Source organism: Serinicoccus profundi, from assembly GCF_008001015.1.
Taxonomy (GTDB): domain Bacteria; phylum Actinomycetota; class Actinomycetes; order Actinomycetales; family Dermatophilaceae; genus Ornithinicoccus; species Ornithinicoccus profundi.
Genome location: NZ_CP042862.1, coordinates 282,474 through 339,646, shown reverse-complemented (window position 1 = coordinate 339,646; position 57,173 = coordinate 282,474). Strand labels below are relative to the sequence as shown.

The 57,173-nt window shown below is 71.4% G+C and carries 51 protein-coding genes and 1 pseudogene (2 of these 52 cut by a window edge); 29 read left to right on the top strand and 23 right to left on the bottom strand.

What is annotated here, in order from left to right; translation table 11 throughout:
* From FA582_RS01555 to FA582_RS17365, 5 genes are all read left to right on the top strand, one after another.
* Positions 1-346 carry the 3' portion of a crotonase/enoyl-CoA hydratase family protein gene (locus FA582_RS01555; protein WP_010149301.1) on the top strand. Its footprint begins 461 nt before the window's first position, so the window shows 346 of its 807 coding nt (coding positions 462-807); the start codon falls outside the window, past its left edge; its stop codon occupies positions 344-346.
* Between the two features lie 23 nt (positions 347-369).
* On the top strand, positions 370-1,764 hold the full coding sequence (locus FA582_RS01550) for a DUF2254 domain-containing protein (protein WP_010149302.1): 1,395 nt from the start codon (positions 370-372) through the stop codon (positions 1,762-1,764).
* A complete protein-coding gene (locus FA582_RS01545; RefSeq protein WP_010149303.1) occupies positions 1,761-2,708 on the top strand; it encodes a mechanosensitive ion channel family protein in 948 nt (315 codons plus the stop codon). Before FA582_RS01550 ends, FA582_RS01545 begins: the two co-directional genes overlap by 4 nt.
* A gap of 25 nt (positions 2,709-2,733) precedes the next feature.
* Positions 2,734-5,166 carry an excinuclease ABC subunit UvrA gene (locus FA582_RS01540; protein WP_147899718.1) on the top strand — a complete coding sequence of 811 codons (2,433 nt, stop codon included), beginning with the start codon at positions 2,734-2,736 and terminating at the stop codon, positions 5,164-5,166.
* A 413-nt stretch (positions 5,167-5,579) separates the two neighbouring features.
* Complete coding sequence (locus FA582_RS17365; protein ID WP_272941919.1) at positions 5,580-5,702, top strand: hypothetical protein; 123 nt, start codon at positions 5,580-5,582, stop codon at positions 5,700-5,702.
* A 201-nt stretch (positions 5,703-5,903) separates the two neighbouring features.
* Here the strand turns inward: FA582_RS17365 and FA582_RS17625 are convergent.
* From FA582_RS17625 to FA582_RS01510, 6 genes and pseudogenes are all read right to left on the bottom strand, one after another.
* Positions 5,904-6,461: pseudogene (locus FA582_RS17625) on the bottom strand (restriction endonuclease); the annotation flags it as partial.
* A gap of 53 nt (positions 6,462-6,514) precedes the next feature.
* Positions 6,515-7,618, bottom strand: coding sequence for a ParB/Srx family N-terminal domain-containing protein (locus FA582_RS01530; protein ID WP_141567772.1), 1,104 nt, complete (start codon positions 7,616-7,618; stop codon positions 6,515-6,517).
* A gap of 704 nt (positions 7,619-8,322) precedes the next feature.
* Positions 8,323-8,727 (bottom strand): hypothetical protein, encoded by a 405-nt coding sequence (locus FA582_RS01525; protein ID WP_010149307.1) that lies wholly within the window; start codon positions 8,725-8,727, stop codon positions 8,323-8,325.
* A gap of 299 nt (positions 8,728-9,026) precedes the next feature.
* Entirely contained in the window at positions 9,027-9,365 is a 339-nt protein-coding gene (locus FA582_RS01520; protein ID WP_010149308.1) for a DUF3024 domain-containing protein, read from the bottom strand.
* 3 nt (positions 9,366-9,368) lie between these two features.
* Positions 9,369-9,953 (bottom strand): hypothetical protein, encoded by a 585-nt coding sequence (locus FA582_RS01515; RefSeq protein ID WP_010149309.1) that lies wholly within the window; start codon positions 9,951-9,953, stop codon positions 9,369-9,371.
* 104 nt (positions 9,954-10,057) lie between these two features.
* Positions 10,058-10,663, bottom strand: coding sequence for a hypothetical protein (locus FA582_RS01510; protein WP_010149310.1), 606 nt, complete (start codon positions 10,661-10,663; stop codon positions 10,058-10,060).
* 195 nt (positions 10,664-10,858) lie between these two features.
* Here FA582_RS01510 and FA582_RS16290 point away from each other — a divergent pair, with 195 nt between their 5' ends.
* The 3 genes from FA582_RS16290 to FA582_RS01500 all read left to right on the top strand — a co-directional run bounded on the left by FA582_RS16290 (position 10,859) and on the right by FA582_RS01500 (position 12,574).
* On the top strand, positions 10,859-11,095 hold the full coding sequence (locus FA582_RS16290; protein WP_010149311.1) for a hypothetical protein: 237 nt from the start codon (positions 10,859-10,861) through the stop codon (positions 11,093-11,095).
* An 88-nt stretch (positions 11,096-11,183) separates the two neighbouring features.
* Positions 11,184-11,780, top strand: coding sequence for a tyrosine-type recombinase/integrase (locus FA582_RS01505; protein WP_010149312.1), 597 nt, complete (start codon positions 11,184-11,186; stop codon positions 11,778-11,780).
* A 272-nt stretch (positions 11,781-12,052) separates the two neighbouring features.
* Complete coding sequence (locus FA582_RS01500) at positions 12,053-12,574, top strand: hypothetical protein (protein WP_010149313.1); 522 nt, start codon at positions 12,053-12,055, stop codon at positions 12,572-12,574.
* A gap of 517 nt (positions 12,575-13,091) precedes the next feature.
* Here FA582_RS01500 and FA582_RS01495 read toward each other — a convergent pair.
* The 3 genes from FA582_RS01495 to FA582_RS16285 form a co-directional block, all read right to left on the bottom strand.
* Positions 13,092-15,029, bottom strand: a complete 1,938-nt coding sequence (locus FA582_RS01495; RefSeq protein WP_010149316.1) for a DUF3592 domain-containing protein — start codon at positions 15,027-15,029, stop codon at positions 13,092-13,094.
* 1,072 nt (positions 15,030-16,101) lie between these two features.
* Positions 16,102-16,488, bottom strand: coding sequence for a hypothetical protein (locus FA582_RS01490; RefSeq protein ID WP_029541916.1), 387 nt, complete (start codon positions 16,486-16,488; stop codon positions 16,102-16,104).
* Positions 16,489-16,625: 137 nt separating this feature from the next.
* Complete coding sequence (locus FA582_RS16285) at positions 16,626-16,787, bottom strand: hypothetical protein (protein WP_158640848.1); 162 nt, start codon at positions 16,785-16,787, stop codon at positions 16,626-16,628.
* A gap of 311 nt (positions 16,788-17,098) precedes the next feature.
* Here FA582_RS16285 and FA582_RS01485 point away from each other — a divergent pair, with 311 nt between their 5' ends.
* A complete protein-coding gene (locus tag FA582_RS01485) occupies positions 17,099-18,709 on the top strand; it encodes a glycosyltransferase (RefSeq protein WP_010149319.1) in 1,611 nt (536 codons plus the stop codon).
* A gap of 189 nt (positions 18,710-18,898) precedes the next feature.
* Here the strand turns inward: FA582_RS01485 and FA582_RS17360 are convergent, their stop codons facing one another.
* Positions 18,899-19,030 carry a hypothetical protein gene (locus tag FA582_RS17360; RefSeq protein WP_272941920.1) on the bottom strand — a complete coding sequence of 44 codons (132 nt, stop codon included), beginning with the start codon at positions 19,028-19,030 and terminating at the stop codon, positions 18,899-18,901.
* A gap of 37 nt (positions 19,031-19,067) precedes the next feature.
* Positions 19,068-19,370 (bottom strand): putative quinol monooxygenase, encoded by a 303-nt coding sequence (locus FA582_RS01480; protein ID WP_010149320.1) that lies wholly within the window; start codon positions 19,368-19,370, stop codon positions 19,068-19,070.
* Positions 19,371-19,741: 371 nt separating this feature from the next.
* Here FA582_RS01480 and FA582_RS01475 point away from each other — a divergent pair, with 371 nt between their 5' ends.
* On the top strand, positions 19,742-20,125 hold the full coding sequence (locus FA582_RS01475) for a VanZ family protein (protein WP_158640847.1): 384 nt from the start codon (positions 19,742-19,744) through the stop codon (positions 20,123-20,125).
* Here the strand turns inward: FA582_RS01475 and FA582_RS01470 are convergent.
* The 3 genes from FA582_RS01470 to FA582_RS01460 form a co-directional block, all read right to left on the bottom strand.
* Positions 20,115-21,167 carry a Fic family protein gene (locus FA582_RS01470; RefSeq protein ID WP_010149322.1) on the bottom strand — a complete coding sequence of 351 codons (1,053 nt, stop codon included), beginning with the start codon at positions 21,165-21,167 and terminating at the stop codon, positions 20,115-20,117. The two genes, FA582_RS01475 and FA582_RS01470, sit on opposite strands and share 11 nt — an antisense overlap.
* 90 nt (positions 21,168-21,257) lie before the next feature.
* Positions 21,258-22,442, bottom strand: coding sequence for a PQQ-dependent sugar dehydrogenase (locus tag FA582_RS01465; protein WP_010149323.1), 1,185 nt, complete (start codon positions 22,440-22,442; stop codon positions 21,258-21,260).
* A gap of 62 nt (positions 22,443-22,504) precedes the next feature.
* Positions 22,505-23,605: a phosphotransferase gene (locus tag FA582_RS01460; protein WP_010149324.1), complete on the bottom strand. Its 1,101-nt coding sequence runs from the start codon at positions 23,603-23,605 to the stop codon at positions 22,505-22,507.
* Positions 23,606-23,739: 134 nt separating this feature from the next.
* Here FA582_RS01460 and deoD point away from each other — a divergent pair, with 134 nt between their 5' ends.
* Positions 23,740-24,456, top strand: coding sequence for a purine-nucleoside phosphorylase (gene deoD / locus FA582_RS01455; protein WP_010149326.1), 717 nt, complete (start codon positions 23,740-23,742; stop codon positions 24,454-24,456).
* A 15-nt stretch (positions 24,457-24,471) separates the two neighbouring features.
* Here the strand turns inward: deoD and FA582_RS01450 are convergent, their stop codons facing one another.
* The 6 genes from FA582_RS01450 to FA582_RS01425 all read right to left on the bottom strand — a co-directional run bounded on the left by FA582_RS01450 (position 24,472) and on the right by FA582_RS01425 (position 30,927).
* Positions 24,472-25,500 carry an alpha/beta fold hydrolase gene (locus tag FA582_RS01450; protein ID WP_010149327.1) on the bottom strand — a complete coding sequence of 343 codons (1,029 nt, stop codon included), beginning with the start codon at positions 25,498-25,500 and terminating at the stop codon, positions 24,472-24,474.
* Positions 25,501-25,534: 34 nt separating this feature from the next.
* On the bottom strand, positions 25,535-26,380 hold the full coding sequence (locus FA582_RS16900) for an NUDIX hydrolase (protein WP_238705458.1): 846 nt from the start codon (positions 26,378-26,380) through the stop codon (positions 25,535-25,537).
* An 11-nt stretch (positions 26,381-26,391) separates the two neighbouring features.
* Positions 26,392-28,092, bottom strand: a complete 1,701-nt coding sequence (gene paaN / locus FA582_RS01440) for a phenylacetic acid degradation protein PaaN (RefSeq protein WP_010149330.1) — start codon at positions 28,090-28,092, stop codon at positions 26,392-26,394.
* A 178-nt stretch (positions 28,093-28,270) separates the two neighbouring features.
* Positions 28,271-29,152 carry a hypothetical protein gene (locus tag FA582_RS01435; RefSeq protein ID WP_010149331.1) on the bottom strand — a complete coding sequence of 294 codons (882 nt, stop codon included), beginning with the start codon at positions 29,150-29,152 and terminating at the stop codon, positions 28,271-28,273.
* Between the two features lie 317 nt (positions 29,153-29,469).
* The gene (locus tag FA582_RS01430) at positions 29,470-30,267 is read right to left on the bottom strand and encodes a MerR family transcriptional regulator (protein WP_029541924.1); all 798 of its coding nucleotides are present in this window, start codon (positions 30,265-30,267) and stop codon (positions 29,470-29,472) included.
* 60 nt (positions 30,268-30,327) lie between these two features.
* The gene (locus tag FA582_RS01425) at positions 30,328-30,927 is read right to left on the bottom strand and encodes a hypothetical protein (protein ID WP_029541925.1); all 600 of its coding nucleotides are present in this window, start codon (positions 30,925-30,927) and stop codon (positions 30,328-30,330) included.
* 120 nt (positions 30,928-31,047) lie between these two features.
* Here FA582_RS01425 and FA582_RS01420 point away from each other — a divergent pair, with 120 nt between their 5' ends.
* The 9 genes from FA582_RS01420 to FA582_RS01380 all read left to right on the top strand — a co-directional run bounded on the left by FA582_RS01420 (position 31,048) and on the right by FA582_RS01380 (position 44,208).
* Entirely contained in the window at positions 31,048-32,367 is a 1,320-nt protein-coding gene (locus FA582_RS01420; protein ID WP_010149334.1) for a 3-hydroxyacyl-CoA dehydrogenase NAD-binding domain-containing protein, read from the top strand.
* A gap of 55 nt (positions 32,368-32,422) precedes the next feature.
* Entirely contained in the window at positions 32,423-32,860 is a 438-nt protein-coding gene (paaI, locus tag FA582_RS01415; RefSeq protein WP_010149335.1) for a hydroxyphenylacetyl-CoA thioesterase PaaI, read from the top strand.
* 26 nt (positions 32,861-32,886) lie between these two features.
* Entirely contained in the window at positions 32,887-33,399 is a 513-nt protein-coding gene (locus FA582_RS01410) for a hypothetical protein (protein ID WP_029541927.1), read from the top strand.
* A 72-nt stretch (positions 33,400-33,471) separates the two neighbouring features.
* Positions 33,472-34,788 carry a phenylacetate--CoA ligase PaaK gene (gene paaK, locus FA582_RS01405; protein WP_010149338.1) on the top strand — a complete coding sequence of 439 codons (1,317 nt, stop codon included), beginning with the start codon at positions 33,472-33,474 and terminating at the stop codon, positions 34,786-34,788.
* Positions 34,789-34,892: 104 nt separating this feature from the next.
* On the top strand, positions 34,893-35,678 hold the full coding sequence (locus FA582_RS01400) for a hypothetical protein (RefSeq protein ID WP_010149339.1): 786 nt from the start codon (positions 34,893-34,895) through the stop codon (positions 35,676-35,678).
* A gap of 203 nt (positions 35,679-35,881) precedes the next feature.
* Positions 35,882-39,481: an FtsX-like permease family protein gene (locus FA582_RS01395; RefSeq protein WP_010149340.1), complete on the top strand. Its 3,600-nt coding sequence runs from the start codon at positions 35,882-35,884 to the stop codon at positions 39,479-39,481.
* Positions 39,478-42,267 carry an FtsX-like permease family protein gene (locus FA582_RS01390; protein ID WP_010149341.1) on the top strand — a complete coding sequence of 930 codons (2,790 nt, stop codon included), beginning with the start codon at positions 39,478-39,480 and terminating at the stop codon, positions 42,265-42,267. The genes FA582_RS01395 and FA582_RS01390 overlap by 4 nt, the downstream gene beginning before the upstream one ends.
* Positions 42,264-43,496 (top strand): ABC transporter ATP-binding protein, encoded by a 1,233-nt coding sequence (locus FA582_RS01385; RefSeq protein ID WP_081480651.1) that lies wholly within the window; start codon positions 42,264-42,266, stop codon positions 43,494-43,496. Before FA582_RS01390 ends, FA582_RS01385 begins: the two co-directional genes overlap by 4 nt.
* Positions 43,489-44,208, top strand: a complete 720-nt coding sequence (locus FA582_RS01380; protein WP_010149343.1) for an ABC transporter ATP-binding protein — start codon at positions 43,489-43,491, stop codon at positions 44,206-44,208. Before FA582_RS01385 ends, FA582_RS01380 begins: the two co-directional genes overlap by 8 nt.
* A gap of 751 nt (positions 44,209-44,959) precedes the next feature.
* Here FA582_RS01380 and FA582_RS01375 read toward each other — a convergent pair.
* Both FA582_RS01375 and FA582_RS01370 read right to left on the bottom strand, forming a co-directional pair.
* Positions 44,960-45,727 (bottom strand): SDR family oxidoreductase, encoded by a 768-nt coding sequence (locus tag FA582_RS01375; RefSeq protein ID WP_010147377.1) that lies wholly within the window; start codon positions 45,725-45,727, stop codon positions 44,960-44,962.
* Positions 45,724-46,224, bottom strand: coding sequence for a nucleoside deaminase (locus FA582_RS01370; RefSeq protein WP_010147378.1), 501 nt, complete (start codon positions 46,222-46,224; stop codon positions 45,724-45,726). The genes FA582_RS01375 and FA582_RS01370 overlap by 4 nt, the downstream gene beginning before the upstream one ends.
* A 177-nt stretch (positions 46,225-46,401) precedes the next feature.
* Between FA582_RS01370 and FA582_RS01365 the strand changes: the two genes are divergently transcribed.
* The gene (locus tag FA582_RS01365) at positions 46,402-46,998 is read left to right on the top strand and encodes an RDD family protein (protein ID WP_158640846.1); all 597 of its coding nucleotides are present in this window, start codon (positions 46,402-46,404) and stop codon (positions 46,996-46,998) included.
* 79 nt (positions 46,999-47,077) lie between these two features.
* Entirely contained in the window at positions 47,078-48,343 is a 1,266-nt protein-coding gene (locus FA582_RS01360; RefSeq protein ID WP_010147380.1) for an MFS transporter, read from the top strand.
* Here the strand turns inward: FA582_RS01360 and FA582_RS01355 are convergent.
* Positions 48,297-48,908, bottom strand: coding sequence for a maleylpyruvate isomerase family mycothiol-dependent enzyme (locus FA582_RS01355; protein WP_033228839.1), 612 nt, complete (start codon positions 48,906-48,908; stop codon positions 48,297-48,299). The two genes, FA582_RS01360 and FA582_RS01355, sit on opposite strands and share 47 nt — an antisense overlap.
* A 153-nt stretch (positions 48,909-49,061) precedes the next feature.
* Between FA582_RS01355 and galE the strand changes: the two genes are divergently transcribed.
* The 7 genes from galE to FA582_RS01320 form a co-directional block, all read left to right on the top strand.
* Positions 49,062-50,078: a UDP-glucose 4-epimerase GalE gene (galE, locus tag FA582_RS01350; protein ID WP_010147382.1), complete on the top strand. Its 1,017-nt coding sequence runs from the start codon at positions 49,062-49,064 to the stop codon at positions 50,076-50,078.
* 73 nt (positions 50,079-50,151) lie between these two features.
* Complete coding sequence (locus FA582_RS01345; RefSeq protein ID WP_147899717.1) at positions 50,152-50,541, top strand: BlaI/MecI/CopY family transcriptional regulator; 390 nt, start codon at positions 50,152-50,154, stop codon at positions 50,539-50,541.
* A 112-nt stretch (positions 50,542-50,653) separates the two neighbouring features.
* A complete protein-coding gene (locus FA582_RS01340; RefSeq protein ID WP_081480546.1) occupies positions 50,654-51,412 on the top strand; it encodes a M56 family metallopeptidase in 759 nt (252 codons plus the stop codon).
* An 83-nt stretch (positions 51,413-51,495) separates the two neighbouring features.
* Entirely contained in the window at positions 51,496-52,959 is a 1,464-nt protein-coding gene (locus FA582_RS01335) for a cytochrome ubiquinol oxidase subunit I (protein ID WP_010147386.1), read from the top strand.
* 13 nt (positions 52,960-52,972) lie between these two features.
* Positions 52,973-54,058: a cytochrome d ubiquinol oxidase subunit II gene (cydB, locus tag FA582_RS01330; protein ID WP_010147387.1), complete on the top strand. Its 1,086-nt coding sequence runs from the start codon at positions 52,973-52,975 to the stop codon at positions 54,056-54,058.
* Positions 54,059-54,088: 30 nt separating this feature from the next.
* Entirely contained in the window at positions 54,089-56,686 is a 2,598-nt protein-coding gene (locus tag FA582_RS16690; protein WP_238705457.1) for an ABC transporter transmembrane domain-containing protein, read from the top strand.
* Positions 56,623-57,173, top strand: the 5' portion of a protein-coding gene (locus tag FA582_RS01320; RefSeq protein WP_147899716.1) for an ATP-binding cassette domain-containing protein. It continues 463 nt past the right edge of the window; 551 of the gene's 1,014 nt are visible here — the first part of the coding sequence; it begins with the start codon at positions 56,623-56,625; its stop codon lies off the right edge, out of view. The genes FA582_RS16690 and FA582_RS01320 overlap by 64 nt, the downstream gene beginning before the upstream one ends.

The window sequence follows — 57,173 nt, the reverse complement described above, 5'->3', positions numbered from 1 at the left end:
CGGGACGCGCACGCTGGCCGAGCTGGTCGGCCTCGACGTCGCCACGGAGCTCACCCTCACCGGCCGCCTGCTGCCCGGCTCCGAGGCGGGCAGCCTCGGCCTGGCCACCCGGGTCGGCGACGACCCGGTCGCGCTCGCGCACGACCTCCTCGCCCCCATGCTCGAGCACGACCCCACGGCGCTGGCGTCGGCCAAACGACTCTTCCGGCATACCTGGACCTCCAGCCCCCGCGCCACCTTCGCCCGCGAGCGCCGCGCCCAGCTCGCCCTGCTCACCCGGCTCGGCCGCGCCGGCCTGCCGGGATCGGCGGACCGCGCGACGGCGGGTCGGCGCGCGGCTGACTGAGCCCCCTGGGAGGGTTGGCCGCTATGAACCCTCCCGACCAGCCCTCCCCGGGCGACCGCGACGACGTCGACGACGTCGGCGTCCTCCCGCAGGTCCGCAGCACGACACGGTGGAGCCGCATCTGGCGGCCCTTCTGGGTGCTGCCGATGACCTTCGTCGTCGTCGCGACCGTGGTCGGTGCGCTGCTGCCGGAGTGGGAGCAGAACTTCGACGAGCACCTGCCGTTCGTCTTCCAGGGCGGCGCCGACGGTGCGCGCGGGATGCTCAGCACGATCGCCGGGGCGATGATCTCGGTCACCGGCCTGGTCTTCTCGATCACCATGGTGGTCATCCAGCTGGCCAGCAGCCAGTTCAGCCCTCGGGTGCTCGGTGACTTCCTGGCCAGCCGGGTCACCCAGTCGACGCTCGGCATCTTCGCGGCGACCTTCACCTACGCGCTCACCGTCCTGCGCTCGGTGCAGGGCGAGTCGGGCGAGGAGTCCTTCGTCCCGCAGATCTCGATCACGCTGGGGTTCCTGCTCGTCCTGGCCAGTGTCGGCACCTTCCTCGCCTTCATCCAGCACATCACCACCTCGATCAAGGTGTCCTCGATCGTGTCGCACCTCGGTGACTCGACCATGTCCGTCATCGACAGCTACTTCCCCGCCGCCGACGAGCCGGCCGCCGTCCGGGCGGAGCGGGAGTGGGCACCGTTGGAGTCCGTGCCCATGCTGCAGGTGGAGGCACTGGAGCACGGGTATGTCGCCGAGGTCGGCTATCGCAGGCTCGTCGACTGGGCGGTCGAGCACGACGCGGTGGTGCAGGTGCTCACGCCGGTGGGGCGCTACGTCACCGAGGGCGCCCCGGCGGTCAGGGTCTGGGGGCTCGCGCTGCCCGAGCGACGGATCATCCTGGATGACGCCGACGACGACCGGCAGCAGGAGCTGAGCAAGCGCTACGACCTGGACGTGCTGCGCCGGTCCGTCGTGGTCGAGAAAGACCGCGCCTTCAACCAGGATCCTGCCCTGGGGGTGCGCAAGCTGGTGGACATCGCCGAGCGCGCCCTCAGCCCGGGCATCAACGACCCGACGACGGCGAGCCAGGTCATCGACGAGCTGCACCGCATCCTGCGCCTGCTCGTGACCCGCCGCGACCTCCCGGAGGTGGTCCACCGCGAGGGTCAGGTCCGTCTCGTGCACCACCCGCAGCGCGTCACCGAGGTGATCGACCTCGCGATCGAGGAGATCCTGCACTACGGCAAGGACTCGCTGCAGGTGCCCCGGCAGGTGCGCTTCGTCATCGACCGGCTGCGCCCGGTCACCCTGCCGGAGTATGCCGAGGTGCTGGACCACTGGGACGCCGTCGCCACCGAGGCGCTCGAGCCTCCCCGGGAGGATGCGCGGGAGGCCGCCGGTCGGTCCGCGAGGCGGCAGTCGTGAGCATCCCGGTGGCAGCCCTGGCTGCCGGACTGGGCGCGGCACCGGCTGTCTGGGCTGGCTCGGCTGGCTCGGACTCCACCCTGGTGCTGCCCCAGGTGACCTGGACCGGAGCCGGTCTAGCGCTGGCGACGCTCGTCGGGGCGATCCTGCTGGGCCAGCTCGTACGGATCGCGGTCACGCGGACCCTCGGGTGGCGAGGCCGCCGCGAGGAGTCGGCCAAGGTCTTCGGCCGGTTGGCCGGCATGCTCGTCGTCGCGCTCGGCATCGGCGCGGCCCTGACCATCCTCTTCCCCAGCGTGAGGCCGGTGAACATCCTCGGCGGGGTCGGCGTCATCTCGATCGCGGCGGGCATCGCCTTCCAGACCGTGCTGGGCAACATGTTCGCCGGCATCGTCATCCTGGCCCGGAGCCGCTTCGGGGTGGGTGACCAGATCGCGGTGCTCGATCACGCGGGCACGGTCGTGCAGATGGGGCTGAGCTCCACCTCGATCCGCACCTTCGACGGACGCCTCGTGCTCATCCCCAACGGCACCCTGCACTCCAACCCGGTCGTCGTGCAGACCGGCTTCGAGGCGGTCCGGTCCACGATCACCGTCGAGCTCGCCGACGACAACGACCTGGAGCGGGTGCGCGACGTCGCCGTGGAGGCGATGGCCGAGCTGCCCTCGGTGCTGGACGAGCCACTGCCGCAGGCCCTCTTCACCACGGTGGGGACGCGCACCGTCGAGCTGGAGCTGCGCTTCTGGTCCGGCGCCCGCCAGCTGGAGACCAAGGAGGCGCGCGACGGGGTCATCCGAGCCGTCCTGCGCGCCTTCCGCGACGCGGGCATCGAGACGTCCTCCGACGTCACCACGATCGGCGTGACGCCCCAGCTGGCCGAGCTGTGGGACCGGAGCAGGTCCACCGGCCCCGACCACCGACCTCCGGACACGCACGAGGGGTGAGCGGGACGCGGCATACCCTGACCCGATGAGCGGTCAGATCGAGGTCCGTGGCGCCCGGCTGCACAACCTGCGCGACGTCGACGTCGACCTGCCGCGCGACGCGCTGGTCGCGGTGACGGGGGTGAGCGGGTCGGGGAAGTCGAGCCTGGCGTTCGGGACCATCCACGGGGAGTCGCAGCGGCGCTACCTCGACTCGGTCGCGCCCTATGCCCGCCGCCTGCTGCACACCGCCGTCGACCCGCAGGTGCGCGACGTGCGCGGGCTGCCGCCGACGGTCGCGCTGGAGCAGGGGCGGAGCCTGCCAGGGTCACGGTCGAGCGTCGGCACGATCACGACGACCGGGTCGACGCTGCGGATGCTGTGGTCGCGGTGCGGTGACTACCCGGCCGGGGCGGAGCGGCTCGACTCCGACCACTTCTCGGCCAACACCGCGCTCGGCGCCTGCCCGGTCTGCGGTGGGCTGGGCGTCGTGCACGAGCCGACCGAGGCGTCGATGGTGCCGGACGACGCGCTGTCGATCGCGCAGGGCGCGGTGGCGGCGTGGCCGGGGGCGTGGCTGGGCAAGAACTACCGCGACATCGTCGCCACGCTCGGGCACGACATCGACGCGCCGTGGCGGGAGCTGCCCGAGGAGACGCGACGGTGGATCCTCTTCACCGACGAGCAGCCGGTGGTGACGGTGGTGCCGACGCGGGATGCCGAGCGGATCAACCGGCCCTATCAGGGGACGTTCTCCTCGGCCGCGCGGTATGTGCGGCGCACCCTGGCCGAGACCAAGAGCGCGACGTCGCGGCGGCGGATGCTGCGGTATGTCGAGACGCGGCCGTGCTCCACGTGCGGCGGCCGGCGGCTGCGGCCGGATGCCCTGGCCGTCACGTGGCAGGGGCTCGCGATCGACGAAGCGGCGGGGCTGGCGGTGAGTGCGCTGGTCGACGTGCTGCGGGGACGGGCGGCGGAGCTGGTGGGGGTGGCGGAGCCCTCTGCCGTCGAGCAGGCGGAGAAAGTGCTGGTGGAGGACCTGCTCGGGCGGCTGGAGCTGCTGCTCGACCTGGGGCTGGGCCACCTGTCACTGGGGCGGCCGGCGAGCGGGGTGTCGTCCGGGGAGCTGCAGCGGCTCCGGCTGGCGACGGCGCTGCGGTCGGGGCTGTTCGGGGTGGTCTACGTGCTGGACGAGCCGTCGGCGGGGCTGCACCCGCGCGATGCCGAGCAGCTGGTGACGCTGCTGCGGGCGCTCGTCGACGCGGGCAACACGGTCGTCGTGGTGGAGCACGACCTGGCGATCGTGCAGCGCTGCGACTGGGTCATCGACGTGGGGCCGGGGGCCGGGGCCGAGGGTGGCGAGGTGCTGTGGTCCGGGCCCGTGGCCGGCCTGGCGTCGGTCGAGGCCTCCCCGACTGCGGCCTACCTGGACGACCCCGTGCACGTCGAGGAGGTCCTGGGCGACCGCCAGACTCCGCGCCGGTGGACGGGGACGCTGTCGCTGAGCGGGTTGGGACGGCATACCGTGCGGGGCCTGGATCTCGACCTCGGACTGGGCGTCGTCACGGTGCTGACGGGGGTGAGCGGGTCGGGCAAGACGAGCCTGCTCGACGCGGTGCACGACGTCGTGGGTGAGCAGCTGGCGCGGATCGAGGACGCCGAGGCGGAGGACGGCGAGCCCGGGGACGAGGCTGCCGGGGGCGGCGTGATGGCCGAGGAGAGGTCGCGGGGGACGGCACGGGCGAGCGGCACGGGTGCGCCGACGCGGGTGGTGCGGATCACGCAGCGGCCGATCGGGCGGTCGCCGCGGTCGACGCTGGCGACGTACACCGGGATGTGGGACGCGGTGCGCAAGGCGTATGCCGCGACCCCGGAGGCGGAGGAGCGCGGCTTCGGGCCGGGGCGGTTCAGCTTCAACACAGCTGCGGGGCAGTGCCCGACGTGCACGGGCGAGGGCGCGGTGGCGATCGAGCTGCTCTTCCTGCCGGGGACGTATGCGACGTGTCCGACGTGCCGCGGGGACCGCTTCAACCCCGTGACGCTGGAGGTCACGTGGCACGGGCTGACCGTCGCCGACCTGCTGCGGATGAGCGTGCGAGAGGCGGTCGCGGCGCTGGCCGAGCTGCCGGCTGCTGGTCGCGCCCTCCGGGCGTTGGAGGCGCTGGGGCTGGGGTATCTCACCCTCGGCCAGCCGGCCACCGAGCTGTCGGGCGGCGAGGCGCAGCGGATCAAACTCGCCACCGAGCTGCAGAAGCAACGCCGAAGCCCGACGCTCTACCTCTTCGACGAGCCGACCACGGGGCTGCACCCGGCCGACGTGCACCGATTGGCAGCTCAGTTGCACAAGCTGGCGGAGGCCGGCCACACCGTGGTGGTGGCCGAGCACGATGCCGTGATGATGCGGACGGCGGACGTGGTGGTCGAGATGGGGCCTGGCGCGGGGGACGACGGCGGCCAGGTGGTCAGGGTCGAGTCGTGATTGTGACAGCACGCTCAGCCCCGGTACCGGGCGCGGATCCTGACTCTCGCCCAAACGGCGTCATACCGCCCAGAATGGGTCACCGTGACGTCCGGTGGTCCGCGCCCCGCGGGGCCCTCCACCTAGCCAGAAGGGTCGTGACATCACGACCCCGCCAGATACAGGACGTTCGGCTACCCCCATTCCGCATGGCGCTCGGTCGAGCACCCTACGCTTGTCATCGTAGAGCTCGGACATGCAGCACCTGCCGAGGCAGAGTACCTTGACCGCGCCTTCACATATCGCAGGCCCTCGCCGGACAACCATTAACCCGGTCGACCTGAGCCCACTTGCCCAGCGAAGTTCCGACCCGTCGTTTGTAAGCGTTCATCCCTATACCGGAGCGCGCGCTCTACTACGACCACTCTTCACACGTGAACCGGACGCCGAACGTTCTCGCGACCGAACTGACCTTCGCCTATTATCACAAGTCACACATCTGGCCCATTCTGCGCGATCCAGGCGGCAAATTCCTCCTGGTCGAACGCGCCGTCTGACCACCCAATGCTGTGGTCGGCCAGAAGTTGAGCCACCATGGGTCCATCCAATGTAACGATTCCACCGGCGTCGGCCAAGCCCCACCCGTCCTTACTAACGGTTCCCGTCGTAAAGAATAGATAAAACACAGGGTCACAAGCCCTTATGTCTAAATGTGTGAGTGGGGCACGGGAAGGGTACGCGCCTGCCCGGGCCAGCTGTACCGATCCGACAAGCTCACGTAGGTCAGGCGTAGCCGCTTGACCTTTGATGTAGTGCTTAGCCTGCCCGACCATCCAAGGACGGAGAGTCGTGTAAACCCCTGGAAGGCCGACCGCGCGCCGCAGCTCAGCGTCCAATGACAGTCTTCCAAAAAAGTCAATGCCATTGTCGGCCGCCCTTCGAGTTACTTGTGCGTCAGCTACCCCCATAGCTACCAGCATCCCCCTGCACGCATCCTCGAACTGCGCAGGAGTCAATTGCTGCAAGGCAGCGAGTAGTTCCCCATGGGCTAATCGGCGCCGTTTTGCCTCGCGGACAACATCGGACTCGTTCCCTTCCAGATAACACGCACCTTGTAGGAGTTCGTTATCGGATGAGTTGAAGGTGAACCCACAGTGCCCTCCGCGCGCATTTAGCGCACCCTCAGAGCGTCGCAGGTTCTCAACAAATCGCTTTTCCCATGCTTCAGCCTTTTCCTGAACCTCGGAGTCTAAGCTCCCCCACCCTTCTCCACGAATGATGTCGGCTAGGATCGCTGCTGTTCTTCGAGGGGGCATGTCGAGCGAGACGTACGAGGCGACGACGCCTGCCGCGGCCGCCGGCCCAGGCCTCACGAGCCCGAGTTCGCCACAGTCTGCGAGTAGAGCGCGTGGAGATCTAGAAGTTCTCCAGCAAGATCGTGAAGCGCTCGGACCTCCTGTAGGGAGTCATCATCCAGGTGCCTCAATTCCAGCGCGCCAACCTTTCTCAGCGCAAAGACGGCCTCAGCCACCTGCGTCACCCAAGACTGTGCCAGGTCATCTGCCTTTGCGAGGGCGAGCGCTTCAGCGTAGGACGAACCCTCGTCAAACAGCTTTCTTCTAGCCTCCTGCAGCGGCAGTATTTCCCGCAGGTCCCGAACAGCCTCCCGGCTGGTTATTTTAGGAGACACCACGCCTTCGGAGTCATTCGGCTCCCCACTGGAAACCAACAGGCTGTAAAATTTGTGGAGTTGCTCAAGATTATCGAACCGACTCTCGGCCTCATTCCACTCCAGCCAATCCTTGATTGCACTTCCGGCGACCGCTTCATGAAACAGTGGGTACATTTCCGGAGTGGCTCGATCGCCGAACTCCTCATCATCCATCATTTGCTCAAGGGCTTTGTAAGCTCTGAAGCGCCGATTTACCTCATGCGCCGTCATTCCCAAGCGAGCTGCTACCGAGGCAGTGTCCAGCCCATGCTCGTCGCGCAACTGCGTGACCAATTGAGCGCGCTGGAAGGCCCCCCACTCCTTGATGCCGCCTACGTGCCGAATGCCCATTAGCGAAAGGCGGAGGTCAGGCTCCTCGTCTATACCCTCAACCGAGAGCACTGGGACTGCAGCAAATCGGGAGATTACATTTTGCGGGATATCGACGCCCGCCTGATAGTCGCTTTTCAGAGACTTCAGAGCCGCGACCCTTCGGTTTCCCTCTAGGACCAGATACTGTCCATCTGCGTAGGGAGTAACCACTATGCGCTCGAAAGTGAGGAAACCGTTGTAAACGATGGAGTCTTTGAGTTCTTTCAGGCCAGAGTCGCGTAGGCGCCGGAGGGCCCGCTCTTGGACCGTTGATTCCGCAAACCGTTCTTTACTGACGGTCACGAAGTCAGGGGCGTCTTGAAATCTATAATTGTTTGGATCTACCAAGAGGTCTTCCACAGGGACTTCGATGTCATGATATGTAACCATCGGGCAGCGCTGTCCTTTCAGTTGCTATTCCACGGCACGAGCCCACACGAGGGGCGCCTATCATTGAACCGGTGTGAGGCGCCCTCCTTCGCCAGATCCTGCAAGGCGCCTTGGTGCCCGTGCCTCGCCGAGCGGCGTCTGCTCCTGCGTCACGCCCATCAGCGCGATTCGACCCGTGCCAGATTCTCTGCCCACCACCATGACTGCACCCTATCTTCGGGGCGCCCCTCACGCTGCCGACAGCCGCTCGAAGTGCGGATCCCTGCCAGGTCGGGGGACGGCAAAGGGGCCTGTTGCAGGAGTGGCATAGCTCCTAGGCACGTTGCCTCCTCCGGCGAGACCACGAGGTGGCCAGTCATGCTGCGGTCCTCTGCCAAGATGCGACCGGAGACGCCGCACGACTCTGCCAATGCGCGGACTAGTGCTGCGCGGTGGGTGCAGGGCGAGCAAGCCGGCGGCCAGGCACTGCATCACCTTCCATTGTGCGTCGCCGCTAGTCGTCCCCGCAGAGCGCGCATGCCCCGGCTCCCCCACACGCTGGGCAGTTCGGGTTGGCGCGGTGGCGGCCTTCCTCCCGGTCCCAGCGTTCGAAGTCGCTGTCCCAGACGCTGTACCCGTCAGGGTCGTGATCGTGGCCGATCATGCATCGGCAGGGTTCGTCCCAGCGGGATGCGGGACCGTTCTCCCGCCGGATCACGTGGTGGCTAGGGCCTGTCGGCATCGTCGCCTCCTTCCACGATGGTTGTGGGCTCAGGCGTCGAGACCTCCGCCGCCTCTGTGTGTGGCGTACTGCATTGGCCGCTCCCCTGGCTCGCGGGGTCCGCGAGGACGGAACTGTCAGGGGAGCCTTCGACAATGCCGCGAAATTCCTCCTCTGCGGTGTCCCCACTCTGGATCGCCTCGCGTCGGCTGGCCAAGGCTCGCTTGACCCAGCTGTAGCCCTTCGCCGCACCAACGGTCAGTGCAGCACCGGCAGCGACACCTGCGCCAACGAGCCTCGGTGCCGCATCAGCGACAGCACCCTTCTTGATCACGTCGATCATGGCATCGACGCCGCCGGATTTCTTGGCTAGCTCGACGATCTCCTGGTAACGCCCCAGATTGCTCATGTGCCCACGATAGGGGCTGGCCCGTTTCACGACGGGGCGGCCGGAGAGCACGCAGGTGGACTCACGGGCACGTCACCGCGGCTACTTGTTGCCAGGCTCACCTGGCCGGTCAAAATGTCCACCCAACGGGTCAACCTCAACGCCAGCGTGAATCCAAAGGTGTAGCGATGGAATGAGTCACGCCGCCGCGTTTCGCCATGTGGTCTGGTCGAAGTCCGCCTACATCTGTCGACGTTGGGACGGTGGATGGTGGCTCTGTTGATCGGTCACTGTCGGAGGGGGCTGGCTACGGGGGTCGGTCAGCCCCAAAAGATGTGGGTGGGGTCGCGGTCTATCTCGTCGAGGAGGTCCTCGGTGGTGCGTGAGGGGCCGACCTTGTCGTAGAGGTGGAAGCGGAGGTTGCGGTCGCGCCAGTACAACGTCCAGGTCCCGTCCTTTGCGGTGTAGCGCAGGCGCGCGACGGGCAGGCTGGTCCACTCGGGTCCGAAGTCCTCGCGCCAGGGCGCGCGCCGCTCGACGATGGTCAGGTGTCGGTCAGCAACGTGGCACTCCAGACGGACCTGGTGCTGGGCGCGCTCGGGTACTCGTTGATCGCACCACCGATGAACTCGTACCACCTCCAGCTCGGGAAGGGCCATCGGTCAGGCTCCCGTGCTGCCGACCGCGTCGTTGAGCACCTCGAAGGCAACGTCGAGCCGCCGCTGCCGACGCCGGTCAGTTTCGTGGTTGGCTTCGGCTGCGACGGACCCGATTAGTTCCTCCAGTCCATCTTCGGTGGCTGGCAAGACGACCGCGCCGGTGGCGTGGGGATGGATCCGGAACACCAACCGTTGACAGTCCACGTCGAGCAGACGCAGTTCACGCAGCGTCGATGCCACGTCGGTGGGGATGAGGATCTGGTGGACGGGCTCGGCGCGAGCAAGCCGTCGAAGGCGTAGGTCGAACGGTGACTCGGCCCAGTTGCTGATGCTGCCCTGGTCTGCGCAGGTGCTGCACTGCCAACGGATCGGAACCGAGACGTCGAAGTCGCGGTGCAGAACCATCCGGCCCGGGCAGGCACGGTGGCCGGGGCGGCGGCGGCAGGGCAACGCGCTCTCCCAGGCTGCACCCGCGTCGCCTGCGGTGGCTGCGCTGACGAGGTCGCCCAGCTGCTCGGCCAGCCGGCGTGCAGGGCCTGGTGCATCGACGGGCAAGTCGAGGAAGTGCCGCAGATCAGTGACCATCATCTCGCCGGAACTGTACCCGCCGCCAGGGCTACGCCTCGGTGGAGACCCGCGTCTACCTCCACGAGAAGGTCTGGAGGGTTGCGGTCCGACCGGAGGGTGTGGCTTCAGTGGTTCCGGGCGGCCCTTGCCGGGAGGTGTTCGACGACGACTCGCCCGGGCTTCCAGGTGATCCCGGCAATCTTGCGCAGCGGCGCAAACGGGTCGGATGCCCGCTGCCAGGCGACCGCCAGGCTGGCCGAGATCTCCGCTGCCTCGTCCGGACAGGCCCGGGCGGCCAGCCCTCGCAACGCGTCCACGTCAGTGAGCTTGGCCGTGACCCTCCAGGTGGCCGTCCCGTGATCGACGGAGTCCCCCTTGGCCTCGCTCTCCACCGACAGGATCCGCAAGGCGCCGGCCTCGAGCGCTCCCTCCAGTCCCTCGCTGGGCCAGATCAGCCAGGCAAGAGCATCGAAGACGCCATCGCCGGGCACCGCAACATCCGGTGCCTCAGACTCGGCGTCCTCGACGCCGCGGTCAACGCCCGAGGCGGCGATCACGACGCCCTCGTCCGCCCGCGCCGCGGCGTGCACGGCAGAAGCATCAGTGATGGTGACCTGCGCGGTGGTGGTCAGTCCCCACACCTCCCGGTTCCTCCCGCGCTGCGCTCGTTCGGGATGGACCTGGGGCTCGCGGTCGGGCAGCTGAAAGAGCCCCGGCTGTTCGGCATCCATGAAGACCGACCCTATGCCCGTCAGCCCCCTGGTCCGATGTCTGGCGAGCACGGTCGCGCGGGCGTCATCGGGTGTCGCATGGCCGCGAAAGGATGTGTGTGGGCTCGGCGTAGCGTCGAAGTCGTTCGCAGCCTCGTCGCGCTGGCGGCGGGCACCGGCTGAGGCCCGGACCCGAGGCCGCCGCAGGAGGCGACCATGTCCACCACAACCAGCTCAGGGACGGTCCTGCCGTTCCAGCCGTCCTCGATGAGCAACGCGCAGCTCGCGGCGGTCTCGTTCCTGGCGCGTTACTCCGGAGCCACGCATGCCCTGTATCGGACACAACTGGGCCGCTGGTTCACCTGGTGCGAGACCAACGACCTTGACCCGTTGGTCGGAATCCAGCGGGCCCACGTCGAGCTCTATATCCGCGAGCTCGCAGGGCCGGCCTGATGGACTCCTCCGTGAACACGATCATGCACGCCATCCGGGGTACTTCCGGTTCGCGCACATCGACGGCACCATCCCGGCCGACCCGGCCGTGTACGCCCGGCTGCCGAAAGTCCATCGTGACGAGTCCCGCACCCAGGGCCTGGACCGGCTGGAGCTGATCCGCTTCCTCCAGGTCGCCCAGACGATCACCGTCCACCACGGTGCGCTGGCCTACCTGCTCGGGATCAACGCCCTGCGCGCCTCCGAGGCGGCAGCGGTGCGGATCGAGGACTACACCGATGTGCTCCGGGGCCACCGGGTGCTGCACCTGGTCGGCAAGGGCAACAAGCCCGCCGCCATGCCTCTGACGGTCCCCGTTCTGCGAGTCCTCGAAGCCTGCCGAGGAGAGCGCACCAGCGGGCGACTGGTTTTGCGACCGCTCTCGGGCAACCCCATCGACCGGCGCGATGTCTACCGGATGGTGCAGCGCATCGCGAAGACGGCGAAGATCCCCAGGCACATCAGCCCACACTCGCTACGGCACGCCGCCATCACCAACGCCCTGGATGCGGGCGTGCCCCTGCGCGACGCGCAGATCCTGGCCCGGCACGCGGACCCCAGAACCACCGAGCACTACGACCGAGTCCGCGGCAACCTCGACCGCCACGGCGTCCACTTCCTCACCGCCTACGTCGCCGGCGTGTAGATGGCCCCCGGCGACGACGTCAGTTCCGCCCACTTTGGGGCAGCATCGCTCCGCCCGCTCTGGGCCACCTGCGAGCTGGGCGCTCGCGCCTGGTCGCCGGTCGATCCATCACGACTCCGCCGAGAGTCGCGCGCTCGACGGACGCGCCTTGCAGAGGCTCGTGACAGACCGGATCCGCCGAGAGTCGGACGTTCGAGCGGCGCCCTGCGGGGAGGGGCGTGACATCACGCTCACGCCGATGAGCGGTCGCCGCAACCTGCGAGACTCATAGCGTGGAACGCCCGATTTCCGTGCTCGGCACGGCGCCCGATGTCGTCGTAGAGAACGTCGAGGAGAAGGTTGGCTGGCTTCGCCGGAAGTTTGTCCCGCGGGAGTTCCCTTACCTCGAATGGACGGTGGACGGCGTTCCGCTGCGTAAGGTCGTTGCGTGGCCGACTGGTGATGTCGCTGGGGAAGTGACGCCGATTGAGAACGAGTACGCCGCGCGGGAGTACCAGGCCGACTACCTTCGCGCAATCCTCGGTGAGCCGGTGGAACGAGAGTGGACGATCATGTCCGACGGTCGGGTTCCTCTGCTTGTCTGCAGTACAGATTTCGATCTGAACTGCCGTGCGCTGACCGCCGAGCTCCTGGTCTCGCGGGCCCTGGTCGAGTGGCGCGATATCGCATGGCAGGTCGACTATGAGCCGCTCGACCTGGCAGAGCAGGAGCAGCCCGTCGTCTCGTTGACGTTCGATCGTCGGCAGTACGAGGCCATCGTTCGCCCGCTGCTCATGGCACTCACTGAGTCATAGATCGCCTGGGCTGCGATACCCGCTCATGCCGCGTTCGGGGCTAGAGATTACTCGGCGGCCTCGACCGCGGAACGGACCAACGCTAGGACGCGGTGGGCGATGGAGCGAGCGTCTTCCGCAGAGCCTGGCTCGTTGCTCAGAGTCACCAGGTAGTCGAAGGACGCGTGGGTGAACTGACCGTGGCTGCTCATCCCCCCAGCGATCCACGAGTCTAGGTCCGCCGCCAGCATTTCGGCGTCGGTTTGAGGCGGGGAAGTCAGTGGATAAGAGGTGCCCAACTCCGCCCAGAGGCGGCTCAGCTCCCTCGTTTGCGACTCGGACAGGTCGTACACGGCCCCCAGTGTGGCAGGCAACGCGCATCCGCACATGCCGCTGTGATCGCGTAGCGTCCGACCATGCCGCGCTGAAGACGCGGTAGCGTCCGCTCCTGCCGCCGGGAGTTCGAGGTTGACGCCGTGGAGGCAGATTCCGCCAGGTTGCGCTCAAGGGCGGCGCGGCCTGTCGTTGTTCACACCGGTCAACGGCCGATCACGTAGCCGAGGGCCAGCACGCTGATGATCAGATGCACGACGAGTAGCACTACGAGGGGCACCGCGACCGGTCCGGGCCGACCGGCACCAACAGATGCCGCCGACGCGCCACCCTTGGGTGACTGCTGGCCCGTGGTCGCTGTGACCGTAGGCTGCCGTCCGCGCAGCGCCTCCACGGCCTGCGCGGTCGACCGGGCAAGGTCCGCCGAGGCGAGGCGAGGCGACTCGAAAGACACCAGGTCCGAGGACGCGTCCGCCGCGTCCTGCGGCACCGAGGCGGGGTCGAGCTCGAGAACGAGGACGTCGTCGCGCACCATCGCCTGACGCACCCCCGTCCACGGCACCACCCACGACCGCAAGCCCTGCGGATGCACGAGCCCTTGCTCGGTGAGCTGTACCGCTGGCCGCAGCCGCGTAGCACCATCAAACAGAGCTGAGCCGGCGAGGAACGCCGCCCCGAGGACCTCCCACCAGGTGAGGTCGCGCACGAACCACAGCAGGAGGGGCACGGCCACCAGGCCCGCAGCGACCTGGACCGCCGCGACTGCCCTGCGCCAGGCGACGACGGGGACGGAGACCGGCAGCTGCGGACGGACCCCGGTCCCAGCGACGTGTTCGGCCCCGCCGAAGGCTTCTGCCCGAAGGAGCACCAGCTCCTCCTGTGTCGTGGGTCCGGACTCCAGGTCGGTGGGCAACGCTCGGCCGACCGCAGGGTCGGGCAGGTCGACCACACCCCGCGGTCGCTCCGACAGGGCAGGGGCCAGGATCATGAGCGAGCCGAGCAGCAGCGCGCACCGCCCGCCCTCTCGAAGGTCGCCGAGCAGCACGGCACGGGTCGGCCGGGCCCAGCGCAGGTCCTCGGGGTCGTCCGAGTCGGGATTCGCTGCTCGCTGCGGGCCGTACACCGACGTGCCGGTGCCGCTGGTCTCCCGCGGCACGGCGAGCCGTCCGTCGAGGACCGCGAAGACTCGACGGCTCGGGTCATCGAGGTGGGCAAGCCCCACGAGGTCCTCGCTGTCGGGCAGCGGTGCGGCGCACACCTGCACCGCCGGGTGGCTGCCTGAGGTCAGCGCGATCAGCCCGCGCCGCCGGCCCACGGCCTCGCTGCCAAGCAGCGCTGCCAGGACGAGCGCGCCAAGGGCGAGGCTCAGCCAGAACGTCTCATCCCACGGTTCGGCCGTGAGCTCGGCCCACTCAGGGTCTTCCGGGTCGGTCCGGACGGTGACGCGCTCGCCGAGCGCGTACTCCTCCAGGGTGTACAGGTCGGGTCTCAGCCGGCCGTCGAGAGTCTCCAGGGTGATGTGGAAGGGGTCCTCGGGGTCGACCTCGACCACGGTTGCGGTGGTCACGACCGCCCGCTGCAACCGCTCGGCGTACGTCGACACCGAGCCCAGGAGGAGCCCGGCGCACACCACGGCCGCGACGAGCGCGGCCACCGCACCCGCGGCATACGCGAAAGGCCACGGCGGCGGGCCCATCTCCCGCACGGCTCGCTCCACCCAGTCCGGCACCATGACCGTCCCGGCCGACGAGCCCAGCTCGGCCGCGCGCCGACGCCGGGCCGACAGGATTCGCAGGAGCAGCGTGAGGCACAGCAGGGTGTAACCGGCCGCGGCGACCCGGCCGGCCCAGGCGGGGTCCCAGAGCACGCTTGCGACGCCGTAACCGATGCCGAGGAGCAGCGCGGCGAGCGGCCACCGCCACAGCAGCACGACGGAGCCCAAGAGCATCGGCGCCACGACCGAGAACAGCCATGCCGCCTCGCACGGTGCCGCCGAGGTGCAGGTCATGGGGTCGGTCGCGATGGAGGCGGCCACGGTCAGGACGGCGGCGACGACGACGGTCCACCGGACGACGCGCCAACGTGGGCCGGGAGGGTCGTTCCACGTCGGGGTGGCCGAGGTCGGCAGGGCGGGGGGCGTCATCGGCGCGCGCTGTAGTGCATGGCCGGAGTGTAGGGACAGAACGGCACGCAACGGTGCACTCCACCGCCCGACGCGCCGGGCCCCAAAGGCGATGATCCAGGCGAAGGCCCGCGGACACCGCGCTACGTCCCTGTGACACCTCCAGAGACGTGCGACGCGACCCTCACGAGCGCGACCCTCGCCATCGGCGGGACGTAGTTGTCCACGCAGACGTGCTGTCCCGACGATCCCGCCGATCGAGACGAGCACCGTTCACCAGGACCAACAGGATTCCGCCGCCCACCGCACCAGCCAACAAGAACGCCTCCGTCCTACGGTCCGCACCCGCCTGCCCGCGCAAGTAGTCGAAGTCAGTAGCAGCCATCGCCTGCACTACTTCTCCGGCTTCGTCACGCTGTACAAGGACGTCCAGAGGCGGTGCGTAGAAGATTTCGTCCGTTGGCGGCTGCCAGCCCTCCATCGTCGGAGCATCGACAGTACTGGTGTTTGCAGCGTCGACGCCCTGCAGCTCGGTCCACCCGGGAGAGCCATCTAGACGTATCCGGACGCCAGCCACCTCATACCACCCACCGAAACGCCCCGGGACATACTTGATACGGACCTCCACCCGATCCACCGTTTCCCGCACAGAAGACGCCGCGAGGCCGGCGGCAATTTGTGAGGATGCTGAAGTGCTGACGAGGCCATGAATTAGAATGACCGACATCACCAACAGAAACCACAGGACCGACAGGACGCCCTTCCCCTTCCAACCCAATGCCAACCAAGTCAGGAGGCGCAGCTGCAGAGGTTGACGAGGGCGACGGTCCCGTGACACGGACGCATTATGCGCCATTTCCGGCCCCCCCTATGCAGTCCTCACGACTCCCGCGATCGACCTTGGCGGTCTGCCCAACTCGATGATGCCGACTCGTTAACGCTACTAACCTCAGCGAAGAGGCGCGAGTCGGCGGAAGTGAGTCTTGCTCCCAGCCCTCGACGACGCCTTCTGCTGGTTCGCCGGCAAAGCAAACTGACCCTCTGCTGCCGGTTCCCCTCCTTGCAACCAACCGCTTCTGCCGCATGTCGCTTGCTACTCGGCTGGTTGAACCGGCACCGGCTGGCCGTTGACGGCGTCGATGACGCGGCGCCCGTCGAGTGGCGAAGCGAGCTCGGCCTTGACCGAATCCTGGCAGTCGAGGCCAGAGTCGACGCCCGCCAGCGATACGGTGACGCGGATATCAGAGCCTGACTCCTCGACCTCCGCCTGCGGATCGCGATTGCAGGAATTGACTGCGAGCTCAAGCTGCCGCGAGTCGGGAGCACCGTAGGCGGCATTGATTGCTGCGGTGTCGGGTGCGGACGTCAGTTGGGGCTCAGGATCGCCGGCGTCCAAACTGCAGCCCGCGAGGCCAAGCAGCACGGCCAAACCACCAGCCCTGGCGGCAACGGCGACTCCCCAACTGCTCGTATCGACCATCACTCATCTTGGCACGCCGACGTCCGCGGGATGGCTCGGAGACGCACTACTTTGCCGCATGCGGCGCACCTCCTGGGCAGCCGACCCCGGGGGGCTTCACCCTTCGCGATCCCCGCCGAGGCCTGCCTCATAGATCCTCAGCGCACCCGACGACCACGCACTGCCCACCACGCGGCTGCCAGGACGGCGATGATCAGGCCGCCCGCCGCCATCGTCCAGGTCGCCGTCCAGTTCGCGCCGACACCTGTTCTGTCGAGCACCAGCGCGGTCACGAGGGCTGCGATCGCGAAGGTGGTCACATTGACAGCGAGAATCAGGACCAGTCTCCTGGACTTCCTCTCGGCTCTATCGCCGGATTCTGGCATGTGGAGTCATCCCTCCTCCGCGTTCCGGTGCCATTCGTCGTGGAGGCTGTGCTTCTCCGGCTGCACCGTCGCGCCGCACCGGTCGCAGACCGATTGGTGACGCGATAGGTGGTAGCCCTCCCGCACGGGTTGCCGAAGTCCGAGGTACTCCCGTGTGCGGTCCCAGATCCTTCCCATCCCGCCAGCCTATGTCCGCGGCCAGCCTGAGGACCGGCCCACGACCCACCGGGTGCAGACTTCAGTCCATGCGCATCGCGATCCTCGCCGGCGGCAGCCGCGGCGACTACCAACCCGTCATCGCGCTGGCCCAAGAACTGGTGCGACGCGGGCACGAGGTCGGGGTCACCGCGACGACCGACTTCGCCCCCTGGGTCCGCGAGCACGGCCTCACCGTCGAGGAGGTCCACGTCGACGCGATGCAGATCTACCGCGACGGCGACGTCTCCACCGTCATGGCCAGCACCGGCGTCGCCGGGCAGGTCGGGGCCCTCCGCGCCCAGGCCGCCGCCATGGCCCCCGAGCTCGCCCGCGCCTTGATCGACCTCTGGCCGCGCTACGACGCCATCATCTCCACTGCCCTCACCGTCGGCTGGGTCGCCCAGCTCGCCGCGCACGACCCGCGCCCCCAGGCCGTGCTCCTCTTCGTCCCGGCGCTGCCGTCTCGCCACGGCGACGCGAGCCTGTTCGCCGACCGCGAAGGCGCCTCCCTGCACAACCTGCGCGCCGGACTGCGCGGCGTCCTCCCCGGCCTGGCCATGTCGGCTCCGGTCACCAGCGCCTTGGCCGCGCAAGGAGTGCCGCGCCGACGCTCCCTCCGGGCGCTACGGCATACCCTCACCGTCCCCGCCGTCATCGCCCACACCCCGCAGCTCATCGCGCCGCGCCGGGTGAGCGGGCGACAGATCGTGCTCACCGGCTACCCGTTCCTCGACTCCCCCGCCGGCACCACGCTCGAGCCCGAGCTCGAGGCCTTCCTCGGCGACGGCCCGCCGCCGGTCTACGCCGGGTTCGGCAGCCAGAGCCTGCGGGTCACCAGGGCGGCGCTCGGGCACGCGATCGAGGGGGCGCTCGAGGCCGGGCACCGCGTGGTCGCGCTGCGCGGCACCGGACTCCCGGAGGGGTATGACGAACGCGTCCTCTTCATCGACGGCGCCCCGCACGACCTGCTCCTGCCCCGGACCGCGGCGATCGTGCACCACGGGGGCGCGGGCACCACGGCGCAGGCGCTGCGGTCGGGGGTGCCGCAGGTGGTGGTGCCGTTCGCCCTGGACCAGCCGTTCTTCGCGCGACGGGCGCACGAGATCGGCGTCGCCGCAGCGCCTGTGCCGGTCGGCGCCACATCGGTGGAAGCTCTTCGGCTGGCAGTGCTGGACGCCACCCAGCGGCACGAGCGGGCGGCGGAGGTCGGCGCACTGGTGCAGCAGGAGCGTGGAGTCGAGGAGACGTGCGACCGGCTGCTGGACGGGCTACAGAGGGAGCGCCGATCACTCGGGCACACAGCACCGGGCGGACCGCCTTCTCGGAGGGACACCTCCCTCACGCGCTATCTGCACGCCGACGAGGCCAGGGTCGGCCTGAAGGTCCTCTACGCGGGCAAGGACGACGACTCCGGGATTGAAGACCCGGATCTGGTTCGGGCCGGCCACATCCTGCTGCATCGCCACCCCGGCGTGATCCAGCTGTTCTACGGGCCTGGCGTCAACCACTGCATCGTGGAGTTCGTCGGATTGGAGGACCAATTCATCAGCACGATGGTGGGATTCGACCACCACCGCGACGGCCATTACCCGGGCCTGCTGGTGCCGAGTGAGGAAGAGTGGGTGCAGGCCTGCGCCGCCGGATGGTGGAATCAGTGACGGATCTACCGGAGGGAGCCCACGATGGCCGAGAACGTTGATGCCGATCTGATCTCTCGATTACGCGAAGAGTCGGAGCGCACCAAGGACGATCCATACCCTCCCGGCAGCCAGGGCGAGCGGTCGAACCAGGGATAGCAATAGCGGCAGACTTCGGGCACGTGCTTCAGCAATGGGCCACTGGTCGAGTCAGGGCCAGCTGTTGACGACGATGTTGGCGGTCAGATCACTGCCCTCGCAGACGGGTTGCCACTCACCCTCGGCGCCCGGCTCGTCCCACCCACCGGCGGCGTCCACGACACCACCCTCCACGGCGTACACGCCGTCGGTCCATCGCTCAGCCCCCTTCACGGCCGCCTCACGCCCGCAGCGGGGACCCGACGACGTCGAAGCGGAATCCACCCATCTCGCCCGACAGCAACGGCCGCGCCTCCTGGATCGCCGCTTGCACGTTCTCCAGACTCAACGAGGCCTGGTGGGCTTCTGCGGAGGTCCACAGCTCGGCCACGAAGACGGTGTCGGGGCTGTCCTCGCTCACCCCGACCTCGTAGAGCAGGCAGCCAGCCTGATCCAGCTCTGACGATCGACGGGTGAGGATCTCGACGAGCGCGTCTCGCTGGCCCGGAAGGGCACCGAGGGTGCCGACATTGGCGAAGGTCATAGTCCCGACCCTACAGACGACCATGCTTCCCTGCACCGCATCCGGCCCAAAGAATTGCGCGTCCCTCGGCACCCGTCACCCCGTAGTCTGGTCGTTGCGGCCGGGCAGCCGGTAAGGCACCACGCGGGTCGTCCCGTCAGGGTTCGAGAAGGGCTGCAAGTAGACCCCGGTGGTGCGCCGCGACAACGGCAGGGAGGTGGGGCGTCGTGACGGGTATGCCGGGGCTTCCCCTCGTGCCCACACTGGCCACGATGCTCGCGAGTCTCGTCCTGGTAGCGGTGCTAGCCGCAAGGACTGCCCGGCGCAAAGGTCGAGAGCGCGGGGTCCGAGCTGGAGCGGCGGTCCTCCTGGTCGGCGCCAGCATCACGGTGATGATCCTCACCTGGGCCGGGCTGGGCAGCTCGGGCAACAGCGGCATCAACCTGATCCCAGGAGCGGGCCTACGCGCCGCTGTGGCCAATGTGAACGCGCGCGTCGGGTTGATCAATCTCGTCGGCAACGTCGCTCTCTTCGTGCCCATCGGAGTCCTCGCGGTCCTCGCAGGCTGGAGCACTCTCCGGGCCATCGTGATCGCGGCCGGCCTCTCCGCTCTGATCGAGGTCGTCCAGTTCGTGGTGGGCCGGACGGCAGACATCGACGACGTCCTCCTCAACGCGCTCGGGGGCGCCATGGGTGCGTTGCTCGCCCAGGTCCTGGTCTTGGCCTGGCAGGGCGCACGGCCCGGACGTAAAGGTGCTTCAGTACTCAGGTGGTGACCCGCAGCCACACCGCCGAGCGTCCTGTGCCCTGCGGCTTGAGAAGGCCTTCATCCTTCAGCTCATGGAGGACGAGTCGGATGGTGGGGTCGCTGATGCCGGGCAGCGCGGCCCGGATATCACTGATCGCGAAGACGGGCCCGCTGTGCTTCAGGACATGCGCACGGACGCGTTCTGACTTCGTTGCTCCAGACCTGTCAGCGGCGACACCCTCAGCGAACCGGGAGTAGCCGCGGGCGAGGAGGGCGCTGAAGTACGTCAGCCAGGGCCACGGATCGTTCGCGTGCTCGTGCCAGTCATGGGTCGAGTCCAGCAGTGCCTGGTAGTACTCGTCAGCCGACTCCGCGATGAGTTCCTCGAGCGACACGAATCGGCCGACCCCATACCCGGCCTCCGAGAGGAGCGCATTCGTCAACACGCGGGCCACCCGACCATTCCCGTCGTCGAACGGATGGATGACGAGCAGGTCGAGGACGAAGAGACCCACGACGAGCACCGGGTGGTGTCGTTCGGCCCTGATCGCTTGGGCGTAGCTGTCGATGAGGTAGGCGACGTAGTCATCGGTGCGTGCGGCAGGGACCGGCTTGAAGCGGACGGTCTGGACGCCGTCTGGAGAGCGGTCGACGACGAGGTTGTCGCCCTCCTTGAACCTCCCACCAGATCCAGGAGTCTCCGCGAAGAGCAGCCGGTGCAGGTGCAGCAGAAGGCCGACATTCAGCGGGCGCCAATCGTCGGCGAAGAGGTAGTCGAGGGCCGCGCGGTAGCCGGCGAACTCCTGCTCGCTACGGGTGCGCAGCTCGATGCGCCGGTTGGCGATGATGGCAGCAGCACGGTGGCGATTCTCGACCACGACACCCTCGAGGGCGGAGGACGCGGTGATGCTCGCAACCCGAGCGCGGTGGGCTAGCTCGGTGAGGAGGTCGGGGACCTGGTTGAGGTACAGACCCTCGCTGCCTTGACCCCGGTCGACGTCACGCAACGCCATGACGACCGGCGCGGGCACAGTGCCGAGGACCCGGTCGAGATCCAGGAAGGAGTGCACCAGAAGCCCTCACAGACGGTCTAAACTACATATTTTGGCGGCTCATTATGTAGTTTAGACCCTGCGGCTGGCACATTGGTCGCCTGAGGCTCACTCCCTCGGCGTCACCCGCAGGACGACGTCGCCCTCACCGTTGGACGTTGTCACCCACAGGGATCCGTCGTCGGCGAGGGTGAGCGAGCGCAGGCGGCCGTAGGCGCCCTCCAGCTCGGCCATCCGGTCCTCACCCACGACCTGCTCGCCGTCGACCCGCAGCACCGTGACGCCCGCCCCCTTGAGCTCGGCGGTCGCGAGCGCGCCGTCCCACGCGCCCCACTGCTCGCCGTCGAGGAAGACCGCCCCGGTCGTCGCGTGCGTCGGGTCGCCGCTGCTCCACGCCGCCTCGACCGCGTCGGGGAAGCGCTCGGTGTCGGTCATCGGCACCGACTCGTCGTATCCCGCCCCCGGCGCCCACCCGTAGTTCGCCCCCGGCTCCAGCCGGTTGACCTCGTCGTCGACCGACGAGCCGTGCTCCACCGACCAGATCGTCCCGCTGCCCGGCTGGCTGGCCAGGCCCTGCACGTTGCGGTGTCCATAGGTGTAGATCCGCGGGTCGCCGTCGACGAAGGGCGCGTCGGCCAGCGGCTCACCCTCGGGCGTCACCGCGAGCACCTTGCCGCCGAGGGAGTCCAGCGACTGAGGGTTGGTCTCGTCGGCCGCGTCACCCGTGCCGACGTAGAGCGCGTCGTCGGTGAGCAGCAGGCGGCAGCCGCCGTGCCGACCGGAGGTGATCGGCATACCGTCCACCACCACGCCGTCCGTAATCGCCGCAGTCGCGCCCTCGTCGAGCTGCCAGCGGGTGACGCGGACGTCCTGCGGCTGGCCGCCGGACTGCGTCGCGTGGCAGAGGTATGCCGTGCCGCCGTCAGGTGCGAGCGCGAGGCCCATCAGCCCTGACTCCGAGCCGACGAAGAGGTCCGGGATGTCGAGGGCCACCTCGCGGACCTCCCCACCGTCCAGCGCCAGCAGTCGCCCGTCGCGCTCGGTCACCAGCGCGGTGCCGTCAGGCAGGTGCTGCACGTCCCACGGGAGGGTCAGCCCTTCGGCGACGACCTCGACCTCCAGCGCCGGGAGGGTGTCGTCGGCGTCGTCCCCCGCGTCCCTGCCTCCCGAGCCGGCCCCCTCGCTCTCGGCCGGTGCGGGCTCGGCGTCGACTTCGCCGAGCCGGGCGTCGTCACCCTCGGCCTCCTCAGCCCCGCCGGAGCACCCCGCGAGTGCCAGGGCGAGAGCGCCCACGAGCAGTGGTCGAGGGCTCCGGGACCGAGGTCGAGGCATGCGTCGAACCTACCTGCGCCACGTCATACCGGCAGGTCGAGCACCTGGGCCAACCGCGCGACCTGGCGCCGCGCCTGCCGCTCGTAGACCGCCGCGCGGGCGTGCGTCGCCAGCCCGGCACGGCGCAGGGGGTAGGCGCTGAGCTGGTAGGCGTGGGCGAGCGCGAGCTGGTGAGTCAGGTCCACCTCGGTCGGCCCGGTCTCCCAGCTCCACTGCCGGCGGATGTCGGCGAGCGTGCGCTCCGGGTCGCCGGAGAAGAGGTGCAGCCGGGCGGCGTCGAGCATGACCGGCGCCACCCCGGCGCGCTCCCAGTCGATGAGCACGTGCCCCGCGTCGGTGTCGATGACGTTGGAGGCCACGAGGTCGCCGTGGCACCACGAGGTCGCGACCGTGCGATCGTCGTGGCCGACGAGGGCGCCGACCGCGTCGACGACGTGAGGCGGCACGAGCTCGGCCCGCACCGTCTCCTCCCACCACTCCTGCCGCATCTCGTCCCACCAGGCACCCAGCGGCAGCTGCTCGACGCCGTGCCCCAGGTGGACCGCCCGCAGCCGACGCAGCACCTCCGGCGCGGCCTCGGTCAGACGGCTCCCCGTCGTGACCGACCGTCCGTGGACCCACCGCTCGACGACGTAGCACGCGCCACCCGGCAGCGACCCCGACGAGACCAGCGGAGGGATGAGGGTGGGGTCGACGGCGCCCACGACCCGGTGGGAGTGCAGGATCCGCTCGAGGCGGGCCAGGTCACCGGAGCCGTCCACCGCGACGGTCAGGTCGGCCCCGGCATAGGCCGCACGCAGCTTGATCCCGCCCCGCACGCCGAACTTCGCCAGCACCACCGCATCCGCCGCGACCGCCGCCCGCACGTGCTGCCGGCCCGCGGGCTCGCTGAGCATCTCGGGGATCAGGGAGGCGATCGACTCCGGCGCGCTCGCCGCCGTCAGCGCCCGGCCGTGCGCGGTGAAGACCCGGCGCACGAGCCGCGTCGGCAGCGGCCGCTCACGGCGCTCCACCTGGCGCACCATCTCCAGCGCCACCGCGTGCGGGTCGCGGCGGGCCGCCGCGCGCCGGGCGCGCACCGCCCGCAGCCGCCACCGCAGCGCAGCAGAGATCCGGTGCCCCAACGCACCAGGCCACCCTCGCCCCATACCGCTCCCCTTTCGTCCACCCCTACCTCACCAGGGGAAAAGGAGAAGACGGTGAGACGACGCTGCGGTGACGACGAGAAGACCGGGAGCACACGGCATACCCTGGGCGCGTGAGCACCCACATCGCTGCCGACCCCGGCCAGATCGCCCCCCGTGTCCTCCTCCCCGGCGACCCGCTGCGCGCCCGCTGGATCGCCGAGAACTTCCTCGACGACGCCACCTGCTACTCCGAGGTGCGCGGCATGCTCGGCTTCACCGGCACCTACCGCGGCGAGCGCGTCTCGGTGCAGGGCACCGGCATGGGGCAGCCGTCGGCGTCGATCTACGTCAACGAGCTGATCAGCGAGTATGACGTGCAGCAGCTCGTGCGCGTCGGCTCCTGCGGGGCGCTCACCGAGCGGCTCAAGGTGCGTGACGTCGTCATCGCCCAGGCCGCCGCGACCGACAGCTCGATGAACAGCCTCCGGTTCCAGGGCTACCACTACCCGGCGACCGCCGACTTCGCCCTGCTGCGCGCGGCCGTCGAGGCGGCCGAGGCCGCCGACGCCCCGCACCTCGTCGGCACCGTCTTCAGCTCCGACAGCTTCTACCACTCGCGCCCCGAGCTGACCGGCAAGGTTGTGGAGTACGGCGTCGTCGCCGTCGAGATGGAGGCCGCCGAGATCTACACCCTCGCCGCGCAGCACGGTCGGCAGGCGTTGGCGATCTGCACCGTCAGCGACCACATCGTCACCGGTGAGGAGACCAGCGCGCAGGAGCGCGAGCAGACCTTCGGCGACATGATCACCATCGCCCTCGACGCCGCGCTGGCGACGCCGCTGCCCTGAGGTCAGGGCTGCCGGTCAGCCCCGGAGGAAGGCCCGCACGTCCTCGGCGAAGCGCTCCGGGTGCTCCAGGTGCGGGCTGTGGCCGCAGTCCTCGTAGACGACCTCGGTGAACTCGCCGGCCTGCTCCAGCACCGCCCGCGTCTGGCCCACCATCGGCTGCGTCGGGCAGACGTCCTCCCCCGGGTAGCCAGGCACGGCGCCGAGCCTGCCCAGCTGCGCGAGGTCGAACATCGAGGTGTCGGAGACGATCTGGTCCTCCGCGCCCCGGATCCACAGCACCGGCGGGGCCGGGTCGAGGTCGGCGAAACCGGACTGGTCGAGGTACTTCGGCGACAGCGCGTTGTTCATCCCCGTCGTCCCGGGCGCGACGCCGGGCCAGGTGTCGCTGGTCGTCGTGTCGCCCGGGTAGACGTCGTCGCCGACCGAGGTCTTGAGCATCGAGTCGAGGTATGCCTCCTCCACCTCGGGCGCGAACGTGAACCCGGGCTTGACGTAGAACGCGCGCAAGGTCGTGCGCGGGCTCGTCGGCTCCTCCCCGCGGTCGCCCGCCTGCAGCGCCGCGCAGAACGCCGGGTTGGCGGTGCCGCCGCCGCTGCCGGCGAAGTCCTCGGCCACCGGGCGCCCGTCGAGACCGGTGCTGCCGCCGAAGCCGAACGGGCTGCCGGGCGCCTCCAGCACGAGTCGCCGCACCCGGTGCGGGTGGTCCATCGCGAGCTGGAGCGCGACGTTGCCACCGGCCGACCAGCCGAGGACGTCCACCGCGCCCTCCACCTCGAGCGCGTCCAGGAGCGCGGCGATGTCGTTGGAGAGGTCCGCGACGCCGCGGGTGGCGTTGATGGTCTCCCGGGCGGAGTCGCCATACCCCCGGAAGTCGGGCGCGAGGACGTGGAACTCGCTGGCGAGGTTCTCGATGAGCCGGTCGAAGAAGGCCGACGAGGAGACATTGCCGTGGATGAGGAGCAGGGTGGGCGAGGTCGGCTCTCCCGCCTCGCGGACGGCGGTGGTGGTGCGGGCGGTCTGCACGGGGCGGGCGTCGTGGGTCATGCGGGCATCCTGCCACCCACGCCCTGGCCGCGGCTCAGATGCGGTGGCCGTCCTCGAGCTCGCCCGGGCCGTCGTCGAGGAGGGAGCGCAGGTGGCGTGCGACGTAGGGCGCGACGTGCTGGTCGATGTCGGCCGGGTCCACCCAGTGCACGGCCCGCAGCTCGCTGGCCTGCAGCGTCACCCGGTCGGCGAGGCCTGGCTGCACCCCCAGGTCGTGGACCAGGAGGAGCGCGTCGTCCCACTGCTTGTAGGGCGGCAGCCAGTTGACCGTGAGCAGCTCGCCGACCGCAAGGTCGAGGCCCAGCTCCTCCCACAGCTCGCGCTGCACCGTCTGTCGCGGTGACTCCCGCGGGTCGACGACGCCGCCGGGCAGGTCCCAGTCGGTCTTGTAGGTCAGCTCGCACAGGAGCACCCGACCCGCGTCGTCGCGCACGAGGCCCTGGGCGATGAGCCGCTTGCGGGGCAGGGTGGCGTTGAGCATGCCGAGGAACGCGCCCGGCGCGCCCGGGGGCGGGTCGTCGACCAGTCGGGCCAGGCGCAGCAGGTCGACCGGGCGGCCCTCGCGGGTCGTGCCCCGGCCCCGGCCCACGCCCTCCGGGCGCAGACCGGCCCGCTGGAGCAGGCGCCGGGCGTCGTCGTCATCGGCCCGCACCTCTGCCTCCACCCGGTGACGACCGGCGGCGAAGCCCTGCTCCACGAGGGCGAGGAGCGTCGTGACCGCGTCCTCCGGAGTCTGGGCGCGCAGCCCGGACAGCCCGGCGAAGGCCACCACGCCGTCCGCCACGGCCCGCAGGCGGACCGCCGCCGGCTCGGCGGGCTCGGGCGGCTGGGGGTCAGACCCGCCGCCCTGGACGGAGGCGTCGTGCTCGGCAGAAGGCATACCCTCGAGCCTCAGACGTGGCGCCGGCTGGTGATGACGCGGAAGCGGTTGGCGACGAAGGCTGCGTCGGCGTAGGCGGCGTTGGCGGCCGGGTTGGCGCCCGTGCCGTGCAGGTCGGAGAACGCGGCCGTCTGGTTGACGAAGATCTGGCCGGTGAGGTTCTCCGACAGCGCGACCCCGGCGTCGGCCGCCGCGTCCCGGGCGTCGTCGAGCACCTGCTCGTCGGTGGAGTAGACCGCGGCGGTCATGCCACCGTGCTCGGCGACCGTCTGCACGAACCGGCGCAGCGACTCCGCCGTGTCCGCGGTGCGGACGACGAAGGCGACCGGGCCGAAGCACTCGGTGGTGTATGCCGTCTCGTTGCCGGCATCGACGCCGATGAGGGCGGGGGTGCGGACGACGGCGTCGGGATAGCTGGGGTGGGACACCGGCCGGGAGTCGAGGACGACGTCTCCGCCGAGGCTCTGCGCGAGCGCCGGGACGTCCGTCACGCGGCTGCGGACGTCGTCGTTGACCGTCGCCCCGAGGATCTCCACAGCCTTGGCGTCGTCACCGGTGAAGGCGCTGATCGCCTGACCCAGCTTGCCGGCGAACTCCTCCGCGGACAGCTCGCCCTCGTCGGTGGTGACGGTGGCGGGGACGTAGACATTCTGCGGGGCCGTGCACATCTGGCCGGAGTACAGGGAGAAGGAGAAGGTGAGGTTGCCGAGCATGCCGCGCAGGTCGTCGGTGGAGTCGACGACGACGGTGTTGAGGCCGGCCTTCTCGGTGTAGACGAGCTTGCCGGCGGCGACCGCCTCGGTCTCCAGCCAGCGGCCGAAGCCGGGGCCGCCGGTGTAGTCGATGATCTTGACCGCCGGGTGGAGCGCGAGATCCTTGGCGAGCGTGCCGCCGTCGTCCTCCGCGGCGAGCTGGACGAGGGCCGGGTCGAAGCCGGCCTCGGCCAGCACCTCGCGGGCGATCTGGACGGTGAGCGCGAGGGGCAGGACCGCGCGGGGGTGGGGCTTGATGACGACAGGATTGCCGGTGGCCAGGCTGGCGAAGATGCCGGGGTAGGCGTTCCAGGTCGGGAAGGTGTTGCAGCCGATGACGAGCGCGACGCCGCGGGGGACGAGGCGGTAGTCCTTCTGCATGCGGATCGGGTCGCCCTTCGCCGGCTTCTCCCAGGTGACCGACGCCGGGACGCGGCGCTGCTCCTCCAGGGCGACGACGATCGCCTCGAGCGCGCGGTCCTGGGCGTGCGGGCCGCCGGCCTGGAAGGACATGACGAACGGCTGGCCGCTCGTGTGCATGACGGCGTGCGCCATCTCGTGGGAGCGGGCGTTGATGCGCTCGACGACCTCGGTGAGCACGGCCGCGCGGACCTCGGCGCTGGCGTCGCGCCAGGCGGGGATCGCGGCCTGAGCGGCCGCCATCGCTGCGTCGACGTCGAGCTCGGGGTAGCGCACGCCCAGCGTCGGGCCGTAGGGGCTCTTCTCCGAGCTGACGCTGCGCCCGGTCGTGGGCTGGTCGGCCAGGCCGTCGATCTCCTTGTTGAGCGTCTCCTGGTGGGCGAGCTGCCCCCGCTCCGGCGAGCCCTCGCCATACACCCGGGGGCTCGGTGACTCCGGGTAGCGGCTGTAGTAGCTGCGCTCCCGCAGCGCCTGCGTCGCGGCCTCGATGGTCTCGGCGTGCTGGTCCAGGAGCGGGTGCGTCGTCGCGGTCTTCGCCATGCTCCTCAGGGTAACGAGGTCGCGGCGTCGCGTCGGCACGGCATCTCGGGGTGAGGAGAGCGGCAGCGCCGCAGCGTCCCGTGGGAGTCGGGATATCTGCCAACTCCTACGGGACCATCGGCAGCAACCCCGCAGCGTCCCGTAGGAGTCGGCATATCCTGCGACTTTCGCGGGACCCTCAAGCGGCCCACCCTCCCGCGCGCAGCGCGTCGGCGATCTGGTCGAGGAAGACCTCCGGGTGCAGCCGCCAGCCCAGGACCGGGATCTGCAGGCTCACCAGCCCCCGCGCCCCGACGGCCAGGGCGTTGCCGCGCACGGCGTCGTCCACCCCGTTCAGGCCCCACAGATGGTGCGCGCCCTGGACCTCCGCGTGCACCCCGAAGCCCTCCCAGAAGAGATCGAGGTAGACGGTCCCGGTCGAGGTCCTGCGGACCTGCTGCCGAGTCGGCTCAGGTATGCCGCGCGCTCGGCACGCCTGGGCGACGTCGAGCTCGTTGATCGAGTGGGCCCCGTCGCAGACGTCGCGGATCACCGAGTCGAGGAGGCGCCGCCGGGAGGACCGGCGCGTCTGCGACCACCGGTCCAGGACCGCCGCGGGAGGGACGAGACGCTGCTGCACCGTCATGGCGATCAGGGTCGAGGCGGCCCGGTCGGAGCGCGCCCACTCGGCGGCACGGATGAGGGCGACCTCCGGCCTGGTGCGGCGAAGGCCGAAGGGGATCGTCGGGCCGATGTCCCGCACCACGTGACAGCGCACCCCGGGGATGTCGCGGACGGTGGCGTTGCGCGGCACGCAGACGTGGACGAGGGGCTCCTCCCAGTGCAGGAGACCGGCGGCGATGAGGGAGGTGGGACCGTCCAGCACTGCGCGCGGCCCCGACTCCCACAGCGCCCGCCACAGCAGACCCTCACCCTGCGGTGCCGCTCCCTCGATGCAGAGGGTGTGGCATCCGGCGCGGTGCCACACGCCACGATCGACCTCGGCGCGCACGTCGTGGTCGGCCAGTCCCGCCCGCAGCAGGTCAGCACGGTTGGCGACGCCGCCGTGCCGCCGGGCCACCTGGCGCCCTACCTCCTGGCGCCATGCCCGACGCCGGGCGGACGGCGTCCGTCCCGTCCCAGCCCTCTCCACCCCCATGGCCTCCCTCCCTCTGGAGCTCTCCACCATCAGCCCCTCCCCTGGAGCTCTGCACCTCACGGCATCCCTTCCCCTGGAACTCTGCACCCCTACGTCACCTCCCCGTGGCACGGCCTCTCCCGGCAACTCTGCACCCAGATGTCCGCGCCGGCTGTCCGTCATCCACAGCCCTGCATAGAAGGTCCCGTGGAAGTGGGCATATGCGCCCACTCCCACGGGACCATCTGGACGCGCCCTGCCTAGGCGACCGGCTGCTGCAGGTCCACCGACCACCCCGCACCTGCACCGTCGAACGGCGTCACGTCATACACCTCGCGGCAGGTCCCGGTGGGCGTGAGACCGCGCGCCTCCACCTCCGCGACCAGCCCCTGCCAGGCCTGCTGGATGCCGGACAGGTCAGCGCCCGCATACCGCACGGTCAGGGCCTTGTCGACGGCCGCGAGCCTGCCGGCCTCCAGACCGTCAGGGGTCTCGTCGGGCCCTACCTGTTCGGCCGCCGCCGCGATCATGCCGTCACCGTCGGGCGCGTAGGTGGCGACGCCGGGACCCAGCCGTGGGCGGTCGCCGATCAGGGCGTTGACGCGCTGGAACATGCTGCTCATCTCCTCCTCGACCTCTGACATCTCCTCGATGCGGACGGTCAGCTGGGCGAGGGTGAGCGCGGGCAACGGCTTCTCGATGTAGTCGGACATGGGATTCTCCTTCTCGATCGATCGGAGCCTCGCCTCGAGGGCCGCGAGCCGGTGACGGTCCGCCGCGAGCTGCTCGCGCAGCGCATCGCGACGGGCCCGCATGAGGGCGATAACCTCGCCCTCGCTCAGCTCGCCGTCCAGCAGCACGCCGACCTGCTCGAGGGTGAACCCGAGCTCCTTGAGGCCGACGAGCTGGTTGGCGCGGGCGAGCTGAGCTGCGGCATACGAGCGGTATCCACTGTGCGGGTCGACTCGCTGCGGGCGCAGCAGGGCGAGCTGGTCGTAGTGGCGCAGCATGCGCACCGACACCCCGGCCAACCGGGCGAACTCTCCGATACTCAACATGGCGATCCCCACTCCACGGCCTGACACCGTGGGAGAGTCAAGCCCCTGCCCTGATCCGGGTCAGCGGCCGAAGAGTCGGGCGAGGAAACCCTTGCGAGGCTGGGGCTGCGTCGGCTCGACCGGCTGTGTCGGTGATGACGGCCGGCTCTGTGCGATGTCGCCGCCGCCGTCCTGGCCCTGGCCGCCCATGGACAGCACCTGCCAGTCCTCCTCCATGAAGGAGTCCCAGAAGTTCACGCCGGTGACCTCGACCGCGAGGCCCTGGATGGTGTCCTCGGTCAGCCGCTCGATCCCGGCCTCCTCGGGCAGGGGCGGCCCCTCGTCCACCGCCCGCTCGCCGTAGGAGTCGACCACGTGCCGGCGGGTGCCATCGGGGTCGCACCGCGCGAAGGAGAACGTGTCGCTCGTGCTGCCCAGCATGGCCGCGACCACCTGACGGTCCAGGGTCCGGGCGATCATCTCGTCCTCGAAGCCGAGGAGCAGTTCCGGCCCGACCAGCAGCAGCCAGCCCCCGACCGGCCGGGCCACGACGAGCTCACCGTCCGGCGAGGTGGACGCCACATCGGCGCTCATCCGCTCCCCTGTCGGCACCAGCCCGATCGCTGCGAGGTCCCCGACCTCGGCGCCACGGACATACACCAGTCCCATGTTGAGTCCCATGCCAGGCGAGTATGTCAGCGCACGTCGACTCGCGCTGTTCCTCGTCCACACTCCCCTCGACGCCCCACGGCCTGCCCGCTGCGTCCACTCCGGTCATGGGGCCTCGGGAGGGCTGGCACCATGGGTGCCGTGATCGACGCCGACGCACCAGGACCGCAGAGCGCCAGCAGCCCGACGACCGAGGGGACCGACGGGCCGGCCGATTCCCCGTCACCGCACCCGCTGCTCCGCGCCCCCGGCGAGGTGCGGGTCGCGGTCATCGGCGCGGGCGCCATGGGGGCGGGCATCGCCCAGGTCGCCGCCCAGGCCGGGCATCCCGTGGTCCTGGTCGACGCCCAGCCCGACGCCGCCGACAAGGCCCTGGCCACGCTCCGCCAGACCTTCGACAAGCTCGTCGCCAAGGGCAAGGTCTCCGAGGCGGACGCCAAGGCGACCCTCGGCCGCGTCACCCCGCACACCACGCGCGACATGTCGACCGTGCCGCCGGTGGCCCTGGTCATCGAGGCCGTCGTCGAGCACCTCGACGTCAAGCGGGTGATCTTCCGTCAGCTGGAGAGCAGCCAGCCCTCCAGCACGGTTCTCGCGACCAACACCTCCTCGCTGTCCATCGACGACATCGCCGGTGAGGCGACCTCCGGGCACGATGCCGCGCTGCACGGCGGCACCTCCCCAGCGATGGCGCACCCTGGCCGGGTCATCGGGTTGCACTTCTTCAACCCGCCGCCGCTCATGGCTCTCGTCGAGGTCATCACCGGCGACGACTCCGACCCGGCCGTGCTCGACGTGGCGGCCGAGCTCATGCGGCGCTGGGGCAAGGAGCCTGTGCGGTGCACGTCGACGCCAGGGTTCATCGTCAACCGTGTCGCGCGCCCGTTCTACGGCGAGGCGCAGCGCATGGTCGAGGAAGGCTTGGTCGACCCGGCCACCGTCGACCTCGCCCTGCGCGAGGCCGGCTTCCGCATGGGCCCCTTCGAGCTCACCGACCTCATCGGCCAGGACGTCAACCTCGCCGTGGGTGAGTCCGTCTGGCGGCAGACCGGTGAGGACCCGCGCTACGCGCCCACCGACTTCCAGCGCGACCTCGTCCGCGAGGGCCGGCTGGGCCGCAAGACCGGGCGCGGCGTCTTCGAGTATGCCGACGGCCGCCCGGTCGACGCTGAGCCCGATGAGGCGCTCGCCGGCAAGCTCGTGGGCGGGCCGCTGCAGACCGACCCGGTCGCGCGCACCCTCGCCATGCTCGTCAACGAAGGGGTCGACCTCGTCCATCGCGGCGAGGCGACAGCCGGGGACGTCGACACCGCGATGCGGCGCGGCACCAACTACCCCAAGGGCCCGCACGAGTGGCTGGCCGAGATCGGCGCCGAGACCGTGCGCGCCCAGCTCACCGAGCTCGACCGGCTCTACCCCGGCGGCCGCTACCGAGCCAGCGAGGCGCTGTGACCCCGATGCGGCGGACGCACGCCTCCCACCCGGTCATCCAGGTCAGGACCACCCGATGAGCGGCACCGACCTCGCCCACGTCCTGCGCATGTGGGAGCAGGACAAGGCCTCCGCCACCCTCGGCATCGAGCTCCTCGACGTCGGCGTCGACCACCACGACGACGGCGACCTCGGCCACGCGCATACCCGGATGACCATCACCGACACCATGGTCAACGGACACGACATCGCCCACGGCGGCTACATCTTCACCCTGGCCGACTCGACCTTCGCCCTGGCCTGCAACGCGACCGGCCGGACGACCGTCGCCGCCAGCTGCGACATCACCTATCTCCTCCCCTCCCGTCTCGGCGACGTGCTCGTCGCCACGGCCCGGGAGCGCCTCATCTCCGGCCGCAGCGGCATCACGGATGTCACGGTATGCCGCGCCACCGACAATGCTGTCGTCGCCGAGTTCCGCGGGCACAGCCGCGCCCTGCGCCCGAACCCGTGACCCACGGTGGTCGGGAGACGCCGGGCGTGCCTCTCGGTCAGGGGAGGCGGGAGGCCCTGCGCCGACGCTATCTCTCGCTGGGCCTCGGCGAGCTCACCGCGGCAGGCGTCTTCAGCCTCATCGCCTGGTCGACGCTGACGCCACGGTGGAGCAGCAGGGAGGCGACGACCCTGTGGTGGGCGCTCGGCCCCCTGGTCCTCGTGCTGGTGCAGGCCGGGGCCTACTGGCTCCTGGGGCGATCGTGGGTCGGGAGGGGCAGGATGCCGCGGAGCGTGGCCGGGGCATACCGTGCCTTCCGCGTCCTCGACCCGCTTCTGCTGGCGGTGGGCCTGGTGATGATCCTGGTGCGCGGCGGCGAGGGCCCGGGCCCGCTCGTGCTGACCCTCTGCGTCTGGGCGTTCGCCGCCCTCGAGTTCGTCAACTACTACGTCGTGCGTCTCGCCTACCCGCTGACCTCCTGGACCCGGGAGGTGGGCCGCTGGCGCTCACCCCGGCTCCTGCAGGACGTCCGGCAGGCCGAGCAGACCGGTCGGCCTTGACACCGAGCCGGGTCGAGGAGGTGCTGACGACGCGCTGTCGGGCCGGGGCGAGCGACGGCATACCCTGCCCGTATGGCGACGCTGCCCGACATCGGCCCACGCCCCGACCTGCACGACGAGGCGGAGACCTGGTCGGTCGACCAGCTCCGCGCCGCCCAGCTGCAGCGGCTCCAGACCTGCGTTCGCCGAGCCTACGACGGCGTCGACCACTACCGCCGCCAGCTGGACGAGCTCGGCGTCCACCCCGACGACATCACCTCCCTCGACGACATCCGCCTGCTGCCGTTCACCACCAAGGCCGACTTGCGAGCCAACTACCCGTTCGGGATGTTCGCGGTCCCGCGTGAGCAGTGCGTCCGCGTTCACGCCAGCTCCGGCACGACCGGTCGACCGACCGTCGTCGGCTACACGCAGGGCGACATCAGCACCTGGGCCGACCTCGTCGCGCGGTCGCTGCGCGCCGCCGGGACGCGCCCGGGCGACCTCGTGCACGTCGCCTACGGCTACGGCCTGTTCACCGGCGGCCTCGGCGCGCACTACGGGGCCGAGCGGCTCGGGTGCACCGTCGTCCCGATGAGCGGCGGGCAGACGGAGAAGCAGCTCCAGCTCATCGAGGACTTCGGCCCGCGCGTCATCATGGTGACGCCGTCCTACTTCCTCTCCCTCATGGACGCGATGGTCGAGCGGGGCGTCGACCCGGCCGGCACTTCGCTGCAGATCGGTGTGTTCGGCGCCGAGCCGTGGACCGAGGCGATGCGCGCCGAGATCGAGCAGCGCTGCGCCATGCACGCGACCGACATCTTCGGTCTCTCGGAGATGATGGGGCCGGGCGTGGCGCAGGAGTGCGTCGAGACCAAGGACGGTCTGACGCTGTGGGAGGACCACTTCTACCCCGAGATCATCGACCCGATCACCGAGGAGCCGGTCGCCGACGGCGAGGAGGGCGAGCTCGTCCTCACCGCCATGACCCGCGAGGCGATGCCTGTCCTGCGCTACCGCACCCGCGACCTCACCCGGCTGCTCCCGGGCACGGCACGACCCGGTATGCGGCGACTCGCCAAGATCACCGGGCGCAGCGACGACCTCATGATCGTGCGGGGAGTCAACGTCTTCCCGACGCAGATCGAGGAACTGGTGCTCGGCATACCGGGGCTGACCCCGCACTTCCAGTGCGTCCTGACCCGGCCCGGGCGGATGGACCAGCTGACCATCAACGTCGAGGGTGAGCCGGGGCTGAGCGGCGAGGACCGGGAGCGGCTCGCCATCCGGCTGGCGGGCCAGGTCAAGGACCGGATCGGGACCAGCGCCCAGGTCGTGGTGCTCGGCGAGGGTGGCGTGGAACGCTCGGTCGGCAAGGCGCGCCGGATCGTTGACCAGCGGGACGACTGAGCAACCATCTGCGGCGCTCGGTGGGCGTGAGCGCGACCATCTGCGACGCCCGGTGGGGGATCCTCGCCAGGGGCTGCGGGGCAGCCGACGGCTAGCATGCGGGCGTGACGACGCAGCCCCACCTGCCGTATACGACACGGTCGACGAGCAGTGGCCTCGACATCGACTACCTGTCGATGAACGACGAGGCCGACGGCATGGTCGTGCTGATGTCCAACGCTCTCGTACCGGGGCGTGAGGACCGGAGGTTCCCGGCCTTCCACCGCTGGTCCTGGGCGAGCTCCTGGGCGGGCAGCCATGTGCTGTCGGTGGCCGATCCCGGGCTGCGCGACAACCCCGTCCCGGACGGCGCGTGGTACCTCGATGCGCAGCACGACACCATTCACGCCATCGCAGAGACGGTGGCCGCCGAGGCGGAGCAGCGCGGCATACCGTTGGATCGCGTCGTCTACTACGGGTCGTCACTCGGCGGTTTCGGGGCGCTGTGCGCAGCCGCCGTCACCCACTCCCACGCGGTCGTGGAGGTGCCGCAGATCGACTTCCAGCGCTGGTTCCCCGGGGCGATCAAGAAGGTCGAGGAGCACGTCATCCACGGGTCCATCGCGCAGCTGCGCGCCGCCCACCCGGAGCGCGTGGACGTGTGGGAGAGGTTCCGCCACGAAGGGCACATCCCCTCGTTCACCATCCTGACCAACGAGCATGACAAGAGCTTCGAGGACCAGCTGGGGCTCATCTCCTCGGTCCGCGACCACGCGCTCTACCGGAAGACCCGCGCCGAGCTCGTCATCACGGCCGCGACCACCGGGCACCAGGTGCTGCCGAAGGAGTTCGCCACCCGCGTCGTCCAGGAGGCACTCCACTGGTCGCGTCCGGTCGATGCTCCTGGGTGAGCGGGACCATCTGCGACGCTCGGTGAGGACGAGAGCGACCATCTTCGACGCTCGGTCAGGGTGAGCGCGACCATCTGCGACGCCCGGTGGGGGTGAGAGCGACCATCTGCGACGCTCGGTGGGTCACGAATAGGCCACGATCCTCCGCCTGACGTGGGGGAAGGGGTTGGTCCTGTCGGTGGCGCCGCCTAAGGTCCACGGGTATGACGTGGGGCAGCTTCGCGAGGGCGCGGGCGCGGTCCTCGTGGGGGCTGCTCCTCACGTTGCTCGCACTCGTGACGGTGACGAGCGCCATCATCGCGGGCACGGTGGGCTACTCGCAGGCGGCGGCGAGTACCGCCGCGCGGGCCGCGCTCACGCAGGGTGAGCCCACCGAGACCGGGGTGCAGGTGCAGACCCGGCTGGCCGAGGAGCCGCAGGAGCAGGACACCCGGGCCCGCGCGACGATCACCGACGCCTTCGCCCCCGCTCCGGTGAGCATCGGCCGGCTCGTCGTCAGCGAGCCCCGCCCGGTGAGCGCAGCGGGCTCCGAGCTCGACGGTGATCTCGTCGTCATGGGTGGCCCGGACCTCGCCGTCGGGCAGACCCCCGACGAGCTCGTCACGCTGCTCGACGGCGCCTGGCCGCAGACCGGCGGGGACGGCTCCACGGATGCCCCCGCCCAGGGCGCTCTGCACGTCGGGGCCGCGCAGGCCTGGGGCGTCGAGGTCGGCGACGTGCTCGTCGTCGCGGACCGCGCTGTCCAGGTCTCGGCCACGTGGCAGCCGCTCCGGGCCGACGACGCGTTCTGGTTCGGCGACGAGCTCACCCGCACCGGCGTGGCCGACGAGGAGGCGACCCGGGGCCCTCTCGTCGTCGACGAGGAACTCGCCCAGCAGGTGGGGTCACCGTTCGTGCGCTGGCCGGTCCGCCCCGAGAGCGCGCAGATCCAGCCCGACGACCTCGCCGTGCTGGCCGCCGGGGCCGAGAACCTCCGGTTCGACCTGCGCGAGGCCGAGGGCGTCGCCGTCCGCGGCATCCAGGTGGAGGGCGACCTCGCCCCGACCGCCGCGCAGGCCTCGACCAACCTCGCCACCGCCCGGGCCCTCGGGGTCATCCCGCTCTCGGTCCTCGTGCTGGTCACCGGTCTGGCGGTCGTGCAACTCGCCCGGCTCCTCGCCGCGACGCGGGCGCCGCAGGCCCAGCTCCTCGTCGCCCGCGGCGCCTCCCGGCAGCAGGTCCTGCTGACCGGCCTGCTGGAGTCCGTCGTCGTCGCCGCTGTCGGCACCGTCCTCGGCGCCGGCCTCGCCTGGGCGGTGATGCAGGCCGTGCCCGGGGGTGAGGAGCTGCTCGGTCGGCTCGTCCTGACCGCCCTGACGACCCTCGTCGGCATCTCGCTGGCGCTGGCCGTCATCGCCGCACTGCAGGCCCGGCGGCTCTCCGGTGGGGAGGCGGTCGCCGACCGGTCCGGCCGCGCCCGTGCGGCCACGACCATCGCCGTCGTGGTGGTCGTCCTGGCTGCCGCAGCGCTGAGCTGGTGGCAGCTGCGCCGGGCGGGTTCCCCCCTGACCCGCGCCGAGGACGGCACGCTGGGCACCGACCTGGTGGCCGGGGCCGCCCCGGCCCTGCTCCTGGCCGCGAGCGCCGTCGCCGCCATGGCCCTCCTCGGCCCGCTCACCCGGCTGCTCGAGGTCGCCACCCGCCCCTCGCGCACCGCCACCCACCACCTCGCCTCCGCGCAGGTCAGCCGGCACCTGCAGGTGTATGCCGTGCCCGTCGTCCTCGTCGTCCTCGCCGCGGGCTCGACGACGCTCGCGGCGCTCTACTCCGGCACCAGCGCCCAGCTGCGCGACGACCTGGCCGCGGTGAGCGAGGGCGCCGAGCTGCGCGCCGACCTCGTGCGGCCCCCGGCGCCACGGTCGGCCAGCACCTTGGCCGATCCTCCCCCCGACCTGACCGAGCTGCCGGAGGTCTCCTCCGCCGCACTGGTCTGGGTGGAGGACAGCGCCCGGATCGGCGACGTGCCGGTGCCCCTGACCCTGGCCGACACTCAGGCTCTCGCGGCCGTCGCCAACGTGCCCGACGGCATACCGGCAGGAGTCGTGCCGAGCGGCCTGGAGGAGCTGATCGCCACCGATGGCGAGCAGCAGCAGCGCACGCCGATCGCCGTTCCCCCCGGCGCGCAGGAGCTCGAGCTCACGCTCTCGACCGAGCGCACCGCCGACCGCTGGGAGATCGCCCGGCTCGACGACATCGTCCGCGTCGAGGAGCAGCTGGACGAGATCGCTGCGGAGCAGGGCACCGACATCCCGGAGGGGGAGACCGAGGTCCCTGAGGCGCCGCCGCTCGCCGAGCGCGTCACCCAACGCCTCGACGGCGTCGTGGAGGCGGCTGCTGCGCCGGTGCCGCTGCGGGTCTCCCTGCTCGTCGAGGACGTCGCCACCGGGCTCAGCGCCACGGTCACCTCCGAGTTCGTCCAGGCGCCCGGACCGACCCTCGACTACGACCCCGAGACGCTCAGCGACTTCACGGCGAGCCCGGGCACGACGCAGGAGTCGGTGACCTTCACCCTGCCCGCCGGGCGGGAGCACACGGTCGAGGCGGTGACCGTCGAGGTGGCCGCGGACCAGCCGGGCCAGGAGCAGATGTTCTACGAGGGCTCCACCAGCCTGGGCGTCGATCTGCGGCTCCGGGCCGGGGGTGAGCCGATCCTGGCCGACGGCGGGTGGGGCAGCACCGGGGCCCTGTCGGCCGAGCAGGTCGCGCCGCTCGTCGCCGCCGCCGAGGCGGTGGAGGACGCGACCTACCGCACGACCGTCGAGCCCGATCAGGGCTTCGTCGGTGACGAGGGCACGGCCTTAATCTCTTCCGTCGAGACCAACGAGGAGCGCATCCCGACGTGGTACGACACGTCTGCGGCGACGTGGCGCGTGCAGTGGCCGGAGGTGCGGTCGGGCCTGGCCGCGGAGGTGGTGCTCGCGCCCGGCGCCGAGTTCAGCGGTGCCGCGGTGGCCGGGAGCTTGGACGGCGGACCGCCGGAGGAGACGCCCGCGTCGGGCTCGGTGCCGGTCGCCATCACCACCGAGGTCGCCTCCGCGGCCGCCCTCGCCCCGGGTGATCCGTTGACCCTCTCCGTGGCCGGGGGCCGACTGCCGGCCGAGGTGAGCGCCGTCGTCGACGCCCTGCCAGGGCAACGCGGCACGGTCGCCGCCCTGGCCGACGTGCGCGTCGTCGCCTCGCTGCTCGCCGAGCAGCAACGCTCCTTGCCGTGGCCCGACCAGGTCTGGGCGGACGCCAGCGGCGACCCGGCAGCCGCCGTGTCCGCGCTGGCCCAGCGCCAGGACCTGCGTGCGGTCACCGGACCCGGCTCGGTGTCGGTGACCGATGCGACCAGCGCCGCACGCCTCGTCTTCTGGGTCGCCTCCGCCGGTGCGGTCCTGCTGGCCCTCACCGGGGTCGCCGCGGTGGCGGCGACGCTGCTGTCCGCCCGTCGGCCGGAGGTCGCCGTGCTCCGCGCCCTCGGTATGCCGCCCGCCGCGCAGGCGCGCTCGCGCGCCCTCGAGCTCGGCGGGGTGGTGCTCCTGGCCGTCGTCTTCGGCCTGGCCGCCGGGTGGGTCGTGGGCACCGCGGTGGTGCCCGAGCTGGCCACCTCGACGACGGCCCCCGGACGGCTCCGGCTGCCCGCTGCCCTGCGGCTCGAGTCCACGCCGTGGGCGGTGCTCCTCGGCACGACCCTGGTCGGTCTGCTGGCCCTGCTCGCCGTCCTGGCCCGACGGGTGCGCGCCCAGGCGCTGGACCGTGACTACCGGGAGGAGATCCGGTGACCCCGCGCCACGGCATACCTCCGAGCACCGGGGCCGGGCGCCTGGCCCGGCGGCAGTTCGCCACCGACCCGTGGGTGTCGGTCGGTCTGGCCGTGCTCGTCGGCGTGGTCGCGCTGCTGCTCACCGCCGCCCCCCGCGGGCTCATCGACGTCCAGGGCCGCCAGCTGACCGAGGAGATCACCGCGCTCTCCGCGGCGCAGCGCGACCTGCGCGGCGACTGGCAGCGGACCGTCATCTACGGCAGCGCCGAGGACCTCACGGGCGACCCCTCGGCCGACGGCTGGGCACCGCTGCGCGAGGGGGCCGAACGCGTCCGCACCCAGCAGCCCGAGCCGTTGCGTGACGTCCTCGGGTCGCCGCAGTTCCTGGCGCGTCTGGAGTCCGACGTCCCCTTCGACCCGGAGGTCGAGACGGGCTACTACACCGCGACGCTGAGCCTGGCCGTCGACCCCGACCTGCGCGGGCACGTGGAGCTGGTCGACGGCGACTGGCCGGAGCTCGTCGTGGGCGAGACCCCGACCCTCCGCGGCAGGGAGGACCGTCAGGACACGCCGGAGCAGCCGGAGGAGGACGCGCCGGTGCCCATCGTCGTCCTCGCCGAGACGGCGCAGGAGCTGCAGCTGGGCGTGGGTGACCCGTTGCCCGGCACCGACCTCGTGCTGAGCGGCACCTACGTCCCCCGCGACCCCGACGACCCGCGGTGGCAGCACGTCGACAACGGGGCCGTCATGGGCACGCTCTACGACCCCAACCTCGGCGCGGAGGCCCTGCTCACCGGCTTCCTCTCCCCCGACAACCGCGGCGCCGTCGGTCCGCCGGCCTCGGTCCGCATGCGGGTCTGGTACCCCGTCGACCCCACTGCCGTGACCGGCACCACGGGCCAGGTCGAGGCTCTCACCGGGCAGGTCAACGGCTTCCTCGCCGAGCAGCACACCTTCGCCAGCGCCGAGGAGATCCTCGACGCCGGCAGCCCCCAGATCCCGCTGTTCACCACCGAGCTGACGCAGGCGCTGGAGCGGATCGCGAGCCAGCAGCGGGCCACGAGCTCGCTGCTGGCGGTCATCGCGGCGGGTCCGCTGGGGGTCGCCCTCGCCGTCGCCGCCCTCGGTGCACGGCTCGTCGTCCACCGGCGACGGTCGGCGATCGCCCTGGCCCTGGCACGGGGGGCGGCGCCCTCGCAGCTGCGTCGGCTCATCGCCGTCGAGGGGCTGCTCCTGGGGGTGCCGGCGGCCCTCGTGGGGCACGCCGCGGCGATGCTCCTCGTGCCGGGACCGACCCCGTGGTGGCAGTGGCTCGTCACGGTCCTTGTCGCGGTCATCCCCTCGCTCGCCCTGGCCACCTCGCTCGACGACGCGTCACTGCTCCAGCAGCGACAGGACCTGGCCGGTCGCAGCCGCAGCCGGTGGCGCTGGGTCGTCGAGGTGGTGGTCGTCGGGCTCGCCGGGGTGGCCACCTGGCGACTCCTCGGCCGGGAGGCACGGGGTGACGACGCCGGCGCGACCGGCATCGACGTGCTCGCCGCCGCCACGCCGGTCCTGCTCGCCCTCGCGGCCTGCGTCATCACGCTGCGCCTCTACCCCTTGCCGCTGGCAGCACTCACCGCCGCGCTGCGTGGTCGCCCCGGACTCACCCCCTTCCTCGGGGCGGCGCGGGCCCTGCGCGACCCGGCGGGCGGCCTCGTCCCCACGCTCGCCGTCGTGCTCGGCACGGCGGTCGCCCTCATCAGCGCGGTGCTGCTCTCCACGGTCACCCGGGGCGCGCAGATCGCCGCCTGGGAGGACAACGGCGCGCCGGTACGCCTCAACGGGCCGGTCCTCACCGAGGAGCTGCGGGAGGAGATCCGCGGGGTGGAGGGCGTCACCGCCGTCGGCGGGGTCGCCGACAGCGGGTCCACCGCGAGCCTGGTCGTCGACGGGGAGCGCACCCCCGTCCGGATCTGGGTGGTCGAGCCCGAGGTCAGGCAGGTGTATGCCTCCTCCGAGCTCATCCCCGGACCACCGCCGGAGTTCTACGAGAGCGACGGCATACCCGGGGTGATCACGCTGCGGGGCGCCGACGAGGCCGTGCCCGAGGACCCCGAGGCGGTCACCGTCTCCGGTCTCGGGGACGTGGAGGTCCTCGGGCACCTCGACCAGCTGTCGGGGATCCGCGTGACCGGGCCGGGAGTGCTGGTCGACGGCGACCGCTGGGTCGAGGCAGGAGGCACGATGCCCCGGGCGACGACGACGCTCATCGGGGTCGCCGACGGCGCCGATCCCGAGGAGGTCGCTGCCGGGGTGGGTCAGATCATCGGCACCGGAGGGGTGGTGACGACCGTGACCTCCCGACTGGAGGCCTTCACCGAGGCGCCGGTCACGGTCGGCCTGCGCCAGCTCTTCGTCGGGGCGACCGTCGTCTCCGCCCTGCTCACCGTCCTCGCCGTGGTCGTCGTCCAGCTCATGGGCTCGGGCGCCCGCTCCCGCCTGCTCGCCACCCTGCGCACCCTCGGCCTGGCGCCCGGCCAGACCCGGGCCCTCACGGCCTGGGAGCTCGCGCCGCTGCTGGTGACCTCTGTCGCGGTCGGCTCGGTGCTGGGGCTCGGGGTCCCCTGGGTCCTGCTGCGGGGGCTGGATCTCACCGGCCTCACCGGCGGCAGCCGACAGCCCGACCTCTACCTCGACCTGCCCCTGCTCGCGGCCGTGCTGGCCGCCGTCGTCCTCACCGTCCTGATCGCCGTCACCGTCAGCGCCTGGCTCGCCGGGCGCACCAACCTCGCGCAGGCGCTGCGCGTGGGGGAGGAAAGATGAGCACCATCGACCGTCACGTCAGCACCGAGCACCGAGACCCAGCGGGGCAGAGTTCCGCTGGTCCGGTCCACCCGGACACGGATCCCGGAGGTAGGGCTCGTGCGGGTCGCGACCATCCGGGCCGCGGCAGCTCCGACTCTGCACCCGCCACCGGTGAGCACTCCGGCCTCTCCGCGGTGCGCGAGCACCAGGGCCCGGACATCTGGTGCGAGGACCTCGTCCGCATCTACTCCACGGAGGGCGTGGAGGTGCAGGCCCTGCAGGGGCTCAACCTCGTCGTCGACCCCGGGGACGTCGTCGCGCTCGTCGGCGCGAGCGGCTCCGGCAAGTCGACGCTGCTGGGCATCCTCTCCGGACTGGATCGTCCGACCGGTGGTCGGGCGCGCGTCGCCGGGGTCGACCTGCTGTCGATGAGCCGGGGGCAGCGGGTGGACTACCAGCGTCATACGGTCGGGTTCGTCTGGCAGCAGACCTCCCGCAACCTGCTCCCCTTCCTCACCGCCGCCGAGAACGTCAGCCTCCCCATGGTCATCTCCGGCCGCCGGGCGCGCCGCGAGCGCGTCGGTGAGCTGCTCGAGCTCCTCGACATCCCCGACTGCGCGGGACGCCGGCCCGGCGAGCTGTCCGGCGGCCAGCAGCAGCGGGTGGCAATCGCCACCGCCCTGGCCAACTCGCCCGCCGTCCTGCTCGCCGACGAGCCCACCGGGGAGCTCGACGACACGGCCTCCGCACAGGTCCTGGAGGTCATGCGCGACGCCGCCGGGCGGCTCGGCACCACGGTGCTCATCGTCACCCACGACCCCACCGTGTCCGACCACGTCCGGCGCACCGTCGCGATCCGGGACGGGCGGACCTCGACCGAGGTGCTGCGGTATGTCGTCACCGACGCCTCGGGCGAGCAGCGGCAGGTCGCGCGGGAGTACACCGTCATCGACCGGGCCGGCCGTATCCAGCTGCCCAAGGCGCACGTCGAGGGGCTGGGCCTCCGCGATCGCGTGCGGCTCGAGCACGAGGACACGCACGTGCAGGTCTGGCCCGATGACGAGGAGCATCAGACGGGGCGGGTGCGTGATGACGCCGACCCTTCTGGTGCTGCCCCCGACCAGATGGCGGGCGCACCCGACCGTTCGGGTGGGGACGCTGATGCAGCCGACCAGCCAGGGCAAGCGGGCAGTGGAGCCGACCAGCCAGGACGGGCGACATCCGCACGGGAGGACGACGATGAGTGAGCAGACGGCATACCGGGACGACGACGTCGTGGCGAGCACCGGTCCGGTGCTGCGCGGGGTCGACCTCCACCGCACCTTCGGCGCGGGCGCGACGGAGGTGCACGCCCTCGCAGGCGTCGGCCTCGAAGTGCCTGCGGGGCGGCTCACCGTGGTCCGCGGCCCGTCCGGGTCCGGCAAGACGACCCTGCTCAACCTTCTCGGCGGACTCGACCGGCCGACGTCCGGAGAGGTGCTCCTCGACGACGGGTGGGTCCTGTCGGCGCTGGCGGAGAAGGAGGTGCTGGCGGTGCGCCGGGAGCGGATCGGCTACGTCTTCCAGAGCTTCGGGCTGGTGCCGGTGCTGTCGGCGGCGGAGAACGTCGAGGTGCCGCTGCGGTTGCAGAAGACACCGGTAGCCGAGCGTGCCCGACGGGTCGAGGAGGCTCTCGAGCTCGTCGGTCTGGCACGCCACACGAGGCAGCGGCCCTACGAGCTCTCCGGCGGGCAGCAGCAACGGGTCGGCATCGCCCGGGCGCTGGTGAGTGACCCGGACATCCTCATCGCCGACGAGCCGACCGGCCAGCTCGACTCCGACACCGGCGCCATGATCATGGACCTCCTCGTCCGGCTGACCCATGAGCGTGGGATCGCCTCGGTGGTCTCCACCCACGACCCGGTGCTCATGGGCCGCGCCGACCAGGTGGTCGAGCTCCACGACGGCCGACGGGTGTAGCGCTTTCCCGCTAGTCACCCACGGCACCGCCGACCACCTGGTCGAGCTTCACGCCGGCCGACGGGTGTAGCGCGCGTCGACCACGCCACCGCCGACCACCTGGTCGAGCTGCACGCCGACCGACGTACTTCGCGCCCCAGACCACGCGCTCCGCTCTCGGCTCGGGCGGCCAGCGCACGGCTCGGGCGGCCAGCGCACGGCTCGGGCAGCTCCGCCGCCAGCCACAGCCTCACCGTCGCACCACGTGCACCAGCCGCACCCCGCTGCCGGGATATCAGGATCTGCGCGACTCGTTTCGCCGCGCGCATCCCCACAACCTGGCACCCAGTGGTCGATGCGGCCGATGTGACGAGCGTGATCGAGCAGGGCGCTGCGGACCGGCGCGCGGCATACGCACGCCGACCCCAACCCCACCGCCCATCACGCCGCCGCACCGCACCCCGCAGAGCGCCGCAACGCACCCCGCCGCCCCCTACCCCGCGCTCCCTCCACGGTCATGGGCGGCCAGCACACGGCTCGCCCCCGGCCCACGCTCGGGCAGCTCCGCCGTCGGCCACAGCCTCACCGTCGCACCACGTGCACCAGCCGCACCCCGCTGCCGGGTTATCAGGATCTGCGCGACTCGTTTCGCCGCGCACATCCCCACAACCTGGCACCCAGTGGTCGATGCGGCCGATGTGACGAGCGTGATCGAGTCGGGCGCTGGGACCGGCGCGCGGCGGCCTCCGCAGGCCCTCGACGCCCCGGGTGGTCAGTCCGCGGTGCGGAAGCCGCCGTTGCTGTAGAGCACCTGGCCGGTGATCCACCCGCCGGCCTCGGACAGCAGGAAACACACGAGGTCGGCGGTGTCCTGCGGCGTGCCGAGCCTCCCCAGCGGCGTCTGGGCGGTGACGGCGGCGCGGATCTCGTCGTCCATCCAGCCCGTGTCGATCGGCCCGGGGTTGATGACATTGGCGCGCACCCCCAGGTCGGCCAGCTCGTGCGCGGCGGCGACGATCGTGCGGTCGAGGGCGCCCTTGCTCGCGCCGTACGGCAGGTTGTGCGCCGTGTGGTCGCTGGTCAGGGCGACGACCCGGGCCGCGCCACGCTCACGGACGTCGCTCGGCAGGTGCTCGGCGAACGCTTTGAGGAGCAGCCAAGCTGCCCGCGCGTTGACCGCGAAGTGGCGGTCCCAGCTCTCCACGGTCGTCGTGCGGATGGCGCTGTCCACGCTCTCGGCGTGCGACATGACGATCGCCGTGAGGTCGCCCCGCGCGTTGGCCGCACGCACGAGCTGCTCGGGCACCTGCGGGTCGGCCAGGTCGGCGGGCAGCAGCAGCACGTCGGCGCCGAGCTCCCGGCACTCCTGCGCGATGGTCTCGGCGTCGTCCGCGCCGTGCTCGAGGCCGACCCGACCGTCGTAGTCCGGCCAGTGGCTGAGCGCGAGGTCCCAGCCCGCCCGCGCGAGCGCCACGGCCAGACCGGCCGCGATGCCACGTCGGCGACCGACGCCGGTGAGCAGGACGGTGCCCCGCGTCATACCGCTCCCCTCCCGGCCTGCCGGGTATGCAGCTCGCGCACCCGGTCGGAGAACTCGGGATCGGGCCCGGCGACGACGGCACCCGGCACCACCGCGGTGATCGGCAGCGGCGCGACCGGGCCGGGCGGCATATCGAGCGCTTGCCGCCAGCCGGTCAGCTGCTCAGTGGACGAGGCGTAGACGATCCGCCCGAGCCCGACCCAGCCGTGCGCGGCCGCGCACATGGGGCAGTGCTCACCTGAGGTGTAGACCGTGCTCGCCGCGCGATCCTCCGGCGACAGGTGCTGCGCGGCCCACCGGGCGATCGCGAACTCCGGGTGCTGCGTGTGGTCACCGCCCGAGACGTGGTTGTGGTCCTCGACGAGCACCTCCCCGTCGGGCGAGACCAGCACCGAGCCGAAGGGCTCGTCGCCCGCCTCCAGCGCCGCCTCGGCGAGGTCGACGGCGCTGGTCAGGTGGGTGCGGTCGATGTCGGTGATGCTGGAGCCGTCGGTCACGACAGCGAGGGTATGCCAGGGCCGCGCCGCACGCCCCCGAGTTTCCGGGGAGGGCGCTCGGGCCGGAGGTCGGGCCGGAGACTGTCGGTGCACCAGGACCCCATCGCTGCCATCTGCCGCGCGCCCGGCGCCCTTGGGGTTCTATCCTCGACACGCACACACCTCGGGAGGCACCGCATGAGCTGGCCACCACCACCCGACCGCGACCGGTCGGACGGCCCCACCGACGCGCCCCCGTGGGACACCCCGCCGCCGATCCCGCCCTACGTGCCCGGAGCGCGCCGCCCCGGCGGCCCCGAGGACGTCCCGTCCGGGCCGCCAGCTCCCGCACAACTCCGGTATGCCGACTGGGGTGAGCGGGTGGCCGCGACAGCCATCGACGCGTCGCTCGTCGTCGGCTTTCTCATCCTCCTCGGCGTGGGGTCCGCCTTCATCGACCCGTTGGACGACCTCGCCGGACTCGCGTGGTTCGGCTGCGTGGGCTACCTCGGCTGGCTCAACGGATCCCGGGGTCAGTCGCCGGGCAAGGCGGTGCTCGGTCTCAAGGTGCTGCGGGAGCACGACGGTTCGACCCTTGGAGGTCTGGTGGGAGTGCTGCGCTCGGGGCTCCTGTGGTTCCTCAGCGCGATGACGGTCTCGCTCTTCCTCATCGTCAACACCCTGTGGCCCCTCAGGGACGCCAAGCACCGCACGGTGCACGACATGATGTTCGGCGCCGTGGTGGTCTCCGGCTACCCCAAGCAGCGGCTCGACCCCAGGCTGCTCCGGCCCTGACGAGCCCTCACCGGCCCTGACCTGCCACGCCCGGCCAGGTCGGGGCAGGTCTGTCGGTGAGGTCGCCTAGGGTCCGGGGATGGCCCCACCGACGACGCCGTCCTGGGGGGCGGACTTCCGTCGTCTGTGGGCTGCCACCGCCGCCAGCCAGGCCGGGTCCGCGGTGGCGGTCGGTGCGCTGCCCTTCATCGCGGTGACCGTGCTCGACGTCTCCGACCTGCAGGTCTCCCTGCTGGTGGCCGTCGCCGGCATCGCGAGCGCCGTCCTGGCCCTGCCCGTCGGGCCCTGGGTCGAGCACCGCCGCAAGCGTCCGGTGATGATCGGCGCCGACCTCGTCCGGGCCGCGGCCCTGCTGTCGTTGCCGGTCGCCCACCTCCTCGGTTCGCTCATCTACGTCCACCTGCTGCTCGTCGCCGCGGTGACCTCGCTCGGCCTCGTCGTGGAGTCCAGCGCCGGGTCGGCGCACCTCAAGGCGCTGGTCCCGAGGGAGGGGCGCACCTCGGCCGCCGGGTGGCTTGACACCACCTCCTGGATCGCGGCCTCGGCCGGCCCGACCCTGGGTGGCGCCCTCCTCGGCGTCGTCGGCGCGACCGTGACCGTGGCGATCAACGCGGCGGCGCTCGTGCTCGCGGCTGCGGGCATCACCCGCCTGCGCACCCCCGAGCCGGAGCCTCCCGCGAGGGCCGCGGACCACCACTGGCGTCGCGAGCTGCTCACCGGGTGGCGGGTCATCTGGGGCGAGGACACCCTGCGCCTGTTGTTCGTCAACGCCCTCGTCTTCGGCGCCGTGATCATCGGCGCCTCACCGCTCATCACGGTGCTCATGCTGCGCGACCTCGACCTCAGCCCCTGGCAGTACGGCCTGGCGCTCGGCCTGCCCTGCCTCGGCGGGATTCTCGGGGCCATGCTCGCGCCGAGGATCGAGCGCCGACTCGGCCGGGGTCGCGCCCTGCTCGGCCTGGGCACCGCCCGGACGTTCTTCATCCTGCCGATCGCGCTGGCGCCCACCGGCTGGGCCGGGCTCGGTCTCATCGTGGTCTGCGACACGCTCCTCCTGCTGGCAGCAGGCGCCTTCAACCCGCTCTTCGTCGCGCACCGGATGGACTCCGTGCCGGACGCCCTCATGTCGCGCACGTCGGCGGCCTGGTCGATCAGCGCCCGGGTCGCCCAGCCCCTCGGGGTCACCCTGCTGGGGCTGCTCGCGGTGGCCACCTCGACCCGCGTGGCGATCGCGACCGCCGGGGTGGTCCTCCTCCTCTCACCCCTCGCGCTCCCCTGGCGCGCCCTGACGTCGTCCCTCACCCCGGAGATGGCGCCACGGGGCGACCGGTCGCCAGCGGGATGAGGTCGAGCACCGGCGCGGCCACGACCCGCTCGGCGCGTTCGCGCTCCGCGCCGATGGCGAGGTCGGCATCGGTGGCCTCGAAGCGGGTGCGACGCAGGTCGACGCCGAAGCCCCGCAGGTGGGCCGGGCGGAAGGCCGACAGCACGACGCCGGCCCGCTCGGGCGTCACCACCGGGTCGAGACCCAGGGCGAGGGTGAGGTCGTAGGAGTGGATGACGTCGTGCGAGAGCGCGCCGGCGGGGCCCCCGCCCGGGGGACGCCACGGGTGGTCGACGTGGTCGGCGAGCTGCGTCACCAGGTCCTCGGGTGACCTCGACGCGGCGTCCTGACGAGCCATCCGGTCGGCTGCCAGGTCGAAGTCGCCCCGCGCCCTCACCGTCTCGCGCAGCACCCGGCTCTGCCGTCCGAAGGGGAGCGTCAGGTGCGCCACCAGCTCCTGGATGGTCCACCCCTCGCACGCGGAGGGCTGCTGCCACTGGGCCGGGGTGAGGGACCTGAGCAGGGTCAGGGTCGCGCGGCGCTGATCCGCCGTCATCGCCCGGATCTGTGATGTCGGTGCTGCCATGGGTACTCCTGTCGTCGATGGGTGTCCTCCCTGTGACCGACGAGCGCACCCGTACTCATCGCTTCGACGGCGACAACCGTCGACCACCGGCGACCGTCCAGCGTCCCCGCGACCACCTGACCGACGAGCCCCGGGTCTGACACGATGAGGGGTATGCGCGTTCTCGTCACCGGCGGCGCCGGCTACATCGGCTCCCACACCGTCATCGCCCTGGCCCGGGCCGGGCACGAGGTCGTCGTCGTCGACGACTTCTCCAACAGCAAGCCCTCGGTGACGCCCCGCCTCGAGGAGTTGGCCGGCATACCCGTCACGGTGCACGCCTTCGACCTCGCCGACGGCGACAAGCTCGACGCGCTGCTCGCCCAGGAGAGGTTCGACGCGGTGATCCACTTCGCGGCGTTCAAGGCCGTGGGCGAGTCGGTCGCGAAGCCGATCGACTACTACCGCAACAACATCGGGGCCACGCTGCGCCTGGTCGAGGCGATGGTCGCCCGCGACGTGCCCTACCTCGTCTTCTCCTCCAGCGCCACGGTCTACGGCGAGGACGCGCCGGTCCCGATGACCGAGACCCTGCCGACCTCGGCGACCAACCCCTACGGCTGGACCAAGGTCATGAACGAGCAGATCTTGCGCGACGTGACCCACGCCTACCCCCAGCTGCGCGTCGCGCTGCTGCGCTACTTCAACCCGGTGGGGGCGCACCCCTCGGGCCGCATCGGCGAGGACCCCTCGGACATCCCCAACAACCTCATGCCGTTCATCGCGCAGGTCGCCGTCGGGCGCCGCGACAGGCTGTCCGTCTTCGGCGACGACTACGACACCGTCGACGGCACCGGGGTGCGCGACTACATCCACGTCGAGGACCTCGCCGAGGGCCACGTCGCGGCGCTGGAGTGGATCAGCACCCACGAGCGGGCCTTGTCGGTGTGGAACCTCGGCACCGGCCGCGGCACCTCCGTCCTCGAGCTGGTCGCGGCCTTCGAGCGCGCGAGCGGGCGGCAGATCCCCTACGACATCGTCGAGCGGCGCCCGGGCGACATCGCGAGCTCGTATGCCGACCCCTCCCTCGCGCAGTCCGAGCTGGGCTGGCGCGCCTTGAGGTCGGTCGAGGACATGTGCGCCGACACGTGGCGCTGGCAGCAGGCCAACCCCAAGGGCTACCCCGACTGAGGGCATACCCGCACCCCATGGGACCGGCGCAGGTCGCCCAGGAGCGTCAGGTGGGAGGCGTACCCTTCGACGTATGCCGCTACGCAGCACCTCTCTCGGCGACCTGGAGCGCGCCGTGATGGACATCCTCTGGTCCGAGGGACCGGGGCTGTCGGTCCGTGACGTCCTGGACCACCTGGAGCGACGCGAGCACCACAAGGAGCTCGCCTACACGACGATCATGACCGTGCTGGACCGCCTGTCCAAGAAGGGGATCGCCGACCGCGCCCGCGACGGGCGGGCCTGGCGCTACGCCGCCGCCGCGAGCCGCGAGGAGCTGGCCGCCAGCGCGCTGCGCTCGACCCTGGACTCGGTCAAGGCGGACCGCACCGCCGCCATGCTGCACTTCCTCGACGACGCCAGCCCGGGCGAGCTCGACGACCTGCGGGCCGCGCTGGCCGAGGTCGAGCGCCGCCGCGCCTGAGCCCTCCCCCCGCCGTGCCCGGGCCGCTGCTCACCGCCGCGGTCGTGGCGGCCGCCCTCGCGCTCGTCCTGCTCGCCCCCGGCTGCTCCCGCGGTGGACCGCCCTGCGCTCCATGCCGGGGCCGGCCCTGCTGCTCTGGCAGTCGGTGAGCCTCGCCGGGGTGCTCTGCGCCCTGCTCGCCGCACCGGTCGCGGTGCTGACCACCGGCCTGTCCCAGCCGCTGCTCCTCGGCCTCGCCCTGACGCTCTCCGGCGCGATGCTCGTGCGCCTGCTCGTCTCCGGGCACCGGGTCGGCACCGACCTGCGCCGCCGCCGCACCCAGCACCGCGAGCTCGTGGACCTCGTGGGCGAGCACCTCGAGGGCGCCCCGGCCCGCACCGCCGCCGCTGTCGCCCGGCCCGACGTGACGGTCCTCGCCCAGGGCAACCCCAGCGCCTACTGCCTGCCCGGCCGCGGGGACCGCATCGTCCTCACCCGCGCCGCCCTCGACCGGCTCGGCACTCCCGAGCTGCGCGCCGTCCTGGCGCACGAGCAGGGTCACCTCGACGCCCGGCACGACCTGCTGCTGGAGCTCTTCACGGTGCTCCACGAGGCGGTGCCCCGCCAGCTGCGGGTGGACGCGGCCCTCGCCGAGGTGCACCTGCTGGCCGAGGCGCTCGCCGACCGGATCGCCGAACAGCGCACCGGCCCGACCGATCTCGCCCGCGCCCTGGTCGCCATGGCCACGGCCGGCACCCCCGAGGTGACCGCCCGGGTCAGGCTCCTCACGCACCCGCCCGCGCCACGGCATACCCGCATCGCGGTGAGCCTCCTGGCACTGGCGACGCTCGCGCTCCCCGCCGCCGTGGTGATGCTTCTCACCCTCAGCTGAGCAGTCCCCGGGCCTCGATCGTCTACGACACGACGTAAGATGTACGACGTCACGTAGTTTTCGTCGCATCCCCCGAGGTTCCCGTGGACGCACTCGATCTGGCCCGCTGGCAGTTCGGCATCACGACCGTCTACCACTACTTCTTCGTGCCGATCACGATCGGGCTCAGCCTGCTCGTCGCGATCATGCAGACGCAGTGGCTGCGCACCCGCAACCCGCAGTGGCTTCGCCTGACGAAGTTCTACGGCAAGCTCTTCACGATCAATTTCGCGCTCGGCCTGGTCACCGGGATCGTGCAGGAGTTCCAGTTCGGGATGAACTGGTCGGACTACTCGCGCTTCGTCGGCGACATCTTCGGGGCGCCGCTCGCGATCGAGGCGCTGCTCGCGTTCTTCCTCGAGTCGACCTTCCTCGGCCTGTGGATCTTCGGCTGGGGCCGGATCCCGGAGAAGCTGCACGCCGCCGCGATCTGGCTGGTCCACATCGGCACCCTGCTGTCGTCCTACTTCATCCTCGCCGCCAACTCCTTCATGCAGAACCCCGTCGGCTACGCGATCAACCCCGACACCGGCCGTGCCGAACTCACCGACTTCCTCGCGATCCTCACCAACAAGGTGCAGCTCGTGACCTTCCCGCACGTCATCACCGCGGCCTACATGACCGGCGGCGCATTCGTCCTCGCCTTCGCGCTCTGGCACCTGTGGCGGGAGGCGACGCCGCGCACCGACCGGGTGATGTACCGCCGCGCGGCCCGGCTCGGGGCCGTCACCGTCCTCCTCGCCGGGGCCGGGTCGGCGATCACCGGCGACATCCAGGGCAAGATCATGACCGAGGTGCAGCCGATGAAGATGGCCGCCGCCGAGGCGCTCTACGAGGACGTCCCCGAGGGCGAGGGCGCCCCCTTCTCGATCATCACCGTCGGCACCCTCGACGGGGAGGAGGAGGTCTGGGCGCTCACCGTCCCCAAACTGCTCTCCTATCTCGCGACCGGCACCCTCGACGGCGCCGTCGAGGGCATCGACCACATCCAGGAGCGCTACGAGCTCACCTACTCCGGGTCCGAGCTGACGGCCGCCGAAGACTACCGCCCGGTCATCCCGCTGGCCTACTGGAGCTTCCGGCTCATGATCGGGCTCGGGCTGGCCGCCATGGGCATCGCCGCGGTCGTCCTGTGGGTCCTGCGCGGTCGGGGCAACGGGACCGAGGTGCCCCGACTCAGCCACCGCATCTGGGGGTATGCCGCGGCGGGCGTCCTCTTCCTGCCGCTCTTCGCCAACTCCTTCGGCTGGATCTTCACCGAGACGGGCCGCCAGCCCTGGCTGGTCATGGGGCTCATGACGACCCGCACCGGCGTCTCCCCCGGGACGACCGCCGGCGAGGTCCTCACCTCGCTCATCGTCTTCACCCTCCTGTATGGCGTGCTCGCCGTCGTCGAGGTCGGCCTCACCCTGCGCTACGGCCGGGCCGGCGCCGAGCAGGTGCCCGAGGACGCGTCCTACGACCCCCGCACCCGCGACGACGACGACGCCTTCGTCTTCACCTACTGAGAGGCCCTGCGTCATGGAGCTCACCACGATCTGGTTCATCCTCATCGCCGTCCTGTGGATCGGCTACTTCTGCCTCGAGGGCTTCGACTACGGCGTCGGCATGCTGCTGCCCGTGCTCGGAAGAGACGAGACCGGCGCGTCCACGGACGGTGAGGTGCGGCATACCGGGGAGACGCGCAAGCGGCAGATGCTCTCGGCGATCGGGCCGTTCTGGGACGGCAACGAGGTGTGGCTGCTCACCGCGGGCGGCGCGATCTTCGCGGCCTTCCCGCACTGGTATGCCACGCTCTTCTCCGGGTTCTACCTGCCGCTGCTGCTCATCCTGGTCGGGCTGATCCTGCGCGGCGTGGGGCTGGAGTACCGCGGCAAGATCGACTCGCCGACCTGGCGGGCGCGGATGGACGCGATGGTCGTCGCCGGGTCGCTCGTGCCGGCGCTGCTGTGGGGCGTGGCCTTCACCAACATCGTGCTGGGCGTGCCGATCGACGCCGAGATGGAGTATGTCGGCGGCTTCTGGAACCTTCTCGGCCCGACCGCGCTGCTCGGCGGCCTCACCACGCTCGCGCTCTTCCTCACCCACGGCGCGATCTTCGTCGCGCTCAAGACCGACGGCCGGCTGCGCCACGACGCCCGCGCGCTCGCCCTGCGGCTCGGCGTCGTCGCGGCGGTGCTGGCGGTCGCCTGGCTCGGGATCGTGCACTCGCAGACCGGGACCCCGTGGTCCTGGGTGGCCGCCGGCGTCGCGGCGGTGGCGCTCGTCGCCGGGCTGCTGGCGGCGACCCGGGGTCGCGAGGGCTGGGCCTTCACCGGCACCTTCGTGGCGATCGCGGTGGCGACGACCTCGCTCTTCCTCGCGCTCTTCCCCGACGTGATGCCCTCCAGCCTCGACCCCGCCTGGTCGCTGACGGCGCAGAACGCGAGCTCCAGCCAGAAGACCCTCGGCATCATGACGGTGGTCGCGCTCGTCTTCACGCCGATCATGCTCATCTACACCGCGTGGAGCTACTGGACCTTCCGCAAGCGCGTCTCCGGACACCACATCCCCACCGAGGTGCACCACGCGGCGGTCGTCGACGAGCAGGTCGGGGCGGGTCGCTGACATGACCGAAGGACGACAGCGAAGGGCGGCGTGAGCGACGTGCGACCGGTCGACCCCGCCCTGCTGCGGGCCCTGCCCGCGACCCGCGGCCCCGTGCTCGGGCTCTCCGTCGTCGGCGTCCTGTCCGGGATCGTCGCGATCGCGCAGGCGATGACCCTCGCCCTCGTCGTCGGCGCGGTGGTGCGGGGCACGCGGGGCGAGGTCACGGCATACCTCACCTGGCTCGTGGTCCTCATCGGAGCGCGGGGAGCGCTCGCGGCGCTCGGCGAGGTCGTGGCGCGACGGGCCGGGCTGCGCGTGGTCGGGATCGTCCGCGAGGCGCTGCTGCGGCACTGGCTGGGGCGCCCGGTCGAGGGGCGTCCGCGCACCCAGGTCGCGGTCACGCGCGCCGGTGAGGGCGTCGCGGCGTTGGAGCCGTATGTCGCTCGCTACCTCCCCGCGCTCGTCTCCGCCGCCGTGGTGCCGGCGCTGGCGGTGCTCGCCCTCGTGGTCATCGACCCGTGGAGCGCGCTCATCGTCGTGCTGACCCTGCCGCTGCTGCCGGTCTTCGCGGCGCTCATCGGGCTGCACACGCGCGATGAGACACAGCGGCGGTGGGGCGCGATGGAGCTGCTGGCCGGGCACTTCCTCGACGTCATGCGCGGGCTGCCGACGCTGGTGGCCTACGGGCGGGCGCGGGCCCAGGTCGAGGTCGTGCGGGAGGTCGGGGAGCGGCACCGGCGGGCCAGCGTGGCGACGCTGCGCACGGCCTTCCTGTCGACCGCCGCGCTGGAGCTGCTGGCGACGATCTCGGTCGCGATGGTGGCGGTGGCGGTCGGGCTGCGACTGGCCTACGGCGGCATGGACCTCGTCGTCGGGCTCACCGCGATCCTGCTCGCGCCCGAGGCCTACTGGCCCATCCGCCGCGTCGGGGCGGAGTTCCACAACGCCGCCGACGGGGCGCAGGTGCTCACCGACCTCGAGGCGGACGGGGTGCTCGGGGGCGACCGGGCCGACGAGGGCGGCCAGAGTGACCGGGGCAACGAGGCCGCCGCGAGCGACACCAACCACACCCCGGCCGCAGAGCGTCCGCCCACGGACCGGGCCGACGTCCGCGCCCCGACGATCCCGGACGGCACCGCCCCGATCCGCCTGGCCGCCGTCGGGTACGCCCACCCCGGCCGGGCGCAGACCCTCACAAAGGTGTCGCTCACCACCCCGGCCACCCCCGGGCTGACCGTGCTGACCGGCCCGAGCGGGGCCGGCAAGACGACGGTGCTCGAGCTGCTCGCCGGGCTCCGCACGCCAGCGACCGGGCAGGTCACGGCACCCTCGGCACACCTGGCGACCCAGCGCCCGCTGCTGCTGCCCGGCACGGTCCGCGACGCCCTGGCGCTGGCCGCCCCCGCGGCCGACGACGACGCGATGGTCGAGGCTCTCACCGCGGTGAGGTTGTGGGGTCAGCTCGCCGACCGCCAGGGGCTGGACACCCGCCTCGGCGACGACGGTCTCGGCCTGTCCGCCGGTCAGCGGGCCCGCCTGGCACTGGCCCGCGCCACGCTCTCACCGGCGCCGCTGCTCCTGCTCGACGAGCCGACGGCCAACGTGGCGGCGCACGACATACCCCTCCTCCAGGGCGTCATCGCCGACCTCGCCCGGCGACGTCGCGTCATCGTGGTGACCCACGACCCGGCGCTCGTGGCCCTCACCTCGGAGCGGTGGTCCCTGGACGGTGGTGTAGGAACGGTGCTGCACTCCGGTCGCCCTGGCGACGACCCCGCAGCACCGTTCGTGCACCAGGCTGACCGCCCCGACGCGGCCACCGGCGCCGCGCCCGGCGTGGTCCGGCCGATCGCCGTCCCCGGGGGCCGCCGCGGGCTCACCCTCGCCTGCCTGCTCGGCGGGGCCTCGGTCAGCTGCGGCGTCGCCCTCACCGCGACGTCGGGGTGGCTCATCGTGCAGGCCTCGACCATGCCCGTCGTCATGACGCTGCTCGTGGCGATCGTGGGGGTGCGGGCGTTCGGGATCTTCCGCCCGGTCTTCCGCTACGCCGAGCGGGTCGTCAGCCACGACGTCGCCCTCGACGACCTCTCGCGACGCCGGGCCGAGCTCTTCGCCGCTCTCATCCCGCTCACCCCCGCCCGCCTCGGCGCGCGCAGCCGCAGCACCGTGCTCACCGCCGCCGCGCGGGACCTCGACGACGTCGTCGACGAGCACGTCCGGGTGAGCGTCCCGGCGGCCTCGACGCTCCTCGCGACGCTCGCCGGTGCGCTCATCGCCGCCTGGCACCTGCCGGTCGCCGGTCTGGTGATCGCGCTCGGTGGCGTCGTCGTCGCGCTGGTCGACCTGCTCGGGTATGCCGTCGAACGCCCCGCGCAGGACGCGGCGGTCCGCGAGCGCGGCCGGGTGCGCGACGCCGCGACGGCGCTCACCGAGAACCTTCTCTCCGTCCAGGCCGTGGCCGGGATCCGCCGCGACCCCTCACCGCTGCTGCTACCCTGCTCGACGCCGAGCGCGCGCAGCGCCGGAGCGAGGCGCGGCTCACCCGGGCGCGCGCGGCGGGGCTGGCGGCCAGCTGGCTGGTCGTGGCGGCCACCGCGGCGGTCGTCGTGCTGCTGGCGTGGAGCGCCCGGGCGGAGGGAACGCTGAGCGGCCCGTATGCCGCGCTCGTTGCCCTCGTGCCCCTGGCCCTCGCCGACGCCTGGGCCGGGGTGCCCGAGATCGCGGGCGCCCGGGCGCGGGCCCGGTCGGCCGGTCGGCGCCTGCAGCAGCTCGTGGACCAGGAACCCGCCGTCGCCCCCTCCCCCCACCGAGCGCCGCAGATGGTCGCGATCTACCCCCACCGAGCGTCGCAGATGGTTGCCCCCACGCTGGGGTTGTATGGCGTCTCGGCGCGCTGGGGAGCCACTCCGCGAGACACCCCGCTGGTCACCCCACCCGACCTGCACCCGCTCGACCTCACCGTGAAGCCGGGCGACCGCATACTGCTGAGCGGTGCCAATGGCGCGGGCAAGTCGACCGCGCTCGCCGTCCTCGCCCGCCACCTGGACCCCGCGGGCGGGAGCTACACCGTGGCCGGTCATGCCGCAGCCGATCACCCATCCTCGGAGGATGCGCGCAGCCTGGACCTCGACCA

Excerpts from the sequence above, each read along its gene's own strand:
- FA582_RS16900 (WP_238705458.1), bottom strand. The coding sequence starts at position 26,380 with ATGCCTTCTGCCGAGCACGACGCCTCCGTCCAGGGCGGCGGGTCTGAC.
- FA582_RS01525 (WP_010149307.1), bottom strand. The coding sequence starts at position 8,727 with ATGAGCAATCTGGGGCGTTACCAGGAGATCGTCGAGCTAGCCAAGAAA.
- FA582_RS01530 (WP_141567772.1), bottom strand. The coding sequence starts at position 7,618 with ATGGTTACATATCATGACATCGAAGTCCCTGTGGAAGACCTCTTGGTA.
- paaI (WP_010149335.1), top strand. The coding sequence starts at position 32,423 with ATGAGCGGCACCGACCTCGCCCACGTCCTGCGCATGTGGGAGCAGGAC.
- FA582_RS01485 (WP_010149319.1), top strand. The coding sequence starts at position 17,099 with ATGCGCATCGCGATCCTCGCCGGCGGCAGCCGCGGCGACTACCAACCC.
- FA582_RS01495 (WP_010149316.1), bottom strand. The coding sequence starts at position 15,029 with ATGACGCCCCCCGCCCTGCCGACCTCGGCCACCCCGACGTGGAACGAC.
- FA582_RS01510 (WP_010149310.1), bottom strand. The coding sequence starts at position 10,663 with ATGGATGCCGAACAGCCGGGGCTCTTTCAGCTGCCCGACCGCGAGCCC.
- FA582_RS01375 (WP_010147377.1), bottom strand. The coding sequence starts at position 45,727 with ATGACGCGGGGCACCGTCCTGCTCACCGGCGTCGGTCGCCGACGTGGC.
- FA582_RS01480 (WP_010149320.1), bottom strand. The coding sequence starts at position 19,370 with ATGACCTTCGCCAATGTCGGCACCCTCGGTGCCCTTCCGGGCCAGCGA.
- FA582_RS01365 (WP_158640846.1), top strand. The coding sequence starts at position 46,402 with ATGAGCTGGCCACCACCACCCGACCGCGACCGGTCGGACGGCCCCACC.
- FA582_RS01450 (WP_010149327.1), bottom strand. The coding sequence starts at position 25,500 with ATGACCCACGACGCCCGCCCCGTGCAGACCGCCCGCACCACCACCGCC.
- FA582_RS01490 (WP_029541916.1), bottom strand. The coding sequence starts at position 16,488 with ATGGTCGATACGAGCAGTTGGGGAGTCGCCGTTGCCGCCAGGGCTGGT.
- FA582_RS01550 (WP_010149302.1), top strand. The coding sequence starts at position 370 with ATGAACCCTCCCGACCAGCCCTCCCCGGGCGACCGCGACGACGTCGAC.
- FA582_RS16290 (WP_010149311.1), top strand. The coding sequence starts at position 10,859 with ATGTCCACCACAACCAGCTCAGGGACGGTCCTGCCGTTCCAGCCGTCC.
- FA582_RS01385 (WP_081480651.1), top strand. The coding sequence starts at position 42,264 with ATGAGCACCATCGACCGTCACGTCAGCACCGAGCACCGAGACCCAGCG.
- FA582_RS01340 (WP_081480546.1), top strand. The coding sequence starts at position 50,654 with ATGCCGGGGCCGGCCCTGCTGCTCTGGCAGTCGGTGAGCCTCGCCGGG.
- FA582_RS01355 (WP_033228839.1), bottom strand. The coding sequence starts at position 48,908 with ATGGCAGCACCGACATCACAGATCCGGGCGATGACGGCGGATCAGCGC.
- FA582_RS01540 (WP_147899718.1), top strand. The coding sequence starts at position 2,734 with ATGAGCGGTCAGATCGAGGTCCGTGGCGCCCGGCTGCACAACCTGCGC.
- FA582_RS01430 (WP_029541924.1), bottom strand. The coding sequence starts at position 30,267 with ATGTTGAGTATCGGAGAGTTCGCCCGGTTGGCCGGGGTGTCGGTGCGC.
- FA582_RS01380 (WP_010149343.1), top strand. The coding sequence starts at position 43,489 with ATGAGTGAGCAGACGGCATACCGGGACGACGACGTCGTGGCGAGCACC.
- FA582_RS01515 (WP_010149309.1), bottom strand. The coding sequence starts at position 9,953 with ATGATGGTCACTGATCTGCGGCACTTCCTCGACTTGCCCGTCGATGCA.
- paaK (WP_010149338.1), top strand. The coding sequence starts at position 33,472 with ATGGCGACGCTGCCCGACATCGGCCCACGCCCCGACCTGCACGACGAG.
- FA582_RS01395 (WP_010149340.1), top strand. The coding sequence starts at position 35,882 with ATGACGTGGGGCAGCTTCGCGAGGGCGCGGGCGCGGTCCTCGTGGGGG.
- paaN (WP_010149330.1), bottom strand. The coding sequence starts at position 28,092 with ATGGCGAAGACCGCGACGACGCACCCGCTCCTGGACCAGCACGCCGAG.
- FA582_RS01425 (WP_029541925.1), bottom strand. The coding sequence starts at position 30,927 with ATGGGACTCAACATGGGACTGGTGTATGTCCGTGGCGCCGAGGTCGGG.
- FA582_RS01360 (WP_010147380.1), top strand. The coding sequence starts at position 47,078 with ATGGCCCCACCGACGACGCCGTCCTGGGGGGCGGACTTCCGTCGTCTG.
- FA582_RS01520 (WP_010149308.1), bottom strand. The coding sequence starts at position 9,365 with ATGGCCCTTCCCGAGCTGGAGGTGGTACGAGTTCATCGGTGGTGCGAT.
- FA582_RS01475 (WP_158640847.1), top strand. The coding sequence starts at position 19,742 with ATGATCCTCACCTGGGCCGGGCTGGGCAGCTCGGGCAACAGCGGCATC.
- galE (WP_010147382.1), top strand. The coding sequence starts at position 49,062 with ATGCGCGTTCTCGTCACCGGCGGCGCCGGCTACATCGGCTCCCACACC.
- FA582_RS01345 (WP_147899717.1), top strand. The coding sequence starts at position 50,152 with ATGCCGCTACGCAGCACCTCTCTCGGCGACCTGGAGCGCGCCGTGATG.
- FA582_RS01420 (WP_010149334.1), top strand. The coding sequence starts at position 31,048 with ATGGGTGCCGTGATCGACGCCGACGCACCAGGACCGCAGAGCGCCAGC.
- cydB (WP_010147387.1), top strand. The coding sequence starts at position 52,973 with ATGGAGCTCACCACGATCTGGTTCATCCTCATCGCCGTCCTGTGGATC.